Origin of the sequence: Ralstonia sp. Ralssp135 (assembly GCF_047304345.1) — a bacterium.
GTDB classification, from domain to species: Bacteria; Pseudomonadota; Gammaproteobacteria; order Burkholderiales; family Burkholderiaceae; genus Ralstonia; species Ralstonia chuxiongensis.
On record NZ_JBGLYZ010000004.1, the window covers coordinates 1 to 56458 of the forward strand.

General features: G+C 62.3%; 59 protein-coding genes and 1 tRNA gene (1 of these 60 cut by a window edge). 12 read left to right on the top strand and 48 right to left on the bottom strand.

Going from position 1 to position 56458, the window contains the following annotated elements; all coding sequences use genetic code 11:
- From ureC to ACCD03_RS04905, 39 genes are all read right to left on the bottom strand, one after another.
- The coding region (gene ureC / locus ACCD03_RS04715) for an urease subunit alpha (RefSeq protein ID WP_413410986.1) at positions 1-1697 on the bottom strand (1697 nt) is incomplete at its 3' end.
- A 13-nt stretch (positions 1698-1710) separates the two neighbouring features.
- A complete protein-coding gene (locus ACCD03_RS04720; RefSeq protein ID WP_004630755.1) occupies positions 1711-2016 on the bottom strand; it encodes an urease subunit beta in 306 nt (101 codons plus the stop codon).
- An 11-nt stretch (positions 2017-2027) separates the two neighbouring features.
- Positions 2028-2645 carry a HupE/UreJ family protein gene (locus tag ACCD03_RS04725; RefSeq protein WP_413410987.1) on the bottom strand — a complete coding sequence of 206 codons (618 nt, stop codon included), beginning with the start codon at positions 2643-2645 and terminating at the stop codon, positions 2028-2030.
- Positions 2646-2686: 41 nt separating this feature from the next.
- Positions 2687-2989: an urease subunit gamma gene (ureA, locus tag ACCD03_RS04730; protein ID WP_045206205.1), complete on the bottom strand. Its 303-nt coding sequence runs from the start codon at positions 2987-2989 to the stop codon at positions 2687-2689.
- A gap of 79 nt (positions 2990-3068) precedes the next feature.
- Positions 3069-3956 carry an urease accessory protein UreD gene (locus ACCD03_RS04735; protein WP_325651619.1) on the bottom strand — a complete coding sequence of 296 codons (888 nt, stop codon included), beginning with the start codon at positions 3954-3956 and terminating at the stop codon, positions 3069-3071.
- 143 nt (positions 3957-4099) lie between these two features.
- Entirely contained in the window at positions 4100-4792 is a 693-nt protein-coding gene (gene urtE / locus ACCD03_RS04740; RefSeq protein WP_045206203.1) for an urea ABC transporter ATP-binding subunit UrtE, read from the bottom strand.
- Between the two features lies 1 nt (position 4793).
- On the bottom strand, positions 4794-5657 hold the full coding sequence (gene urtD / locus ACCD03_RS04745; RefSeq protein WP_413410989.1) for an urea ABC transporter ATP-binding protein UrtD: 864 nt from the start codon (positions 5655-5657) through the stop codon (positions 4794-4796).
- Positions 5654-6823 carry an urea ABC transporter permease subunit UrtC gene (urtC, locus tag ACCD03_RS04750; protein WP_413410990.1) on the bottom strand — a complete coding sequence of 390 codons (1170 nt, stop codon included), beginning with the start codon at positions 6821-6823 and terminating at the stop codon, positions 5654-5656. Before urtC ends, urtD begins: the two co-directional genes overlap by 4 nt.
- A gap of 1 nt (position 6824) precedes the next feature.
- Complete coding sequence (gene urtB, locus ACCD03_RS04755) at positions 6825-8444, bottom strand: urea ABC transporter permease subunit UrtB (RefSeq protein WP_045206200.1); 1620 nt, start codon at positions 8442-8444, stop codon at positions 6825-6827.
- Positions 8445-8550: 106 nt separating this feature from the next.
- A complete protein-coding gene (gene urtA / locus ACCD03_RS04760) occupies positions 8551-9813 on the bottom strand; it encodes an urea ABC transporter substrate-binding protein (protein ID WP_024975307.1) in 1263 nt (420 codons plus the stop codon).
- A gap of 265 nt (positions 9814-10078) precedes the next feature.
- Entirely contained in the window at positions 10079-10558 is a 480-nt protein-coding gene (locus ACCD03_RS04765; protein WP_024975306.1) for a MaoC family dehydratase, read from the bottom strand.
- A 37-nt stretch (positions 10559-10595) separates the two neighbouring features.
- Positions 10596-11081, bottom strand: a complete 486-nt coding sequence (locus ACCD03_RS04770) for a MaoC family dehydratase (RefSeq protein ID WP_024975305.1) — start codon at positions 11079-11081, stop codon at positions 10596-10598.
- 56 nt (positions 11082-11137) lie between these two features.
- Complete coding sequence (locus ACCD03_RS04775) at positions 11138-12268, bottom strand: acyl-CoA dehydrogenase family protein (RefSeq protein ID WP_413410991.1); 1131 nt, start codon at positions 12266-12268, stop codon at positions 11138-11140.
- A gap of 35 nt (positions 12269-12303) precedes the next feature.
- The gene (locus ACCD03_RS04780; protein WP_413410992.1) at positions 12304-13500 is read right to left on the bottom strand and encodes an acyl-CoA dehydrogenase family protein; all 1197 of its coding nucleotides are present in this window, start codon (positions 13498-13500) and stop codon (positions 12304-12306) included.
- 84 nt (positions 13501-13584) lie between these two features.
- The gene (locus tag ACCD03_RS04785) at positions 13585-14046 is read right to left on the bottom strand and encodes a DUF1178 family protein (RefSeq protein ID WP_325651634.1); all 462 of its coding nucleotides are present in this window, start codon (positions 14044-14046) and stop codon (positions 13585-13587) included.
- A 137-nt stretch (positions 14047-14183) separates the two neighbouring features.
- On the bottom strand, positions 14184-14795 hold the full coding sequence (locus ACCD03_RS04790; RefSeq protein WP_325651636.1) for an NUDIX hydrolase: 612 nt from the start codon (positions 14793-14795) through the stop codon (positions 14184-14186).
- Between the two features lie 45 nt (positions 14796-14840).
- Positions 14841-15155, bottom strand: coding sequence for a DUF2818 family protein (locus ACCD03_RS04795; RefSeq protein ID WP_253537676.1), 315 nt, complete (start codon positions 15153-15155; stop codon positions 14841-14843).
- Positions 15156-15168: 13 nt separating this feature from the next.
- On the bottom strand, positions 15169-16644 hold the full coding sequence (gene nuoN / locus ACCD03_RS04800; protein ID WP_253537680.1) for an NADH-quinone oxidoreductase subunit NuoN: 1476 nt from the start codon (positions 16642-16644) through the stop codon (positions 15169-15171).
- 16 nt (positions 16645-16660) lie between these two features.
- Entirely contained in the window at positions 16661-18127 is a 1467-nt protein-coding gene (locus ACCD03_RS04805; protein WP_024975298.1) for an NADH-quinone oxidoreductase subunit M, read from the bottom strand.
- Positions 18128-18139: 12 nt separating this feature from the next.
- Positions 18140-20200 (bottom strand): NADH-quinone oxidoreductase subunit L, encoded by a 2061-nt coding sequence (nuoL, locus tag ACCD03_RS04810; RefSeq protein ID WP_325651641.1) that lies wholly within the window; start codon positions 20198-20200, stop codon positions 18140-18142.
- A gap of 29 nt (positions 20201-20229) precedes the next feature.
- Entirely contained in the window at positions 20230-20541 is a 312-nt protein-coding gene (gene nuoK, locus ACCD03_RS04815) for an NADH-quinone oxidoreductase subunit NuoK (protein ID WP_004630788.1), read from the bottom strand.
- A gap of 19 nt (positions 20542-20560) precedes the next feature.
- On the bottom strand, positions 20561-21193 hold the full coding sequence (locus tag ACCD03_RS04820; protein ID WP_045206191.1) for an NADH-quinone oxidoreductase subunit J: 633 nt from the start codon (positions 21191-21193) through the stop codon (positions 20561-20563).
- A 146-nt stretch (positions 21194-21339) separates the two neighbouring features.
- Positions 21340-21831 (bottom strand): NADH-quinone oxidoreductase subunit NuoI, encoded by a 492-nt coding sequence (gene nuoI / locus ACCD03_RS04825; RefSeq protein WP_003261939.1) that lies wholly within the window; start codon positions 21829-21831, stop codon positions 21340-21342.
- Positions 21832-21851: 20 nt separating this feature from the next.
- On the bottom strand, positions 21852-22916 hold the full coding sequence (gene nuoH / locus ACCD03_RS04830; RefSeq protein WP_325651644.1) for an NADH-quinone oxidoreductase subunit NuoH: 1065 nt from the start codon (positions 22914-22916) through the stop codon (positions 21852-21854).
- A gap of 8 nt (positions 22917-22924) precedes the next feature.
- Complete coding sequence (nuoG, locus tag ACCD03_RS04835) at positions 22925-25276, bottom strand: NADH-quinone oxidoreductase subunit NuoG (protein WP_325651645.1); 2352 nt, start codon at positions 25274-25276, stop codon at positions 22925-22927.
- 12 nt (positions 25277-25288) lie between these two features.
- Positions 25289-26584: an NADH-quinone oxidoreductase subunit NuoF gene (nuoF, locus tag ACCD03_RS04840; RefSeq protein WP_004630799.1), complete on the bottom strand. Its 1296-nt coding sequence runs from the start codon at positions 26582-26584 to the stop codon at positions 25289-25291.
- Positions 26585-27088, bottom strand: a complete 504-nt coding sequence (nuoE, locus tag ACCD03_RS04845) for an NADH-quinone oxidoreductase subunit NuoE (RefSeq protein ID WP_045206189.1) — start codon at positions 27086-27088, stop codon at positions 26585-26587. It abuts the gene before it with no gap.
- A 114-nt stretch (positions 27089-27202) separates the two neighbouring features.
- Positions 27203-28456 carry an NADH-quinone oxidoreductase subunit D gene (locus ACCD03_RS04850; protein ID WP_024975292.1) on the bottom strand — a complete coding sequence of 418 codons (1254 nt, stop codon included), beginning with the start codon at positions 28454-28456 and terminating at the stop codon, positions 27203-27205.
- A gap of 13 nt (positions 28457-28469) precedes the next feature.
- On the bottom strand, positions 28470-29072 hold the full coding sequence (locus tag ACCD03_RS04855; protein ID WP_316678183.1) for an NADH-quinone oxidoreductase subunit C: 603 nt from the start codon (positions 29070-29072) through the stop codon (positions 28470-28472).
- A 1-nt stretch (position 29073) separates the two neighbouring features.
- Positions 29074-29556, bottom strand: coding sequence for a NuoB/complex I 20 kDa subunit family protein (locus ACCD03_RS04860; protein WP_004630808.1), 483 nt, complete (start codon positions 29554-29556; stop codon positions 29074-29076).
- Positions 29557-29562: 6 nt separating this feature from the next.
- Complete coding sequence (locus ACCD03_RS04865) at positions 29563-29922, bottom strand: NADH-quinone oxidoreductase subunit A (protein ID WP_004630810.1); 360 nt, start codon at positions 29920-29922, stop codon at positions 29563-29565.
- A gap of 163 nt (positions 29923-30085) precedes the next feature.
- Positions 30086-30170 (bottom strand) — tRNA-Leu (locus ACCD03_RS04870).
- Positions 30171-30348: 178 nt separating this feature from the next.
- Complete coding sequence (gene secG / locus ACCD03_RS04875) at positions 30349-30711, bottom strand: preprotein translocase subunit SecG (protein WP_413410995.1); 363 nt, start codon at positions 30709-30711, stop codon at positions 30349-30351.
- A 62-nt stretch (positions 30712-30773) separates the two neighbouring features.
- A complete protein-coding gene (gene tpiA / locus ACCD03_RS04880; protein WP_413410996.1) occupies positions 30774-31520 on the bottom strand; it encodes a triose-phosphate isomerase in 747 nt (248 codons plus the stop codon).
- Positions 31521-31599: 79 nt separating this feature from the next.
- Positions 31600-32604: an NAD(P)H-quinone oxidoreductase gene (locus ACCD03_RS04885; protein ID WP_413410997.1), complete on the bottom strand. Its 1005-nt coding sequence runs from the start codon at positions 32602-32604 to the stop codon at positions 31600-31602.
- A 39-nt stretch (positions 32605-32643) separates the two neighbouring features.
- A complete protein-coding gene (locus ACCD03_RS04890; RefSeq protein WP_413410998.1) occupies positions 32644-33597 on the bottom strand; it encodes an HAD family hydrolase in 954 nt (317 codons plus the stop codon).
- A 100-nt stretch (positions 33598-33697) separates the two neighbouring features.
- A complete protein-coding gene (pnp, locus tag ACCD03_RS04895) occupies positions 33698-35866 on the bottom strand; it encodes a polyribonucleotide nucleotidyltransferase (protein ID WP_253537698.1) in 2169 nt (722 codons plus the stop codon).
- 332 nt (positions 35867-36198) lie between these two features.
- The gene (gene rpsO / locus ACCD03_RS04900) at positions 36199-36468 is read right to left on the bottom strand and encodes a 30S ribosomal protein S15 (RefSeq protein ID WP_012436069.1); all 270 of its coding nucleotides are present in this window, start codon (positions 36466-36468) and stop codon (positions 36199-36201) included.
- A 163-nt stretch (positions 36469-36631) separates the two neighbouring features.
- Positions 36632-37891: a branched-chain amino acid ABC transporter substrate-binding protein gene (locus tag ACCD03_RS04905; RefSeq protein ID WP_413410999.1), complete on the bottom strand. Its 1260-nt coding sequence runs from the start codon at positions 37889-37891 to the stop codon at positions 36632-36634.
- 160 nt (positions 37892-38051) lie between these two features.
- Here ACCD03_RS04905 and ACCD03_RS04910 point away from each other — a divergent pair, with 160 nt between their 5' ends.
- Positions 38052-38519, top strand: a complete 468-nt coding sequence (locus ACCD03_RS04910; protein WP_253539079.1) for a hypothetical protein — start codon at positions 38052-38054, stop codon at positions 38517-38519.
- A 244-nt stretch (positions 38520-38763) separates the two neighbouring features.
- Here ACCD03_RS04910 and ACCD03_RS04915 read toward each other — a convergent pair whose 3' ends face one another.
- The 6 genes from ACCD03_RS04915 to ACCD03_RS04940 all read right to left on the bottom strand — a co-directional run bounded on the left by ACCD03_RS04915 (position 38764) and on the right by ACCD03_RS04940 (position 45628).
- On the bottom strand, positions 38764-40305 hold the full coding sequence (locus ACCD03_RS04915) for a 2-isopropylmalate synthase (RefSeq protein ID WP_253537705.1): 1542 nt from the start codon (positions 40303-40305) through the stop codon (positions 38764-38766).
- Between the two features lie 317 nt (positions 40306-40622).
- Positions 40623-41495 (bottom strand): CDP-diacylglycerol--serine O-phosphatidyltransferase, encoded by an 873-nt coding sequence (gene pssA / locus ACCD03_RS04920; protein ID WP_024975283.1) that lies wholly within the window; start codon positions 41493-41495, stop codon positions 40623-40625.
- A gap of 13 nt (positions 41496-41508) precedes the next feature.
- Positions 41509-42156, bottom strand: coding sequence for a phosphatidylserine decarboxylase (locus tag ACCD03_RS04925; protein ID WP_045206180.1), 648 nt, complete (start codon positions 42154-42156; stop codon positions 41509-41511).
- A gap of 151 nt (positions 42157-42307) precedes the next feature.
- On the bottom strand, positions 42308-43324 hold the full coding sequence (ilvC, locus tag ACCD03_RS04930) for a ketol-acid reductoisomerase (protein ID WP_413411000.1): 1017 nt from the start codon (positions 43322-43324) through the stop codon (positions 42308-42310).
- Between the two features lie 55 nt (positions 43325-43379).
- The gene (gene ilvN, locus ACCD03_RS04935) at positions 43380-43871 is read right to left on the bottom strand and encodes an acetolactate synthase small subunit (RefSeq protein ID WP_004630835.1); all 492 of its coding nucleotides are present in this window, start codon (positions 43869-43871) and stop codon (positions 43380-43382) included.
- Positions 43871-45628: an acetolactate synthase 3 catalytic subunit gene (locus tag ACCD03_RS04940; protein ID WP_045206179.1), complete on the bottom strand. Its 1758-nt coding sequence runs from the start codon at positions 45626-45628 to the stop codon at positions 43871-43873. The genes ilvN and ACCD03_RS04940 overlap by 1 nt, the downstream gene beginning before the upstream one ends.
- A gap of 359 nt (positions 45629-45987) precedes the next feature.
- Between ACCD03_RS04940 and ACCD03_RS04945 the strand changes: the two genes are divergently transcribed.
- The 11 genes from ACCD03_RS04945 (at position 45988) to ACCD03_RS04995 (ending at position 54341) form a co-directional block, all read left to right on the top strand.
- Positions 45988-46554, top strand: coding sequence for an RNA polymerase sigma factor (locus tag ACCD03_RS04945; RefSeq protein WP_325651665.1), 567 nt, complete (start codon positions 45988-45990; stop codon positions 46552-46554).
- Entirely contained in the window at positions 46551-46991 is a 441-nt protein-coding gene (locus tag ACCD03_RS04950) for a DUF3619 family protein (RefSeq protein WP_316678209.1), read from the top strand. The genes ACCD03_RS04945 and ACCD03_RS04950 overlap by 4 nt, the downstream gene beginning before the upstream one ends.
- Before the next feature lie 11 nt (positions 46992-47002).
- On the top strand, positions 47003-47842 hold the full coding sequence (locus ACCD03_RS04955; RefSeq protein WP_325651668.1) for a DUF3106 domain-containing protein: 840 nt from the start codon (positions 47003-47005) through the stop codon (positions 47840-47842).
- A gap of 97 nt (positions 47843-47939) precedes the next feature.
- Positions 47940-48464: an RDD family protein gene (locus ACCD03_RS04960; RefSeq protein ID WP_325651670.1), complete on the top strand. Its 525-nt coding sequence runs from the start codon at positions 47940-47942 to the stop codon at positions 48462-48464.
- Between the two features lie 30 nt (positions 48465-48494).
- Positions 48495-49511 carry an esterase/lipase family protein gene (locus ACCD03_RS04965; protein WP_413411001.1) on the top strand — a complete coding sequence of 339 codons (1017 nt, stop codon included), beginning with the start codon at positions 48495-48497 and terminating at the stop codon, positions 49509-49511.
- A 243-nt stretch (positions 49512-49754) separates the two neighbouring features.
- Entirely contained in the window at positions 49755-50705 is a 951-nt protein-coding gene (locus ACCD03_RS04970) for a UDP-2,3-diacylglucosamine diphosphatase (RefSeq protein WP_413411002.1), read from the top strand.
- Between the two features lie 86 nt (positions 50706-50791).
- Positions 50792-51835 carry a glycosyltransferase family 4 protein gene (locus tag ACCD03_RS04975; RefSeq protein WP_413411049.1) on the top strand — a complete coding sequence of 348 codons (1044 nt, stop codon included), beginning with the start codon at positions 50792-50794 and terminating at the stop codon, positions 51833-51835.
- A gap of 12 nt (positions 51836-51847) precedes the next feature.
- Entirely contained in the window at positions 51848-52312 is a 465-nt protein-coding gene (locus ACCD03_RS04980; RefSeq protein WP_253537738.1) for a diacylglycerol kinase, read from the top strand.
- Positions 52313-52447: 135 nt separating this feature from the next.
- Positions 52448-53158 carry a TetR/AcrR family transcriptional regulator gene (locus tag ACCD03_RS04985; protein WP_045206172.1) on the top strand — a complete coding sequence of 237 codons (711 nt, stop codon included), beginning with the start codon at positions 52448-52450 and terminating at the stop codon, positions 53156-53158.
- Entirely contained in the window at positions 53155-53739 is a 585-nt protein-coding gene (locus ACCD03_RS04990; RefSeq protein ID WP_325651680.1) for a TIGR00730 family Rossman fold protein, read from the top strand. The genes ACCD03_RS04985 and ACCD03_RS04990 overlap by 4 nt, the downstream gene beginning before the upstream one ends.
- A 5-nt stretch (positions 53740-53744) precedes the next feature.
- Complete coding sequence (locus ACCD03_RS04995; protein ID WP_325651682.1) at positions 53745-54341, top strand: LysE family translocator; 597 nt, start codon at positions 53745-53747, stop codon at positions 54339-54341.
- A 19-nt stretch (positions 54342-54360) separates the two neighbouring features.
- On the opposite strand, the gene ACCD03_RS05000 is transcribed toward ACCD03_RS04995, so the two are convergent.
- The 3 genes in view from ACCD03_RS05000 to ACCD03_RS05010 are tightly spaced (at most 49 nt apart) and all read right to left on the bottom strand, a layout consistent with a single transcriptional unit that may run on beyond the window.
- A complete protein-coding gene (locus tag ACCD03_RS05000) occupies positions 54361-54939 on the bottom strand; it encodes a DUF924 family protein (protein ID WP_325651684.1) in 579 nt (192 codons plus the stop codon).
- A gap of 49 nt (positions 54940-54988) precedes the next feature.
- Positions 54989-55393, bottom strand: a complete 405-nt coding sequence (locus tag ACCD03_RS05005) for a group II truncated hemoglobin (RefSeq protein WP_045206168.1) — start codon at positions 55391-55393, stop codon at positions 54989-54991.
- Between the two features lie 34 nt (positions 55394-55427).
- Positions 55428-56458, bottom strand: partial view of an ABC transporter permease gene (locus ACCD03_RS05010; RefSeq protein WP_413411004.1) — the 3' end only. It continues 1504 nt past the right edge of the window; only the last 1031 of its 2535 coding nucleotides appear in the window; its start codon lies off the right edge, out of view; it ends in the stop codon at positions 55428-55430.

Below are 56458 nucleotides of genomic sequence, written 5' to 3' on the forward strand. Positions count from 1 at the left end.
GCCATAGGCAACACCTCCGCCGGCTCACAAGTCAGCACCGTCCCATCCGCCACCACCTGATACGTCTCCGGATCAACAGTAATGTCAGGCTGCCAGTCGTTATGGATCATGTGAGCCTTGGTCACAGTACGCGTGCCCTTGACCACCGCCGTGGTCTTAGCCAGCCCATACTGTTCCGCCACCCCAGCAGCGGCCGCTGACTGCGACAAAAAGCTCAACGACGTCCGCCCCAGCGCCCCACCCGCCGACCCAAACATCGGCCGATAGTGCACCGGCTGCGGTGTCGGGATCGACGCATTCGCATCGCCCATCGCCGCGGAGGCAATCATCCCGCCCTTCAGGATCAGGCTCGGCTTCACGCCAAAAAACGCCGGCCTCCACAACACGAGGTCGGCCCACTTGCCAACCTCAACCGAGCCCACTTCGTGCGCAATGCCGTGCGTAAGCGCGGGGTTGATCGTGTACTTGGCCACGTAGCGCTTCACGCGGAAGTTGTCGTGTCCGCCGCGCGCGTCGTTCGGGTCTCCGGCCAGCTTGCCGCGCTGCACCTTCATCTTGTGCGCGGTCTGCCAAGTGCGCAACACGACTTCGCCCACGCGGCCCATAGCCTGCGAGTCGCTGGAGATCATCGAGAACGCGCCCAGGTCGTGCAGGATGTCTTCGGCGGCAATCGTCTCGCGGCGGATGCGGCTCTCGGCAAAGGCGATGTCTTCGGCGATGGACGCATCGAGGTGATGACACACCATCAGCATGTCCAGATGCTCGTCCAGCGTGTTGACGGTGAACGGCCGCGTCGGGTTGGTGGACGATGGCAGCACGTTTGATTCGCCACACACGCGGATGATGTCGGGCGCGTGCCCGCCGCCCGCGCCTTCGGTGTGGTACGTGTGGATCGTGCGGCCTTTGAACGCGGCGACGGTCGCCTCGACAAAGCCCGATTCGTTCAACGTATCGGTGTGGATGGCGACCTGCGTGTCGGTATCGTCGGCCACGCCCAGACAGCAATCGATGGCGGCCGGCGTGGAGCCCCAGTCCTCGTGCAGCTTCAGGCCGATGGCGCCCGCGTCGATCTGCTCGCGCAGCGCGCCTGGCAGGCTGCCGTTGCCCTTGCCAAGAAAGCCAATGTTCATCGGATACGCATCAGCGGCCTGCAGCATGCGCTGCATGTACCACGGGCCCGGCGTGCAGGTGGTGGCGTAGGTGCCGGTGGCCGGGCCGGTGCCGCCGCCGATCATCGTCGTCACGCCGCTGTTGAGCGCTTCGTCGATCTGCTGCGGGCAGATGAAGTGGATGTGCGTGTCGACGCCGCCGGCGGTGACGATCATGCCCTCGCCCGCGATGATCTCGGTGCCGGGGCCGATGACGATCGTCACGCCGGGCTGGATGTCCGGATTGCCCGCCTTGCCAATCGCCGAGATGCGACCGTGCTTCAGGCCAATGTCAGCCTTGACGATGCCCCAGTGGTCGATGATCAGCGCGTTGGTGATGACGGTGTCGGCGCAGTCTTTCGATTCGCGCTGGCTCTGGCCCATGCCGTCGCGGATGACCTTGCCGCCGCCGAATTTCACTTCCTCGCCGTAGATGGTGAAGTCGCGTTCGACTTCGACGATGAGGTCGGTGTCGGCCAGGCGAAGGCGGTCGCCGGTTGTGGGGCCAAACATTTCCGCATAGGCGCGGCGATCAATCTTCAATGTCATGTCCGTGCCTCGTTCAAAGCTTGCCCATCACACGGCCGGCGAAGCCGTAGACCACGCGGTCACCGGCCAGCGCCACGAGCTCGACCGTGCGCTCTTGCCCCGGCTCGAAGCGCACGGCGGTGCCGGCGGCGATGTTCAGCCGAAAGCCGCGCGCGGCTTCGCGGTCAAAGCGCAGCGCGTCGTTCACTTCATAGAAGTGGTAGTGAGAGCCGATCTGCACCGGGCGGTCGCCCGTGTTGGCCACCGTGACCGTCACCGTGGGGCGGCCTGCGTTGAGTTCCAGATCGCCGTCTTGCGGCAGGAGTTCACCGGGGATCATGTCGCGCCTCTTCAGACAGCCGCCACCAGCAGGCCGGCACCGTACAGCGCCACGCCCACACCCGACAGACGCGCCAGCCATGCCAGACGCGGCTTCAGCGCAAAGCCCGCGCCGATACCAGCGGTATGCAGTAGCGCCGTCGCCACGGCAAAGCCGCCAACGAAAGTCGGGAACATGGCTTGCGCGCCTGCGGGGAATTCCGTGCCGTGCGCATAGCCGTGGAACAGCGCGAACGCGCCGCACAGCAGTGCACCGCCCCAGGTCGGCAGCTGGGCGCGTGCGGCAATCAGCAAGCCGAACACCAGCAGCGATGCGGCGATCATCGGCTCGGCCATCGGCAGCGCCACGCCGCCAGCGCCGAGCAGCGCGCCCAGGATCATCAATGCAACAAAAGCAACCGGTGCCCACAACGCGTCGCGCACCGAACGCGAGGCCAGTGCGCTCCACACACCCACGGCCACCATCGCCAGGAGGTGATCTGCGCCGGTGAGCGGATGCAGGAACCCCGCGAGCAGGCTGCCCTCGGCGGTATGGCCCGGATGCCCCGGGTGAGCGAAGGCAACGGAGGCGCCAAACGTGAGCGCAATGGCCGCAGCGGGCCGGACGAAGCGAGACAGGGTAGGCGTCATGGCAGGACTCGTAGTGGTGAGTGGCGTGCGGACTTCAAACTTCAAACAATCGGGTGATGGACGGTGACGAGCTTCGTACCGTCCGGAAACGTGGCTTCGACCTGGATGTCGGGAATCATCTCGGCCACGCCGTCCATCACGTCATTGCGCGTGAGGAGCGTGGTGCCGTAGTGCATCAGCTCGGCCACGGTCTTGCCGTCGCGTGCGCCTTCCATGATGGCGGCGCTGATGAAGGCGACGGCTTCCGGGTAGTTGAGCTTGAGGCCGCGGCCCTTGCGGCGCTCGGCCAGCAAGGCGGCGGTGAAGATCAGCAGCTTGTCTTTTTCGCGCGGGGTCAGTTCCACGAGGGGCTCTCTTCGGTGAGGGTCAATTCAGTTCAGTGCAGATCGGGCGATGCGAGGTCAGGTCGCCAACATGTGGCCGTCATGTAGACCAGAGGCGCAGCGGACGGCCCGCTACGCCATGCATCGGTTCGCGCAGCGCCAGCCATGTCTGCGACAACAGGGCGCGTGCATCTTCGGGCCGGCGTGCGAGCACGCGCAGCAGCAAAACGTTTGGCAGGCCGGGCGCATCTTGCGTGAGGCACGTGACGCCTGCGCGCAGGTCATCGTTGTACGGCAGGTGCTCGGCCATCGATTCGGCCAGGGCATCGGTCGCGCCTTCGCCCACGGCCCACAGCGTGCCGACAACGTGGAAGCCGGCCATGCCCGTCGTCGCATTCAGCACAGGCGATTGCGCATCGAACGCCGCCGATTCAATCCACAGCGGCTGACCGTTGCAACGCAAGGCGGTGCGCATGACGATGCGGCCTTCGGCCCACGATTCACCGGCGGCGTGGCGGCCGAGCATGGTGGTGTCCCAGCCGATGGCCGTCGCGTCCGGTGCCAGGTCCAGCGTCAGGTCGATGATCGGGCAGGCCTGGTTGAAGACGATGTTCTCTTGCGGCAGCCAGTCGAGCCGCGCGCCGGCATCCATGCGGATGGCAACACGCTGCGTGGCCGTGCGGCCGAGCGACTTGTACCACTTGGTGGCGCCGGGCGTGGTCAGTACCGCATGCGCATCGGCACCGAGTTCGATGTCGATATCGAGCACGTCGCCGCCGGCAATGCCTGCGGGCGGATGCAGCATGACGGCATGGCAGACGGCCTCGCCTTCCGGATACAGCGCCTTCTGCACCCGCAGGGGCCCCTGATGCCGGCAGGTGGCCAGCACGGTGCGCTCGCCGCGCCGCGCAAATGCCAGGCGCAATGAGGCTTCCCAGGATGCAAATGCGGAGGCCTGCGGCGGAACAGGAAAATCGGGATGGCGCATCGGTCATGCAATCGGGAGGCATCCCTCATGAAACGCGGCTGTGCGCTTCAGATTGGACCCCGCCCTAAGCAAACGGAAAGGTTTTCCATCATAGCCAGATGCCGCACATTTGGCACCCGACTTTTTCACACGACACCTGTGCGTCAAACCGCCACCAGATCGCGCACGCCATCGGCCTCCATGTTGGCGCCGTCGCCGCTGGCAATCACCTCGCCCCGGCTCATGACAACGTAGCGGTCGGCAATGCTGCGGGCAAAGTCGTAGTACTGCTCGACCAGCAGCACCGACATACCGAACTCGTCCACGAGGCGCCGCAGCGTGCGGCCGATCTCCTGGATGATCGACGGCTGGATGCCTTCGGTCGGCTCGTCCAGGATCAGCAAGCGCGGCTCGCTCATCAGCGCGCGGCCGATGGCCAGTTGTTGCTGCTGGCCGCCCGAGAGGTCGCCACCGCGCCGGCCCTTCATCTCCTTGAGCACCGGAAACAGCTCGTAGATGGAATCGGGCACCTTGGAAGGCGCACGCTTGGCGGCTGCACCAATCAGCAGGTTCTCTTCCACCGTCAGGCGCGGGAAGATTTCGCGCCCCTGCGGCACATAGGCAAGCCCCTGCGAGACACGCTCGTACGCGGGCAGCTTCTGGATGGTGCGGCCCTCCCAATCGATCACACCGCTGGCGGTGGGCACCACGCCCATCAGGCACTTGAGCAAGGTTGTCTTGCCGACGCCGTTGCGGCCAAGCAGCGTGGTCAGCTTGGCCGACGGCACGTCGAAGCTGACATTGCGCAGGATGTGGCTGCCGCCGTAGAACTGGTTCAGTTGTTGGACCTGCAACATATCAACGCCCCAAGTACGATTCGATCACGCGCTCATCGCGCTTGACGGCATCGAGTGTGCCTTCGGCGAGGACACTGCCTTCAGCCAGCACGGTCACGCGCCCTTCTGCCCCCGCCAGCGCGGCGACAAACTCCATGTCGTGTTCCACGACCATGATCGAGCACGTGCCGCGCAGGCCGTTGAGCAACGCAGCGAGCTGCATCGTTTCTTCATCCGTCATGCCGGCGACCGGTTCGTCGAGCAGCAGCAGTTGCGGCTGCTGCATCAGCAGCATGCCGATCTCAAGCCGCTGCTTCTGGCCGTGCGAGAGCAGCCCGGCGGGCCGATAGGCCTCCGCTTCCAGGTGGATGCGGCCGAGCGTTTCTTCGATGCGCTGGCGGCCGTCGTTCAGCAGACGCGCGCGCAGCGACACCCACCAGCGCTTGTCAGCCTTCATCGCCAGTTCCAGGTTTTCCCACACGGTGTGCTGCTCGAACACGGTCGGCTTCTGAAACTTGCGGCCGATGCCGATCTGCGCGATGCGCGGTTCGGTCAGGCGCAGCAGGTCGATGGTCTGGCCGAGAAACACACGGCCGGTGACATCAGCATTGCGTGGCCCCGTCTTGCCGGTAATCACGTCCATCATCGTGGTCTTGCCTGCGCCGTTGGGGCCGATGATGCAGCGCAGCTCGCCGTGGTCGATCGACAGTGTGAGCGCGTTCAGCGCACGAAAGCCGCCGAAGCGCACGGTCACGTCTTCGAGATACAGGATGGCGCCGTGCGAGACATCGATCGTGTCCGGCTCGACCAGGTGGCCCATGCCGGTGGCGGTGCCGCTGAAGTTTCCGATCTGCGCGCGGTCGGGGAGTTCGGTGAAGGTGCTCATGCGTGGTCTCCGGTGACGGTCGCGGCTTCGGGTGCCTTGGCTTGCGTGGGCACCCGTTTCTTCATGCGCAGCTTGCCCATCAGGCCCAGCACACCGTTCGGCAGATACAGCGTCACCAGCACGAAGATCGCGCCGAGCACGAACAGCCAGTATTCCGGCACCCATGCGGTGAGCAACGTCTTGGCACCGTTGACGAGGAACGCACCGATGATCGGGCCGATCAACGTACCGCGCCCGCCCACGGCCACCCACACCGCCATCTCGATCGAATTGCCCGGCGACATCTCGCCCGGGTTGATGATGCCGACCTGCGGCACGTAGAGCGCGCCCGCGATGCCGCACAGCACGGCCGAGAACGTCCACACGAACAGCTTGTAGCCGAGCGGGTTGTAGCCGGAGAACATCACGCGTGCTTCGGCATCGCGAATGGCCGTGACCACGCGGCCGAACTTGGACGTGACGATGGCGCGGCACGCAATGAACGCCAGCACCAGCGCAACGAACGTGGCGACAAACAGCACGGTGCGGGTTGGCAACGCAGAGATCGGGAAGCCGAGAATGCGCTTGAAATCCGTAAAGCCGTTGTTGCCACCGAAGCCCGTTTCGTTACGGAAGAACAGCAGCATGGCCGCATACGTCATCGCCTGCGTGATGATCGACAGGTACACGCCCTTGACGCGTGAGCGGAACGCGAAGAAGCCGAACAGCCACGCGAGCACGCCGGGCACCAGAATCACCAGCAGCGCGGCCCAGGCAAAGTGCTCGGTGCCGTGCCAGAACCAGGGCAGCTCTTTCCAGTCGAGAAAGACCATGAAGTCCGGCAGATCGCTCTTGTACACACCTTCGCGGCCGATGGAGCGCATCAGGTACATACCCATCGCATAGCCCCCCAGCGCGAAAAACACGCCGTGGCCGAGGCTGAGGATGCCGCAATAGCCCCACACCAGGTCGAGTGCCAGCGCCGCAAGGGCGTAGCACATGATCTTGCCGACCAACGTGAGCGCATACGCCGACAGATGCAGCGGGCTGCCCTCGGGCACCAGCAGCGCACACACCGGTGCACCAATGCACACGATGAGCGACACCAACATCAGCGCAGACCACCCGCGCCGCGACAGCAGCGGCATGCGCGCCGGAATATCGAGAGAGAACTTGGTCGTCGTCATATCAGGCCTCGGCGCTGCGGCCCTTGAGGGCGAACAGCCCCTGCGGACGCTTCTGGATGAACAGCACGATCAGCACCAGCACGATGATCTTCGCCAGCACCGCGCCATAGAACGGCTCGATGAACTTGTTGATGAGCCCCAGCCCGAACGCCCCGATGATCGTGCCGGCCAACTGCCCCACCCCGCCCAGCACCACGGCCATGAACGAATCGATGATGTAGCTCTGGCCGAGGTCCGGCCCGACGTTGCCGATCTGCGAGAGCGCGCAGCCGCCCAGCCCCGCAATGCCCGCGCCAAACGCGAACGCGTAGCTGTCGACCTTCCAGGTGCGCACGCCAACGCAGGCGGCCATCGTGCGGTTCTGCGTGGTGGCACGTACGAACAGGCCCAGGCGCGTGCGGTTGAGCACCGCCCACGCAATCGCCACCACGGCCAGCGCAAACAACAGAATGACAAGCCGGTTGTACGGCAGCACAAGGCCCTGCGTCAGGGCAACGCCGCCGCTCATCCAGCTCGGGTTGGCCACCTCCACGTTCTGCGCACCGAAGATGGAGCGCACCGCCTGCATCAGCAGCAGGCTGATCCCGAACGTGGCGAGCAGCGTTTCGAGCGGGCGGCCATACAGATGGCGCAGCACCAAGCGCTCCAGCGCAAAGCCGACGATGGCGGCGGCCAGGAACGCGGCAGGCAGCGCTGCCGGGAGATACCAGTCGAAGGCATTCGGAAAGTAGTTGCGAAAGATCGTTTGCACCACATACGTGGCATACGCACCGATCATCAGGAACTCGCCATGCGCCATGTTGATGACGCCGATCAGGCCATAGGTGATGGCCAGCCCGAGCGCCGCCAGCAAAAGCACGGAGCCCAGGCTCAGGCCGGCGAACAGGTTGCCGATCAGTTCAGATTTGCGTTCCTGTGCAGCCAGACTATCGAGCGCTTGCTGTGCGGCAGCACGCAGCTCGCCATCCGCCCCACTGTCTTTCGCGAGCAGCGGTGCAATGCGCTGCCGGGTCTGCGGGTTGGTGTCGCCCGCGAGCAACTTCAGCGCTTCGAGCTTCTCGGCATGTGTGCCGTCGTCGAGTGCGAGATTGGCCCACAGCAGATGCAGCTTGCTGCGCAACTCCGGATCGGTCTCATGCTTGCGTGCGGCGTCGACAATGGGGCGTGATGCCGTTTCGGGATGCGCGAGCAGCGTATCGACGGCCTGCGCGCGCACGGCGCGATCGGGCGATTGCAGCACAAAGCCGCTCGCCGCGCTGTCCACCTGGGCACGCAGGGCGTTATTCAAAGTCAGGGACTGCAGATCGTCGGCCTTGACGGTCACGGGCTGGCCCGAAATCGCATCGAGGTAGCGCTCGCCGTCCTGGCGCACCATGCCGGCGGCAGGCGCAAAGAACAGCGCGTCGTTCTGCAACGCTTGCAGAATCGGGCCGGCCTGTTCGGCAGGCGCAGCGGTCAGCGCGTTGAGCGTCTTTACCTTGGCGTCGAAATCGTCTTCGGCCAGCGGCTTGAGATCCGCCTGGGTCAAAGGTTGTCCGGCAGCCCACGCAGATACCGCGGGCATCGCAGCCAGACAGACCGCGCACAGCAGCGCGGCAAAGAATCGGGACAGGCGCATCATGGCAATCCGGTACGTGGCGGTCGATGTCGAAACCGGTCCGCCACGTCGTACAGCGTCGTTCAAAGGACCGGCTACGTTAGACACATGGCCGGCCCGCCTGACCACATCACTTGCTTGCAACCATGTCAGGCTTGCCCTCGTTGCCGGGGATGTACGGGCTCCACGGCTTCGCTCGGATCACCGTCGGCGTCTTCCACACGACGTTGAACTGACCATCGCCGCGCACTTCGCCGATCATCACGGGCTTGCTGAGGTGGTGGTTGTTGTTCATCACCAGCGTGAAGCCAGACGGCGCCTTGAACTGCTGGCCGTACATCGCCTTGCGGACCTTGTCCACGTCGGTGGAACCGGCCTTTTCCACAGCCTGCTTCCACATCATGATGCCGACGTAGGTGGCTTCCATCGGGTCGTTGGTAACGCGCTTGTCACCACCCGGCAGATTGTTGGACTTCACCCACGCAGCCCACTTCTTCTTGAAGTCGTCATTGACGGGGTTCTTGACCGACATGAAGTAGTTCCACGCTGCCAACTGGCCAGCCAGCGGCTTGGTGTCGATGCCGCGCAGCTCTTCTTCACCCACCGAGAAGGCCACCACCGGCACGTCCTTGGCCTTCAGGCCAGCGTTGCCGAGTTCCTTGTAGAACGGCACGTTCGAATCGCCGTTGATGGTGGAAATGACGGCGGTTTTGCCGCCCTGCGAGAACTTCTTGATGTTGGCGACGATGGTTTGGTAGTCGGAGTGGCCGAACGGCGTGTAGACCTCTTCGATGTCGCTGTCCTTCACGCCCTTGCTGTGCAGGAACGCGCGCAGGATCTTGTTGGTCGTGCGCGGGTAGACGTAATCGGTACCGAGCAGGAAGAAGCGCTTGGCGCCGCCGCCTTCCTTGCTCATCAGGTATTCCACCGCCGGAATGGCTTGCTGGTTAGGTGCCGCGCCGGTGTAAAAGACGTTCTTCGACATCTCTTCGCCTTCGTACTGCACCGGGTAGAACAGCAGGCCGTTCAGCTCTTCATAGACCGGCAGCACCGACTTGCGCGACACCGACGTCCAGCAGCCAAACGTGACGGCCACCTTGTCCTGCGTCAGCAGCCCGCGCGCCTTCTCGGCAAACAGCGGCCAGTTCGAAGCCGGGTCCACCACCACCGGTTCCAGCTTGCGGCCCAGAACGCCACCACTCTTGTTGATCTCGTCGATCGTCATCAGCGCCACGTCTTTCAGCGACGTTTCGGAGATGGCCATGGTGCCCGACAGCGAATGCAGGATACCGACCTTGATTGGGTCCTTTGCCTGAGCAAACGCGAAGTTCGACACAGACAACAGCGTTGCGGCGGCGACGGCAGACAGCTTCAACAGCTCACGACGTTTCATTGCGGCTCCTTGGGTTTATTGGTGGCGAGAACGACTCCCCGGGGCCCAAAATTGCAACTACCGTGCCATCGCATTTGGCTCATTCGAAGGGAAATCCGCGCCAAAACAGTGCCAAAGCCGCGCCAAGAACGCGCATTTGTTCTGCAGGATGCGCCCGCTTGGGGCGCGCGCAGACAAGCACAAAACAAGCTGAGTGCAAGAGAAAGACAAGGCAAAAAGAAAGGCCGGCATTGCGCCGGCCTTGTGAACGTACGAAAAGCGAGACTCAGGAATAGCGGCGCGAAATCGATTCGGCCACGCAAACCGGGCGCTCCTGCCCTTCGCGTTCGATGGTCACAGCCCAGGTCATTTGCGCGCCCGTCAGCGTGGGCGCATTGGGCAGCGGCGGCAGCGCTTCCATTTCCACCAGCTTCACGCGGGCGCGCACACGGCTGCCCACCGGCACAGGCGCGGTGAAACGGACCTTGTTCAGGCCGTAATTCACGCCCATCTTCACGTCGGCCATCTCGATCGCGTTCGCCATCAGCATCGGCAGCAGCGACAGCGTCAGGAAGCCGTGCGCCACCGGCGCCCCGAACGGCGACTCGCGCTTCGCACGCTCAACGTCCACGTGAATCCACTGGTGATCGCCCGTGGCCTCAGCAAAGAGATTCACCTGCTGCTGCGTGATCTCTGTCCAGTCGCTCACGGCAACTTCCTGGCCGATCAAGCCTTTCAACTCGTCGAGCGATTCGATGATGCGCATCTGGGTTGTCTCCTTGTTGTGATGCGGTGACGTGGAATCAAGCCTTCGGGCGCCGGCCAAACAGACCCATGCCTGTTACCGTGCAGACGAGTTCGCCGCGCTGATTGCGTGCCTCCCAGCGGTTGACGGCCACGCCCCGATCTGGCTTCGACTGCGACGGACGGACTTCCATGCATGTGCTCGACACTGACAGCGTGTCACCCGGGTACACCGGCTTCATCCAGCGGATTTCATCCACGCCGGGCGAACCCATGCTGGCCGCCTTGCCGAGGAAGCCGGTCACCATCAGCCGCATCATGATCGAGCAGGTCATCCAGCCGCTCGAGATGATGCCGCCGTAGATGCTGTGCTTGGCGGCCTCCGCATCGATGTGGAACGGCTGCGGATCGTACTGCCGCGCGAAGGTCAGGATCTCCTCTTCGGTGACGGTGTAGGTACCCATCTGCAGCGTACGGCCGACTTCGAAATCATCGAAGTAGAACTCGTACGATCGCGTTGCTTCTGCCCTTTCGTTCTCCGCCATATCGTCTCCTCCAAATGACAACGCCCCGCACGAATGCGGGGCGTTCAGGTTTGCCGTTACGCCGCTTGCTGGAAGCCAGGCAGCGATGCGAAGCGTGCCAGGTGATGGTCCACGTCGCCCAGCGTCGTGTTGATCATCGTCAGCCGCTTGAACATGTGCGCGGCCGGCAGTTCGTTCGTCACGCCCATGCCGCCGTGCAGTTGCACGGCTTCCTGGCCAACGTCACGCGCAGCCTGGCCGACGCGCGCCTTGGCAGCCGACACGTAGCGGCGGCGTGCCTCGACGTCGCCATCTTCAAAGTGCGCAGCGGCCAGATAGGTAATCGAGCGCGCTTGCTCGCCATGGATGAACATGTCGACCATGCGGTGCTGCAATGCCTGGAAGCGCGCGATAGGCACGCCAAACTGCTGACGGGTCTTGGTGTACTCAAGCGTTGCCGCGTTCAGCGCGTCGATCAGGCCGATCGCTTCAGCGCACAACAGCACGCAACCAAGATCCGCCACGGCGTCGATCGTTTCCCACGCTTCGCCCGCGGCGCCAAGCAGCGTTGCTGGTGCGTTGTCGAAGCGGATATCCGCAGCGTGCAGGTTGTCGATCGTGCGGTAGTCCTTGACCGTGACGCCGGCGGCAGTGCGGTCGACCACGAAGAGCGACAGGCCCGACGTATCGCGCGCTTCGCCGCCCGTGCGCGCCGAGACGATCAGCTTGTTTGCCTGCGCGCCATGCACCACAACCGCCTTCTCGCCGGTGAGCGCCCAGCCACTGCCCTGCTGCCCAGCACGCGTCGTGACATTGAAGAGTTCGTAACGCGATTGGGGTTCGCCAAAGGCAATGGCCAGCTTCACAGCGCCGCCGGCGACTTCTTCAAGCAAGGCGTCCTGCCCGCCCGCGAGCTTGAGCGCCTGCGCGCCCAGCACGGTCGCCTGGTACGGCTCCACTACCAGGCCGCGGCCGAGTTCCTGCATCACCACCAGCAAGTCCATTGCGCGGCCGTCAAAACCGCCTTGTGCTTCCGGCACTGGCAACGCGGTCAAGCCCAGTTCGGCCAGCGCATCCCAATGGGCCTGTGACACGCCTTCCGGCGAGTACACCACCTTGTTGCGCGCCTCAAAGCCGTAGTCCTTGTCGATGAAGCGGCGCACTGCATCGGCCAATTGCTTCTGTTCGTCGGTGAACGAGAAATCCATGTTTGTCTCCGCTATGTGTTCTGTCGCCGTTCTGCTCAGACGCCAAGGATCATCTGCGAGATGATGTTGCGCTGGATCTCGTTCGACCCGCCGTAGATCGAGGTCTTGCGATAGTTGAAGTAGTACGGCGCAAGCGGCGCGGCATCGTTGTCGCCCGTCACGGCCTGCGAGGTGCCGCCTTCCAGGTAGCTCGGGTCGAACGGCTGGGCATACGGCCCCACGGCTTCGACCATCAGCTCGGTCAGCATCTGTTGGATCTGCGTGCCCTTGATCTTGAGCAGAGACGCCTCGGGGCCGGGGCCTTTGCCGGCGTTCTCGCTCGACACCACGCGCAGCACCGTCATCTCCAACGCCAGCAGTTCAATTTCCAGCGACGCCACCTTGGCACCGAATACCGGGTCCTGCAGCAGCGGCTTGCCGTTCTTCTGGTGTTGCTTGGCAACGCGCTTGAGAAACGCCAGTTCGCGCTTGGAATTGCCCACACGCGCGATGCCCGTGCGCTCGTGGCCGAGCAGATACTTGGCGTACGTCCAACCGCGGTTTTCATCACCGATCAGGTTTTCGACCGGCACCTTGACGTTGTCGAAGAACACCTCGTTCACTTCGTGCTCTTCGTCCAACATGATGATGGGGCGCACGGTGATGCCCGGCGTCTTCATGTCGATCAGCAGGAACGAGATGCCCTCTTGCTTCTTCGCATCCGGGTCCGTGCGGACCAGGCAGAAGATCATGTCGGCGTGTTGGCCAAGCGTGGTCCAGGTCTTCTGACCGTTGACGATGTAGTGATCGCCTTCGCGTACGGCGCGGGTCTTCACCGAGGCCAGATCGGAACCGGAACCGGGCTCCGAATAGCCCTGGCACCACCAATCGGTGCAATCAACGATGCGCGGCAGGAAGTAGCGCTTTTGCGCTTCATTGCCGTATTTCATGATCACAGGGGCGACCATGCTGACGCCGAACGGCAGCACGCCGGGCGCGCCGACCTGCGCGCACTCTTCGTCCCAGATGTGCTTTTGGATGGGAGACCAGCCGGTGCCGCCCCACTCGACCGGCCAGTGCGGTACCGACCAGCCCTTGGCCGCGAGCGCCTTGTGCCAGCGTACGAAATCGTCGCGGTTCAGGCGGCGGTGGTTCAACACCTTGTCTTGGATGTCCTTGGGCAGATTGGCTTCCAGCCAGCCGCGGACTTCCTGGCGGAACGCATCATCGGCCGCCGAGTAGTTCAGATCCATGCCTGTCTCCTGTGGTTGGCTCCCCACCGTGGCAAATCGGTGGAGAACGTTCTGTCGGACCGGCGCGGACCTGAATGGGGGCTGCTAGTGCACGGGCTGCTTGAGCGCGTCGGGCACCAACAGCGGCATCACGTCGATGCCTTCCTCCGCCAGTTCCTGCGCTTCCTCCCGAGACGTCGTCCCGCGAATGCCCCGCTCCGGCGCCTCGTTGTAATGCATACGGCGCGCCTCTTCTGCAAACCGCTCGCCGACGTCCTCGGTATTAGCAAGGACATGGCGCACGGCTTTCAGATAGAGCTGTTGCAGGGCTGCGGGCGCGCCGCCCTCGCCTTCAGCTGCCTTGGCGGTGCCGCTTTTCTGGGCGGTCTCCGCACGAGACGACGATAGATTCAGGCGGGGCGCACTCGGCAAACGCTCGACCTCGTTGTGACCGCAAACTGGGCACGTCAATAGCCCGCGCTCTTGCTGCGATTGCAGGTCGGCATCGGAGCCGAACCAGCCTTCGAAGCGGTGGTCATTGGCACAGCGGAGGTCCAGCACTTTCATGATCGGTCCAGCGCATGGGGATGAGTGTATCCCCGATTCGAAAATTTGTGAACGGTCGTGCTAATTTTTTCGCACGACCGTTCGCTATGGTAGCAACGACAGGAAAACGGTGTGATCACGCGACGGCTATAAGCGCCTCAGACGGCACCCGGCGTCCACGCGCCTGACAGAATCTTCTCAAGCCAGAACGTGCCGATGATGGTCTTCACGTCGGAAATCTTACCTTCGCGCACCCAATCGATCAGTTGGCCGGCCGGCGTGACAAAAGTTTCGAGAAATTCGCCTTCATCCAGCATGGCCGCACCCTGCTTGAGATCGCGCGCGAGATAGATGTCGATGAACTCGGTGGAATACGAAATGACCGGGTGAATGCGCGTGAGGTAGTCCCAGCGCTCAGCCGTATAGCCGGTTTCCTCACGCAGTTCGCGCTTACCGCATGTGAGCGCGCCTTCCTGCGGATCGAGCTTGCCGGCCGGAAATTCAATCATCACCTTGCCGACCGGGTAGCGGAACTGACGCTCCATCAGCACGGTGCCGTCGTCGAACAACGGAATCATCATCACCGCGCCGGGGTGAATCAGGTATTCGCGGCTGGCATTGCGGCCGTCCGGCAGGCGAACAATGTCGTGCTTGAGCGTGAGAAATTTGCCCTGGTGCATCAACGCAGATGCGACCTGCGTCTCGCGCAGACCGGCATCCGGGTCCTGCGTCGCATCAGGGGTGGCGTTCAGCGGGGTGTGATCGGACATGGCGCTCTCTCATGCCGAGACAGCGAGAAACCTGCCCGGCGGGAATCAACGGGAATCGCGGGGATGGCGAACCAGGTATTGCCACGTAAAGCCGGGAAACGCGAACACCAGCATCAGGCAAGCGGTGATCGCGTAAAACTGCCAGCCTTGCGGAAATGCATTGCCTTGGCTCGACTCGATACCAAAGCCGATCAGCCCAACCACAACGTACATGGCAATCAGCTCGGTGCCGCGCAGCCAGAACGGCTTGCGAGGCCAGCGTGCCGGCACCAGCGCCAGCACGCGTTGATTGACGAACGGCAGGTTGGCACAGATGAGTGCCAACGCGATGACAAACAGTCCGCCCGTCGACGTATTCATAGCGCTCGGCGTTTTACGAAGCCAACGTCAGGCGGATTGCCTGATAGCACACAGCCATCAGGCCGGCCGGGAAGATACCCAGCAACAGCACCAGCAAGCCGTTGACCGACAGCAGTGAACGCAGGCCGAAGGTGGCCTCCACGGGGCCTTCGTCCGCCGGCGCATCGAAATACATGACCTTGATGACACGCAGGTAGTAGAACGCCCCCACCAGCGAGAACAGCACCGCCACCACGGCCAACCACGGCATACCTGCATCAACCACCGCGCCCAAGACCGACAGCTTGGCATAGAAGCCAACCGTCGGCGGCAGGCCCGCCAGCGACATCATGATGAACAGCATCAGCAGCGCAAACCACGGGCTCTTTTTCGACAAGCCCTTGAGGTCGGCAAGCTCTTCCGCTTCGTAGCCCTTGCGTGCAAGCAGCAGGACCATGCCGAAGCCACCCAATGCGGTCAGCACGTAGGTGATCGCATAGAACATCGACGCGCTGTAGGCCTGGGCCGTCAAATCCGGCTTGCCGGAGCTGACGCCCGACACCAAGCCCAGCAGCAGAAAGCCCATGTGCGAGACGGTGGAATAGCCCAGCAGACGCTTGAAGTTGGTCTGAACAACGCCCGTAATATTCCCGATAGCCAGCGACACGACGGCCAGCACGATCAGCATGTTCTGCCAATCGAACGCCAGCGGCAGCAGGCCTTCCACCAGAATGCGAAACGTCATCGCGAACGCTGCCACCTTCGGTGCGCCGGCAATCAGCAGCGTCACGGCCGTCGGCGAGCCTTGGTACACGTCTGGCACCCACATGTGGAACGGTGCCACACCCAGCTTGAAGCCCAGACCAGCAACGATGAACACCACGCCGAATACGAGGATCGTCTTGTTGATCTCGCCGTTCTTGATCGCGTCAAACACCTTACCCAGCTCCAGCGAGCCAGTCGCGCCGTACAGCATCGACATCCCGTAAAGCAGCAGGCCCGAAGCCAGGGCGCCGAGAATGAAATACTTCATGGCCGATTCGGACGACACGTTCGAACGGCGGCGCAGCGCCACCAGTGTGTACGACGCCAGCGACAGCAATTCCAGGCCCAGATAGAGCACGAGGAAGTTGTTGCCGGTGATCATCACCACCTGACCGCCCAGCGTGAACAGCGCGAACATGTAGAACTCACCTGCGTACATGTCGCGGTCGGCCAGATAGCGGCGCGTGTAGACGAGGGTGGCAAACAGCGTAAGCGCACAGAACGACGCTAGCACGTTGGCCATCGGGTCGATGACGGCCATGTTGCCGAAGACGTAGTGCGTCTCACCGTTCGCGGCGTTCAGCCCGAACCACACGGCCAGCACCAGCGTGATCACCAACGAAACCGGATACGCCACGCTGCTTCGTTTCTGGCCGCGCGCCAAGTCAATCCAGTTGACTGCACCAATGCCCAGCGCGAGAAAAACGATTGGGGCAACAGCCGCAATAGAGGAGGACGATTGCATAGTTTCTTCTCGCTGCTTACAGCTTCGACTGAGCCACGTGGGTCAGCAGGTTGACCACGGACGCATGCATGACATCGGTGAAGGGCTTCGGATACAGGCCCATGTACAGGGTGGCGATTGCCAGCACGCCCAGCATGAAGAACTCGCGGCAATTCAGGTCCTTCAACTCGGCCACGTGTTTGTGGGTCACATCACCGAAGATCACGCGCTTGACCATCCACAGCGAATACGCAGCACCAAAGATCAGTGCCGTGGCGGCCAGCAAACCAATCCAGAAATTGAACTTGACCGAACCCAGGATCACCATGAACTCGCCGACGAAACCCGAGGTTGCCGGCAGACCGCAGTTGGCCATCGCAAAGAACACCGACAGCGCCGCGAACTTCGGCATCGTGTTCACCACACCGCCGTAATCGGCGATCTGGCGCGAGTGCACGCGGTCATACAGCACACCAATGCACAGGAACATCGCACCGGAGATAAAGCCGTGCGAAATCATCTGGACGATACCGCCCTCGACGCCAATCTCGTTGAAGATGAAGAAGCCCAGCGTGACGAAGCCCATGTGTGCGATCGACGAATACGCGACGAGCTTCTTCATGTCGGCCTGCACCAGCGCCACCAGGCCGATGTAGATCACGGCGACCAGCGAGATCGCAATGATGAACGCCGACAGGCTATGGCTTGCATCCGGAGCGATCGGCAGCGAGAACCGCAGGAAACCGTAGGCACCCAGCTTCAGCATGATGGCAGCCAGGACCACGGAACCGCCGGTCGGCGCTTCCACGTGGGCGTCTGGCAGCCAGGTGTGCACCGGCCACATCGGCACCTTCACGGCAAAGGCCATGAAGAACGCGAGGAAGATCAGGATCTGCTCGTTCATCGACAGCTTGACCTGATGCCACTGCAGAATTTCAAACGTGCCGCTGTGGAAGTACAGATACAGCAGCGCAACCAGCGTCAGCAACGAGCCCAGCAGCGTGTACAGGAAGAACTTGAATGCCGCATAGACGCGGTTCGGGCCGCCCCACACGCCGATGATGATGTACATCGGGATCAGCGTGGCTTCGAAGAACACGTAGAACAGCAGACCGTCGAGCGACGCAAACACACCGATCATCAGACCCGACAGGATCAGGAACGCGGCCATGTACTGCGCCACGCGCTCGGTGATCACTTCCCATGCAGCAATCACCACGATGACGGTGATGAATGCAGTCAGCACCACGAACCACATCGAGATGCCGTCGACACCCAGGTAGTAGCTGATATGAAAGCGCTCGATCCACGACGATTTCTCGACGAACTGCATCGCAGCCGTCGTCTTGTCGAAACGCGTAATCAGCGGCAGCGTCATCACGAAGCTGATCAGCGAGCCGATCAGCGACATCCAGCGGACATAACCGGGATTGCGGTCTGAGCCCGAGGCCAGCACCAGCACGCCGAAGAAGATCGGCAGCCAGATCGCAAAAGACAGAACCATTTTTGTAATCCCTTATTTGCCTGCCAGGAACACGAAATACGTCAGCAGCCCAACCGTGCCGATGATCATCGCGAACGCATAGTCATAGATGAAGCCGGACTGGAGCAGGCGCACGACAGTCGCGAACCAGCCCACCAGACGCGCGCTGCCGTTGACGACAACACCGTCGATCACTCCCTGATCGCCGCCCTTCCACAGGCCACGGCCAAACTTGACCGCACCGTTGGCGAAGACGATCTCGTTGATCTTGTCCATGTAGTACTTGTTGTCCAGCAGCTTGTAGACGCCAGAGAAACGCTTGGCGATCGCTGCCGGAATATCCGGGCGCTTCAGGTAGAAGAACCACGACAACACGACGCCCGCCAGCAGGAGGATGAACGGTGCCGACGTGAAGCCGTGCAGCGCCATCTCGACCCAGCCGTGGAAGTCTTCGGCCAACACCTTCATTGCTTCGTGGTTATCAGCATTGAAGATGACTTTCGAGAACACCACACCGTGCTTGAAGAACTCGCCGAACAGCATCGGCTGGATTGCCATCGCACCGATGATGACCGACGGAATCGCCAGCAACACCAGCGGCACGGTTACCACCCACGGCGACTCGTGCGGCTTTTGGCCCGGGGCCAGACCATGGTGGTGATCGTGGCCGCCCTCTTCCTCTTCATGGTGGTCGTCGTGATGAGCGTGGGCTTGGCCGAACCGCTCTTCACCGTGGAACACCAAGAAGTACATGCGGAACGAGTAAAACGCGGTCACGAACACGCCGGCCAGCACCGCCCAGTAAGCGAAACCGGCGCCCGGCAGGTGCGATTCACGCACCGCTTCGATGATCGAGTCCTTCGAATAGAAACCTGCAAAGAACGGCGTGCCGATCAACGCCAGCGACCCCACCAGCGACGTCAGCCACGTGATCGGCATGTACTTGCGCAGGCCGCCCATGTTGCGCATGTCCTGATCGTGGTGCATGCCGATGATGACGGAGCCCGCGCCGAGGAACAGCAGCGCCTTGAAAAACGCGTGCGTCATCAGGTGAAACACGGCCACTTGATAAGCCGATGCGCCCAGCGCGACGGTCATGTAGCCCAGCTGAGACAGCGTGGAGTACGCCACCACACGCTTGATGTCGGTCTGGATGATGCCCAGGAAGCCCATGAACAGTGCAGTGATGGCGCCGATGATCAGCACGAACGACAGTGCGGTGTCCGAGAGCTCGAACAGCGGCGACATGCGCGCGACCATGAAGATACCGGCGGTCACCATGGTGGCCGCGTGAATCAGCGCAGAAATCGGGGTCGGACCTTCCATCGAGTCCGGCAGCCATACGTGCAGCGGGAACTGCGCCGATTTACCCATCGCACCAATGAACAGGCAGATACAGGCGACCGTCAGCATGTGCCAATCAGTGCCGGGGAAGCCAATCGTGGCCAGGTTGTCGCGGGCGGCGAACACGTCGGCGTAGCTCAGGCTGCCGCTGTAGGCCAGCAGCAAACCGATGCCGAGCACGAAGCCAAAGTCACCCACGCGGTTGACCAGGAACGCCTTCATGTTGGCGTAGATAGCTGTCGGACGCTTGAACCAGAAGCCGATCAGCAGGTACGACACGAGACCCACCGCTTCCCAGCCGAAGAACAGCTGCAGGAAGTTGTTGCTCATCACGAGCATCAACATCGAGAAGGTGAACAGCGAGATATAAGCGAAGAAACGGTTGTAGCCGTCATCTTCCGCCATGTACCCGATGGTGTAGATGTGCACCATCAGCGAGACGAAGGTCACCACGCACATCATCATCGCCGTGAGCGAATCGATGAGGAAGCCGACTTCCATCTTCAGCGAGCCAATCGTCATCCATTCATAGACGGTGCCGTTGTAGCCGGCGCCATTGATGACGTCGGACAGCGTCAGCGCCGACAGAATGAAGGCGATCGCAACACCAAGGATGGTGACGCTGTGGGACGCCGTGCGGCCGATCTTCTCGCCAAAGAACTTTGTGCCGAACAGCCCGGCGATCGCCGCGCCGGCCAGCGGCGCGAGCGGAATCGCCAGCAGCAGGTTGGGATTGAGCGTGGTAGCCATGGAACGCTTCTTATAGGTGGATGCGGAGGTCAGCCTTTCAGGCTGTCCAGATCGTCGACGTTGATGGTGTCCAGATTACGGAACAGCACCACCAGGATGGCGAGACCGATCGCGGATTCCGCCGCGGCCACCGTCAGGATGAAAAACACGAACACCTGCCCCGCCAGATCTCCCAGGTAATGGGAGAACGCGACGAAGTTCAGGTTGACCGCCAGCAGCATCAATTCGATCGCCATCAGCAGCACGATGACGTTCTTACGGTTCAGGAAAATGCCGACGATGCTGATGGCAAACAGCACCGCGCCGAGCACGAGGTAATGGGCAAGGGATAGCGAAGACATATGGGTTCTCTCCCGGGGCTCAGCTCTTGGATTCAGCCGAAGCTGCGCCAGCCGACTTTTCAGACGGCATCGAGACCAGACGTACACGGTCCTTGCGCTTCACGCGGATTTGATCGGACACATTCTGGGCCTTGGTGTCCTTGCGGCGGCGGGCGGTCAGGGCCACGGCCGCGACAATCGCCAGCAGCAGCACCGCGCCAGCCACTTCAAAGGCATAGATGTAATCGGTATAGATGAGCTTCCCGAGCGCCTGCGTGTTCGGGCCGGTAAAGCCCTTTGGCAACTCCTGCACCGGCTGTACGCGCCCCATGAAGGTCTTTGTCAGCACGACGGTCATTTCCAGGATGATGACCACGCCCACAAAGGCTGCCATCGGCACGTAAGTCCAGAAATCGCGTCGCAGGTGCTCGATGTCGATGTCGATCATCATCACCACGAACAGGAACAGCACCATCACTGCCCCAACGTAGACCAGCACCAGCGTGATGGCGAGGAACTCCGCCTTGAGCAGCATCCAGATCGCCGCCGCGGTAAAGAACGAGAGCACGAGGAACAGCGCCGCGTGCACCGGGTTCTTCGCGGTGATGACCTTCAGCGCTGCGAGCACCAGCACGAGCGCGAAACAGTAGAAGATGATCGTCGTGATTTCCATGATCCTGGCACGGGCCGTTTTGCGGCACGCGCTTGTCCAAAGCCGCGATGGCGTAACGCCACCGCAACTGGTTGGCTCTCAAAGAGCCGTTGTCCAACCGGGATGTCAACTGCACCGCCCGCCAACCGCACGGCGGACGTTTTGAATCAGCGGTACTTTGCGTCGGCCGCCTTGTTGGCCGCAATTTCCGGCTCGAAGCGATCACCCACGGCCAGCAGCATGTCTTTGGTGAAATACAGGTCGCCGCGCTTTTCACCGTGGTATTCCAGGATGTGCGTCTCGACGATGGCGTCCACCGGGCAAGCCTCTTCACAGAAGCCGCAGAAAATACACTTGGTCAGGTCGATGTCGTAGCGCGTGGTGCGGCGAGTCCCGTCGTCGCGCTGATCTGACTCGATCGTGATGGCCAAAGCCGGGCACACGGCTTCGCACAGCTTGCAAGCGATGCAACGCTCTTCGCCGTTCGGATAGCGACGCAGTGCATGCAAACCGCGGAAGCGCGGCGACAGCGGCGTCTTCTCTTCCGGAAAGAGAACAGTGATCTTGCGCGCAAACAGGTAGCGCCCGGTCAGCGCCAGCCCCTTGAAGAGTTCCTTCAAGAGGAGGCTGTTAAAAAATTCCTTGATGGCAAGCAACATGGTGCCTTCCTATTGTCCCGTTACTTCCAGATGTTCCACGGCGACACCAACCAGATGGCGACGACGACAAGCCAGCCCACAGTGAGCGGAATGAAAATCTTCCAGCCCAGACGCATGATCTGGTCATAGCGATAGCGCGGGAACGATGCACGCAGCCAGATAAAGACCGACAGCAGCAGGAAAACCTTGATCAGCAGCCAGAAGAAGCCAGGAATCCAGTTAAGGACCGGTGCATCAATCGGCGAAGCCCAGCCGCCCAGGAACAGCGTTGCCGTCAGCGCCGAGATCACGATCATGTTGATGTACTCGGCCAGGAAGAACAGCGCGAACGCCATGCCCGAGTATTCGATCATGTGGCCGGCCACGATTTCGGATTCGCCTTCCACCACGTCGAACGGATGGCGGTTAGTTTCTGCCACACCCGAGATGAAGTAGACGCCGAACATCGGCAGCAGCGGCAGCCAGTTCCACGAGAGGACGTTGATGCCGTGACCCGCAAAGAAACCGCGGTTCTGCGAGTTAACGATGTCCGACAGGTTCAGGCTGCCCGTAACCATCAACACCGTCACGAGCGCGAAGCCCATGGCGATTTCGTACGAAATCATCTGTGCCGACGCGCGCATCGCACCCAGGAATGCGTACTTGGAGTTCGAAGCCCAGCCGGCCAGGATCACGCCGTACACGCCCACCGAGCTAATCGCCATCACGTACAGCAGACCGGCGTTGATGTTCGACACCATGGCTTCGGCCTGGAACGGAATCACCGCCCAGATCGCCACGGCGGGCATCAGCACCATCAGCGGCGCGATGATGTACATGCCACGGCTGACCGCGCTCGGCACCATGACTTCCTTGAGCAGCAGCTTGAGCACGTCGGCAATCGGCTGCAGCAGGCCCATCGGACCCACGCGGTTCGGGCCCAGACGCACGTGCATCCAGCCGATCAGCTTGCGCTCCCACAGGATCAGGTAAGCGACGCACAGCAGCAGCGGCAGAATGATGCAGACCGCGCGGACCAGCGTCCAGATCAGCGGCCACCATCCACCGAAGGTGGCGGTACCGAAAGAAGTAATCGACTCGATCATGTTGACCCTTACACCGTAGCCGCCAACGCGGACGATTCAACCTTCTCAACGCTCACCGCGCCGAACATGGCACCCAGCTGAGCCGAAGCCTCGGTGGCAGCCGGCACGCGGATCACACCGGAAGCCAGCGACTTGTCCAGCACGGCCGGCAGCACAACACTGCTCTGCCCTTGCGTCACGCGCACGGCATCACCATCGGCAAGACCGAGTTGCGCGTAGAGATCAGCCGGCAAGCCAGCGCGCACGGCGGCGCGTGCTGCAGCCGTCAGTTGCAGCGAACCAGCGCGGCGCACGATCGGATCGGCGTGGTAGATCGGCACATCGGCCAGACGTTCGATGCCTGTCGCGGGGGCTGCCGGAGCAGCGGTCTGTGCAGTCGTCGTGTTCGACAAACGGGCGGTCACCGGTTTGGCCAGCACTTCGTCGCGCACCACTTCCGAGCTGTCATATTCAAAGCCCGACACGTTCAACAGGTTGCCCAGCACGCGCAGGACTTTCCACGCCGGACGCGAATCGCCCAGGCTGCGCACAACGCCATTGAAGCTTTGCGGCAGGCCTTCGCAATTGACGAAGGTGCCGGAGGTTTCCGTAAAGGGCGCGGTCGGCAGCAGCACATCGGCGTACTGGAGTGCTGCGCGAGAGGCAAACGGCGCCAACACGATCACCGTGTCGGCCTGGTCCAGCGCCGCACGAGCCTGCACGGGATTCGCGGTATCGAATTCAGGTTCGGCGCCCAGGAGCACGTAAGCACGACGCGGCTGCGCCAGCATGGCGGCGGCATCGAGGCCATTGCCTTGCGGCAGCGCACCGGCAATATAGCCACCGACGGTGTTGGCCGCTTCCGTCAGGAAGCCCAGCGTCGCACCGGTCTGCTGCGCAACCCACTGAGCCAACGCGTGCAGTTGCGAGAATTGCGGATGTGCTACAGCAGCGTTGCCGAGGAACACAGCCTTACGCTCGCCCGAAGCGAGGCTTGCGGCGATGCGCTTGGCAACGTCACCAGCTTCGATGCCATCAGTGCCGCCCGGACGGGCAACGTTGTTGGCAGCAGCCACCGCCACCGCCACTTGCGACAGCAGCGACAGCCATTGCGACGGTGCACCCAGCAGTTGCGTGGCGGCCATCAGCAGATCTTCGCCGCCGGCGCTGATCATGTTCAGTTGCGCACCCTTCTTGCCCGCTTGGCGCAGACGCGCAGCCAGCAGCGGATGATCCTTACGCAAGAAGGCGCCCACCACCAGCGCGCGCTGCAGCAGCGACACATCGGCGATCGGCAGGCCCAGCCACGGAGCGCCCGTCGGCTTGACGGAGAAATCGGATTGACGCAGACGGAAATCGACGTTGTCGCTGCCAATGCCACGCACCAACTTTTGCAGCAAGAACAGCTCTTCAAGCGTGCTGTGCGGGCTGGCCAATGCACCAATCTGCTCAGCGCCATGGTCACGCTTGATTTCGTTCAGGCCGTTGGCGACGTATTCCAGCGCCGTAGTCCAGTCGACGGCTTTCCACTGACCGCCTTGCTTGAGCATCGGCTGGGTCAGACGATCGTCGCTGTTCACGCCTTCATAGGCGAAGCGATCCTTGTCGGAAAGCCAACATTCGTTGATGGCTTCGTTGTCCAGCGGCAGAACGCGCATGACGCGCTGGTTCTTGGTCTGGACGATCACGTTCGCGCCCAGGCCGTCGTGCGGCGACACCGACTTGCGGCGTGCCAGCTCCCACGTGCGGGCCGAATAACGGAACGGCTTGCTGGTCAGCGCGCCGACCGGGCACAAGTCGATCATGTTGCCCGACAACTCGGAGTCAACGGTTTGACCAACGAACGTCGTGATCTCGGAATGCTCGCCACGGTTGAGCATGCCCAGTTCCATCACGCCGGCAATTTCCTGACCAAAGCGGACACAACGCGTGCAGTGAATGCACCGCGTCATCTCTTCCATGGAGATCAGCGGGCCCACGTTCTTGTGGAACACCACACGCTTCTCTTCCTGGTAGCGCGATTCAGACTTGCCGTAACCCACGGCCAGATCCTGCAGTTGGCACTCGCCACCCTGATCACAGATCGGGCAATCCAGCGGGTGGTTAATCAGCAGGAATTCCATCACGGACTTCTGCGCCTTCACCGCCTTTTCGGAGTTTGTGAAGACCTTCATGCCCGCAGTGACGGGCGTGGCGCAGGCGGGCAGCGCCTTGGGCGCCTTCTCGACTTCGACCAGGCACATCCGGCAGTTGGCCGCGACCGACAGTTTGCGGTGATAGCAGAAGTGAGGAATGTAGGTGCCCGTCTGGCGAGCCGCCTCCATCACTAGGCTGCCTTCGGCAACCTCAACCTTCTTGCCATCGATTTCGATTTCAACCATGTTCTGCCACGCTTAAATGTAGGTGGGCACCATGCACTGCTTGTGTTCGACGTGATACGCGAACTCATCCCAGTAGTGCTTGAGCATGCCGCGGACCGGCATCGCAGCGGCATCGCCGAGCGCGCAGATGGTCCGGCCCATGATGTTTTCGGCCACGTTGTTCAGCAGGTCCAGGTCTTCCTGGCGGCCCTTGCCGTGCTCGATGCGGTCGACCACGCGATACAGCCAGCCGGTGCCTTCGCGGCACGGCGTGCACTGGCCGCACGACTCTTCGAAATAGAAGTACGACAGGCGCAGCAGCGATTTCACCATGCAGCGCGTTTCGTCCATCACGATCACAGCGCCCGAGCCCAGCATCGAGCCAGCCTTGGCGATCGAGTCGTAGTCCATGTCGGAGGCCATCATCAGGTCGGCCGGCACCACCGGCGCCGACGAACCACCCGGAATGACCGCCTTGAGTTTCTTGCCACCGCGCATGCCGCCGGCCAGCTCCAGCAGCTTGGAGAACGGCGTGCCGAGCGGAATCTCGTAGTTGCCCGGACGCTCCACGTCGCCGGACACAGAGAAGATCTTCGAGCCGCCGTTGTTCGGCTTGCCCATCTTCAGATAATTGTCCGGACCGATGGCCAGCAGGAACGGCACCGCAGCAAAAGTTTCGGTGTTGTTGATGGTGGTCGGCTTGCCGTACAGGCCAAAGCTCGCCGGGAACGGCGGCTTGAAGCGCGGCTGGCCCTTCTTGCCTTCCAGCGACTCAAGCAACGCGGTCTCTTCGCCGCAGATGTACGCGCCATAGCCATGGTGCGCATGCAGTTGGAAGTTGAAACCAGAGCCCAGGATGTTGTCGCCCAGGAAGCCCGCAGCACGCGCTTCTTCAAGCGCCTGCTCAAAGATCTTGTATTCGTTCCAGATTTCGCCGTGGATATAGTTGTAGCCCACGGTGATACCCATCGCGTAACCGCCGATGGCCATGCCTTCGATCAACGCGTGCGGGTTGTAGCGGATGATGTCGCGATCCTTGAACGTACCCGGCTCGCCTTCGTCGGTGTTGCAGACCAGATACTTCTGGCCCGGGAACTGGCGCGGCATGAAGCTCCACTTCAGGCCGGTCGGGAAACCTGCACCGCCACGGCCGCGCAGGCCCGACGCTTTCACGTCAGCAATGACCTGTTCGGGGGTGATCTTCTCGGTAAGGATGCGCTTGAGCTGTTGATAGCCGCCGCGCTTGACGTAATCTTCAAGATGCCAGTTGTCGCCGTTCAAGCCGGCGAGAATCAACGGCTGGATATGTCGATCGTGCAGAGAGGTCATTTACTTGCCTGCTCCGGTGGTCGGCGCCTTCGACTGGAGGTCAGCGATCAGCGCGTCGAGCTTCTCGTTGCTCATGAAGCTGCACATGTGGGTGTTGTTGACGATCATGACCGGCGCATCACCGCACGCGCCCATGCACTCGCCTTCCTTCAGCGTGAAGTTGCCGTCGGCCGTGGTTTCGTTGAAACCGATGCCGAGCTTCTTTTTCAGGTAATCGGCCGCGCGCTCGCCGCCTGACAACGCACACGGCAAGTTCGTGCACACCGACAGCTTGAAGCGGCCCACCGGCTTGGTGTCGTACATGTTGTAGAACGTCGCCACTTCCTCGACCCACACCGGCGGCATTTCGAGGTACTCGGCCACGAACTGCATGACTTCGGGCGAGACCCAGCCTTTCTCGCTCTGCGCGACCGCCAGCGCCGCCATCACGGCGGATTGCTTCTGGTCGGCGGGATATTTCGCGACCGCCCGGTCGATTTCCTTGAGAGCTTCTGCTGATAGCATGTTCGTTGCGATTGGTGCGGGACGCGGGGCGTGTTACCCAACTGCCTTACCCCGGCGGGCGTCCTCGTTTCACAGCCGCGCTTGCCTGCGCGTCAAACCTTGTTTCCTACTGGTTCAGCGATCGATCTCGCCAAACACGATGTCTTGCGTACCGATGATCGTCACCGCGTCGGCGATCATGTGACCCTTCGCCATTTCGTCGAGCGCGGCCAGATGAACAAAGCCCGGTGCGCGGATCTTCAGACGGTACGGCTTGTTGGCGCCGTCGGAGATTGCATAGATGCCGAACTCTCCCTTCGGGTGCTCAACGGCGGCGTATGCCTCACCTTCGGGCACGTGCATACCTTCCGTGAAGAGCTTGAAGTGGTGAATCAGCTCTTCCATGTTTGTCTTCATGTCAACGCGCGACGGCGGCGCCACCTTGTGGTTATCGGTGATCACCGGACCGGGGTTTTTGCGCAACCACTCGATGCACTGACGAATGATGCGATTGCTCTGGCGCATTTCTTCCACGCGCACCAGATAACGGTCGTAGCAATCGCCGTTCACGCCAACCGGGATGTCGAAATCGACGCGGTCGTACACTTCGTACGGCTGCTTCTTGCGCACATCCCATTCGATGCCCGAACCACGCAACATCGCACCGGAGAAACCTTTGTTAAGGGCGCGCTCGGGGCTCACCACGCCGATACCAACCAGACGTTGCTTCCAAATCCGGTTGTCGGTCAGCAGCGTTTCGTACTCATCAACATACTTCGGGAAGCGGTTGGTGAAGTCTTCAATGAAGTCCAGCAGCGAACCCGAACGCGTTTCGTTCAAGGCGGCGAGGGCCTTCTCGTTGCGCACCTTGGATGCCTTGTATTGCGGCATCGTGTCAGGCAGGTCGCGGTAGACGCCGCCCGGACGGTAGTAGGCTGCGTGCATGCGCGCGCCCGAAACCGCCTCGTACATATCGAACAGGTCTTCGCGTTCGCGGAAGGCGTACAAGAACACCGCCATGGCGCCCACGTCCAGCGCGTGCGAACCGATCCACATCAGGTGGTTCATGATCCGAGTGATCTCGTCGAACATGACGCGGATGTACTGCGCACGCAGCGGCACTTCGAGACCCAGCAGGCGCTCGATTGCCATCACGTAAGCGTGCTCGTTGACCATCATCGACACGTAGTCGAGGCGATCCATGTACGGCACGCTCTGAATCCAGGTCTTCTGCTCGGCGAGCTTTTCAGTCGCGCGGTGCAGCAAGCCGATGTGCGGATCGGCACGTTGAATGACTTCGCCGTCCAGCTCAAGCACAAGGCGCAGCACGCCGTGCGCGGCCGGGTGTTGCGGACCGAAGTTCAGGGTGTAGTTCTTGATATCTGCCATGATCGGGCGCCCTTCAGTGCTTCAGACCACCGTATTGATTCTCGCGGATCACACGCGGCGTAATCTCGCGCGGCTCGATGGTTACCGGCTGGTAGACCACGCGGCGCTGCACGGGGTCGTAGCGCATTTCAACGTAACCCGACACGGGGAAGTCTTTGCGGAACGGGTGACCGATGAAGCCGTAGTCAGTCAGGATGCGGCGCAGATCCGGGTGGCCCTCGAATACCAGACCGTACAGGTCGAACGCTTCGCGCTCGAACCAGTCAGCGGAACTCCAGATGGTCGTCACAGACGACACCACCGGCAGGTCGTCGTCCGGCGCGAACACGCGTACGCGAACGCGCCAGTTGTGCGTGATCGACAGCAGTTGCGACACAGCGGCAAAACGCGGACCGTTCCAGGCACCGTCGCCGTAGTCGGCATAATCGACGCCGCACAGATCCATCAGTTGCTCAAATTTGAGCGAAGCGTCATCGCGCAAGGTGCGCATGACCTCGTGGTAATCGGCAGCCTTCACCACGAGGGTGAGTTCACCGACCGATTCGGTCAGGCTTTGAACGCGATTGCCCAGCGCCTTTTCCAGCGCGGCCTTCAGGGTGGCGAGCTTGTCGGTCATGTCAGGCCTTGCGCGCGATGGTATTGGTGCGACGGATCTTGGCCTGCAGCTGGATGATGCCGTAGATCAGTGCTTCTGCCGTCGGCGGGCAGCCCGGCACGTACACGTCGACCGGCACGATGCGATCGCAGCCGCGCACGACAGAATACGAGTAGTGGTAATAACCGCCGCCGTTCGCGCACGAACCCATCGAGATGACCCAGCGAGGCTCGGCCATCTGGTCGTACACCTTGCGCAGCGCAGGCGCCATCTTGTTGCACAGCGTGCCGGCCACGATCATCACGTCAGACTGACGCGGCGACGGGCGAAACACCACGCCGAAACGATCCAGGTCATAACGTGATGCGCCAGCGTGCATCATTTCGACAGCACAGCAGGCCAAGCCGAACGTCATCGGCCAGAGTGACCCTGTACGGGTCCAGTTGATCAGCTTGTCAGCGGTAGTCGTGACAAAGCCTTCGTTGAGTACGCCTTCGATCGCCATTTCACATCACTCCCAATCGAGCGCGCCTTTTTTCCAGATGTAGACGAAGCCCACGAGAAACTCGAGAAGAAACACGCCCATCGCGAAGAACCCCGGCCAACCGATCTCACGCAGTGCCACGCCCCAGGGGAACAGGAACGCGGTCTCCAGATCGAACAGAATGAACAGGATGGCGATGAGGTAATAGCGCACGTCGAACTTCATGCGCGCGTCTTCGAATGCTTCGAAGCCGCACTCGTACGGCGAGAGCTTGTCAGGATCGGGATTGTTCGGACCGAGGACTCGGCCGATGGTCATCAGAGCAAGGCCAAGGCCAACGCCGACAACGATGAACAACAGTACGGGGAAATAGGCTTCGAGGTTCAAGGGACGCCCGCCTTTTTGAATGGTTGCAACAGCACTGCCCGCAGGCGGCGCCTTGTCGCCCCATCGAAGGCGCCGGGTCCGCAGCCTTACGACGCCTCGACTACGCGTCGTCTTGCGGAGGGGCCTGCGCGGAACATCCCGTTGAACAGACCCCGAATTTGATTGGTGCCGACGGCGAGACTCGAACTCGCACAGCTTTCGCCACTACCCCCTCAAGATAGCGTGTCTACCAATTTCACCACGTCGGCTGGGGGAAGAAACTTATCAGGAAGCCGGTTGAGACTTAACGCCCTTGCCGTTCCCCGCGTTGTTTCAAGCCTTGCATTCTACCGCAAAGCAACGCTTTTGTTCAATGCACAAACAAAAATCTTATGCCTCGCGACGCACCGGAAAACCTCAACGGCACGCCGCGATCATTACATCAAGTTACTTGGGCACAGCCGGCGCCGAAGCAGCGCCCGGAGCGGCAGCAGGAGCCGACGCGGCCGGGGCGGAGGCCGTGGACGTAACAGGCGCGACCGAACCCATCACACCTGCCGACACGCCACCCTTGTTGGTGCCGATCAGCGTCAGCGCCAGCGTGGCAATAAAGAACACGGTGGCCAGCACGGCCGTCGTGCGCGAGAGGAAGTTTGCCGAGCCGGTAGCGCCAAACAGGCTACCCGATGCGCCAGAGCCAAACGCCGCCCCAACGTCCGCGCCCTTGCCGTGCTGCAAAAGCACCAGGCCGATCACGCCGAGCGCGCTCAGAATTTGAGCCACCAGCAGTAGAGTCTTCAGAATTGCCATTTCGTTTCTCTCAATAATATGTTGCAGTCGCACATGTGTGACATGACGACTCGATCCGTCGTTTATGCGCGACCAATCGCCAGGAAATCTTCTGCCTTCAGCGATGCGCCGCCGATCAGGCCGCCATCGATATCCGCCATTACAAACAACTCGCCGGCATTGTCCGGCTTGACGCTGCCGCCGTACAGAATCGCCAAGCGCTGCGCCACACCTGCGTCGCGGGCAGCAACGCGGGCGCGCAGGAATGCGTGCACAGCCTGCGCCTGTTCGCTGGTTGCCGTCTTGCCCGTGCCGATTGCCCAAACCGGCTCATACGCCACGACGATACGACCCAGTTGCTCAACCGACAGCGTTTCCAGCACCGCATCCAGTTGGCGGGCGACCACCTGCTCGGTCTCACCAGCTTCGCGCTGCGCAAGCGTTTCGCCCACACAGACGATTGGGGTGATGCCATGTTCCAATGCACGCAGCGCCTTGGTCGCCACTTGCGCGTCGGTTTCGCCGTGGTACGAGCGACGCTCGGAGTGACCGACAATCACGTAGCCGCAGCCAAATTCCGACAGCATCGACGCCGCCACTTCGCCGGTGAAGGCGCCTCGCGTTTCAGCCGACACATCCTGTGCGCCCCAACCCACCGCCGAACCGGCGAGCAAGGACTGGCACTGTGCCAGGTACGGGAATGGCGCACATACGGCCAGCGTGGCGTTGGTTTTGCCTGCCGACTTGATCTGTTCAAGCAGCGCGGCGTTCGCGCTCAGGCTGCCATGCAGCTTCCAGTTGCCCACCACCAGCTTCGGTCTTGCGTTCACGTTTTGCCCGGTCGACTGTCAAATAAACCCGACATTGTACCGTGGCGACAAAAACGGGGTCAATTTTGGCGTCTTGGAATCAATCCCAAACCAACATGATCTTGCCGATATGGGCGCTCGATTCCATCAACGCGTGCGCCTGCGCCGCCTGCGCGGCTGGCATGACCTCGTGGATGACCGGCTTGATGCGCCCCGAGGCCAGCAACGGCCAGACCGTTTCATACAGATTGGCCGCGATGGCCGCTTTGAATACAACCGGACGCGGGCGCAACGTCGAGCCGGTCAGCGTAATGCGACGGCGCAGAATGTCGCCCAGTGGCACCTCGGCTTTCGCGCCGCCGAGCAACGCGATCAATACGATGCGGCCGTCATCGGCGGTGCAGGCAATTTCGCGCCCAACATAGCTGCCGCCGACCATGTCGAGCACCACGTCGGCGCCGCGTCCAGTCTCGGCCTTGACGATCTCGACGAAATCTTCGGTCTTGTAGTTGATGGCGCGCGTGGCCCCGAGGTCGACACAGGCCTTGCACTTGTCGGCGCTGCCCGCGGTGGCAAACACGCGGTGACCCAATGCAGACGCGATCTGAATCGCGGTCGTGCCAATGCCGCTGGAGCCACCCTGCACGAGCAGCGTTTCATCGGCGCCATGCGCGCCCTGCCCCAGCAAGCCGCGGTCGAACACATTCGACCACACGGTGAAATAGTTCTCGGGCAATGCAGCGGCTTCGACATCGGACAAGCCGGCCGGCACAGGCAACACTTGGCCCAGTGGCGCCGTGCAGAACTCCGCATAGCCGCCGCCTTGCACCAGCGCGCAAACACGATCACCCGCCTTCAGGCCGTAGCGATTGTCGGCGTGCGCCAGATCGCCACTGACGATCTCGCCAGCAACTTCAAGCCCTGGAATATCGGAGGCACCTGGCGGCACCGGATAGTTTCCCGTGCGCTGGAACACATCGGGGCGGTTCACGCCCGCTGCGCGCACACGGATCAGCACCTCGCCGCTCTTGGCGTCCGGCATCGGGCGCTCGCCAAGCTTCAAAACTTCAGGGCCACCGTATTGGGTGATTTCAATCGTTTTCATGGGAATCGGATCGATGAGGGTTACGACGCTGCGCGCGCGTTACGAGACGCTACGCTTCGGTTCAACAAAGTGCTGCGGAATGCCGCGCGTGGTTTCGCGCATGATTTCTTGTTTGCCGTGAACAATGCCGTCGGCGATCTTGCCGATATGCAACTTGAGCCACATCTCCGTCGGCGAGCCGGCACGATAGTCGGCCGGGCCGAGCATGTCGACGCGATCATCGGCACGCAAGTTGTCGGCCTGCTCGAACGAGCGAGGGCTCTCGGGGTTGTAGACCGCATAGGTGCGGCCACCGCCCTTGCGCGCGACCGAAAACGCCGGAATATCGCTCGGCCCATCAGCCACGTAGATCATGTTGGCGAACGGCACACGGCGCTCGTCCTCGGCAATCGACGAATTCACGCTCACCGCTTCCGGGTGCTTGTTGACGCCCTTGTTGATCTCGAACAGCGCGCGCGTCTTGGTGGTGTTGTCGATGGCGTAGATGACTTCCGAGATGACCCGCCGGACGTCCGCGTTTCTGTCGGGCGCCTCCAGGAATTCGCAGCCCCACACGCCGTCGATGTATGGGGCGATGGGCGAGCCCTTGATCATCTCCGTCAGGCCGGTGCTGACGATGTAGTGCTCCAACTTGATGTCGAACGCCTGGTAAGCCGCGTTGTCGCGCACCCACGCTTTGCTGCGCTCGAAGAAATCGGTCACGCCGGGGAAGAATTCAAGTTCGGCGCCCAGTTCGCGCAGCGTGGCGTTGTCGAGACCGCCCATGCGGCCGTCGCGCACATGGCGCAGCAGCACATTGAGGTAGAACGTTTCGTGGTTGACCTTCTGGCCGCGCGATTCGATTTCGCGCGAGCCTGCGGCCACTTCGTCCCAGAAAGCCTGCTCGGAGATGTTGAAGTGATCGAACAGCGGCACTTGCATGTAGCGCGGGATCAGCGTCTTGTCGAAATCCCAGACGATGGCGATGCGATTTTGCTCGAACAGGCGGCTCATGATGGGGCGAGAAAGGGCAACGGGAGGAACTCGCGACGCAGTGTAAACAAAAAAACGGCTGGACATTGTCCAGCCGTTTTTCATGGCGAAAACCGCTCGCTTACTGCTGTTGTTGCTGCTGCTGTTGCGAGGCAGCGTCGCCTGCACCCGGTGCTTGCGGGGCAGCGGCCGGCACGTCGCCTTCTTCAGCCTTGGCAGCCTTGATCGACAGACGCATACGGCCCTTCTCGTCGGTGCTCAGCAGCTTCACGCGCACAGCCTGGCCTTCCTTCACATAGTCGGAAACCTGGTTCACGCGCTCGTTGGCGATTTCCGAGATGTGCAGCAGACCGTCCTTGCCCGGCAGGATGTTCACGATTGCGCCAAAGTCGAGCAGCTTGAGCACGGTGCCGTTGTAGATCTTGCCCACTTCGGCTTCTGCCGTGATGCCTTCGATGCGGCGCTTGGCTTCCGCCATGCCTTCCGACGACGTCGACGCGATGGTGATCGTGCCGTCTTCCTGGATGTCGATCGTGCAGCCGGTTTCCTTGGTCAGCGCCTGGATGGTCGAACCGCCCTTGCCGATCACGTCGCGGATTTTCTCCGGGTTGATCTTGACGGTGATCATGCGCGGAGCGTGCTCCGACAGCTCGGTCCGCGCGCCGCCCATGGCAGCCTGCATCTTGCCTAGGATGTGCAGACGGCCTTCCTTGGCTTGCGCCAGTGCCACTTGCATGATTTCCTTGGTGATGCCCTGCACCTTGATGTCCATCTGCAGCGCGGTGATACCAGCGTCGGTACCAGCAACCTTGAAGTCCATGTCGCCCAGGTGATCTTCGTCACCCAGGATGTCGGTCAGCACGGCGAACTTGTTGCCTTCCAGGATCAGGCCCATGGCCACGCCAGCCACGTGCGCCTTGATGGGCACGCCAGCGTCCATCAGCGACAGCGAGCCGCCGCAGACCGAAGCCATCGACGAAGAACCGTTCGACTCGGTGATTTCCGACACCAGACGGATCGTGTAAGCGAACTCATCGTCCTTCGGCAGCACCGGGATCAGCGCGCGCTTGGCCAGACGGCCGTGGCCGACTTCGCGGCGCTTCGGGCTGCCCACGCGACCAGTTTCGCCCGTAGCGAACGGCGGCATGTTGTAGTGAAGCATGAAGCGGTCACGGTACTCGCCTTGCAGCGCGTCGATGATCTGCTCGTCGCTCTTGGTGCCCAGGGTCGCCACCACCAGCGCTTGCGTTTCACCGCGCGTAAACAGGGCCGAGCCGTGCGCACGCGGCAGCACCGACGAACGGATTTCGATCGGGCGCACCGTGCGGGTGTCGCGGCCGTCGATACGCGGTTCGCCGTTCAGGATCTGGCCGCGCACGATCTTCGCTTCCAGCTCGAACAGGATGTTGTCGACTTCCACGCCGTCGGCTTCCACGCCGGCTTCGGCCAGCTTGGCGGCAACCGACTTGTAGACTTCCTTCAGCTTCTGGCTGCGGGCCGACTTCTGACGCAGTTGGTAAGCGGCTTGCAGATCAGCCAGGGCCAGTTCGGAAACCTTGGCGGTCAGCGTCTCGTTCTTCGGAGCCGCTTGCCAATCCCACTCAGGCTTGCCGCCGTCGCGCACCAGCTCGTGGATCGCGTTGATGGCGATCTGCATTTGCTCATGGCCGTACACGACGGCGCCCAGCATGACTTCTTCCGACAGTTGCTGCGCTTCGGATTCGACCATCAGTACGGCACGCTCGGTACCGGCCACAACCAGGTCCAGATCCGAGTGCGCCAGTTGCGCGCGGTTCGGGTTCAGCAGGTACTGGCCATCTTTGTAACCCACGCGGGCAGCGCCCACCGGGCCGTTGAACGGCAGACCCGACACAGCCAGCGCAGCCGAAGCAGCGACCAGCGCCGGGATGTCGGCCGGCACTTCCGGGTTGATCGACAGCACGTGGATGACGACCTGGACTTCGTTGTAGAAGCCTTCCGGGAACAGCGGACGCAGCGGGCGATCGATCAGGCGCGAGGTCAGCGTTTCGTTTTCCGACGGACGGCCTTCACGCTTGAAGAAGCCACCCGGGATCTTGCCGGCAGCGTAGGTCTTCTCGAGGTAGTCGACGGTCAGCGGGAAGAAGTCTTGACCCGGCTTCGGGTTCTTGGCGCCCACCACGGTAGCGAGCACAACGGTGTCGTCCATGTCGAGCAGCACAGCGCCACTCGCCTGGCGGGCGATCTCACCCGTTTCCATGCGGACCTTATGGCCGCCCCACTGGAATTCTTTAACGATCTTATTGAACATGTTTTCTCCTGTTCGGTATTCGCGGCACCGACGATTCAAAGTCGATTCCATTTACGCCGCGACAAACACGTTCCGGAAGACGGTGCGGTTGCAGAGGTGTGTTTTATGCCATTCCAGCGCAGCGCTGACATCAACGCCGCGCTGGAATGACACAAGGCCCTGCTTCCTGCCGCCTCCGGTCCTTGGCAGCCGCTTCATCGATTGAATCGGCCGGCTGCCATCACTCACCGGTTGCCCGGCGCGGCCACAAACGCGGCCGCCAAAAACAAAATGCCTGCATCAGCACGCTGACGCAGGCACTTTTCATCACGCGCAGTGCGTGATACCCACCATTACTTACGCAGACCCAGCTTTGCAACCAGCGCGGTGTAACGGTCAGCGTCCTTGCTCTTGAGGTAGTCCAGCAGACGGCGACGACGGCTCACCATGCGGAGCAGGCCGCGACGGCTGTGGTGATCCTTCATGTGCGCCTTGAAGTGCGGCTGCAGTTCGTTGATGCGGGCGGTCAGCAGTGCAACCTGCACTTCCGGGCTACCCGTGTCGTTAGCGCTGCGGCCGTTATCTTTGACGATGTCTTGCTTCTTGATGTCAGCGACGGACATTTTGATTCCTTTGACTTGCGGACACTGCAGCGCCTGAATAGCCGCCGTTGGTGCCGTGTTGAACAATGATCTTGCCACCCACCCGATCCAAAACCGGTCTGGACAGCAAGACCGCGATTATAGCCCAGAACCCCGCCCTGACGACAGTTCTGTGTCATCCCGCTCAGTGGCGCACCATTTTGCAGGTCGTAGGCAAAGCTGTTTGCGAAGCTGGAATCACTTTAAGCGTACGAAAACCGTAGCCGGAACCCTCGATATCGAAGGACGCGCCGGGCGAGCCCGCCCGCTCCATCTGCGTGACGATAAGCGGCTGGATGGCCTGGTGATCCTCGGCCCGCAGCGTGATGCGGTGGAAGCCGTTGTCGAGTGATGCGCCTTCCAGCGCACGTGCCACGGCCGCAGCTTCCGTGGAGCCGGCCCGCTCGATGGCGGCGGCCAGCATGTTCACCATCATCTGGTCGCGCAGCAGTGGGTAATCGTCGGCCGGTGCCGGATAGCGGGCGCGGAAGGCCTTATAGAACGCATCGGACTTCGCGCCACCCAGGTTCGGGTGCCACTCTGCCACGGCCACCACGCGACCGACACCGGCTTCGCCCATCGCGCCTGGTGCGCCGAGCGAGTTGCCATAAAACGTAAAGAAGCGCGCCTTGAGCCCGGCATCCCGTGCGGCCTTGACGAGCAACGTCAGATCGTTGCCCCAGTTGCCGGTGATGACCGTATCCGCACCCGACGCGGCAATCCGGGCCACGTACGGCGCAAAGTCCTTCACCTTGCCGATCGGGTGCAGCACCTCGCCAACGATCGCTATGTCCGGCCGTTTTTCACTCAACTGCTGGCGCGCCGATTGCGCCACTTGGCGACCGAACGTGTAGTCCTGCCCAATCAGGTAGACCCTTTTGATGGCCTTGTCCGCGCGGATCACTTCCGTGAGCGCGTGCATGCGCATGTCGGCCGACGCATCGAAGCGGAAATGCCAGAAGCTACATGCCTCGTTGGTCAGCGACGGATCGACGGCGGCGTAGTTCAGAAACAGCACGTGCGCGTCCGGATGGCGGTCGTTGTAGCGCGAAATCGACGTCGACAACGCGGCCGCGGCCGCCGAACTGTTGCCCTGCAGCACGAAACGGATACCCGCATCCGTGGCGGCCTGCAATTGCAGCAACGATTCGTCGACGGTGTTCTTGCTATCGAAGCGCACGAGCACAAGCGGATGACGGCCATCGGGCAGCTTCACACCGCCGCGCGCATTGACGTTCTCAATGGCCATGCGCAGATTGCGATCCACTGCCTCGCCCGCATTGGCAAATGGGCCCGACAACCCTTCAATCAGGGCCAGCCGGATGGGCGCGGCTTCAGGCTGGGCAGTTGCTGCGCCACACAATCCTATAGCCGCCAGCGCGGCCACAAACCAACGAAACACCATGGCAAATCTCCGTGAAGCGCGGATGGTAAAGCGCCGTTGCATGTCGGCACAAGCCAGCACCACTCGCTCGGGCTCCTACACTGAAAGCCCCGGGAGAATCATTGTGAACATTCGATCGACGTGGCGCAGCGCGGCGCTCCTCGCCACAGCGCTGATATCAATGTGCGCGTGTACCGTGCTTGCGCCCGTACCAACGGGCGAAGCGCTAGTCGGCCAACCCGCTTCGGCTGTGGAAGCTCGCTTCGGCAAACCACCCGAGCGGTATCCGCGTGCGGATGGCGGCACGCGCTGGCTATATCCGACGCAGCCCTATGGGCAATTTACTTATGCCGCCGACTTCGACGCCAGCGGGAAGCTCGTCTCGTTCCGGCAGATTTTGACCACGATGGATTTTGCGCAGATCCGCGTCGGCACAGCGACGCGAGTTGATGTGCTGCAGGCGTTCGGCAAGCCCGAAGAGACCGCCTATTTCCGGCTGATGGATCGGCAGGTGTGGTCGTATCGCTTTAGGCACGAGGGCGTGTGGCCATCGCTGATGAACTTCTATTTCGATCGCGACGGCATCGTGCGCCTCACGCAGGTCAGCCCCGACCCGATGTACGACCACGATCACGATTCCAGCCGGTAAGCCAGGGCTAAACGCCAGAACGGCAACATCCACGCGAGGCGCATCGCCTGGCGTGGACATTCGGGTCGGCCATGTCGTGGATCGCACAGACATCGCTCTCAAAGACGGCTGGCATGGCACACGCTCCTGACGTGTCCGGTGCCGCCGCACCCGCTTCGCATTCCGGTGGATAACCGGGTGCGCGCTCAGTGGCAATCGTGTTGGGGTCTGGGCTGACTCCTGCGTGTGTTGGCAGAACCCGCGATCAGATCTGCGGGTTGAGTTTTTCGCTGCTCTTGTCTTGCAGCTTGTTCAGCGCGGCAAGGTAGGCCTTGGCCGAGGCTGCGACGATGTCCGGATCGGTACCCACACCGTTGACGATACGGCCCGACTTGGACAGCCGTACCGTCACTTCGCCCTGCGCCTGCGTGCCCGTCGTGATGGCGTTGACCGAATACAGCAGTTGCTCGGCGCCGCTGGCGACCTTGCTCTCAATCGCGTTGAGCGTCGCGTCAACCGGGCCATTGCCCTCCGCCTCGCCCGTCACTTCCTTGCCGTCCACAACGAAGACGATGCGCGCGTGCGGACGCTCGCCGGTTTCCGAACGCTGGGCCAGCGACACGAAACGGAAGTGCTCACCCTCGCTGTGCTGTGCTTCGTTCGAAACGATAGCGACGATGTCCTCATCAAAGATCTCGGCCTTCTGATCGGCCAGCTCCTTGAAACGGGTGAAGGCTGCGTTCAGTTCGGCTTCCGATTCAAGCTCAATGCCCAGCTCCTGCAGGCGCTGCTTGAACGCATTGCGACCCGAGAGTTTGCCCAGGACGATCTTGTTGGCCGACCAGCCCACGTCTTCGGCGCGCATGATTTCGTACGTGTCGCGCGCCTTGAGCACGCCATCCTGGTGGATGCCCGAAGCGTGCGCAAACGCGTTGGCGCCCACGACCGCCTTGTTCGGCTGCACGACGAAACCGGTGATCTGCGAGACCAGCTTGGACGCCGGCACGATCTGCGTGGTATCGATACCAACGTCGAGATTGAAGTAGTCGCGACGCGTCTTCACTGCCATCACCACCTCTTCGAGGCTGGTGTTGCCGGCACGCTCGCCCAGGCCGTTGATCGTGCATTCGATCTGGCGTGCGCCGCCCAGTTTGACAGCGGCCAGGGAGTTCGCGACCGCCATGCCAAGGTCGTTATGGCAATGCACCGACCAGACCGCCTTGTCGGAATTCGGGATGCGCTCGCGCACCGAGCGGATCAGCGCGGCATAACCTTCCGGCACCGCGTAGCCCACCGTATCCGGCAGGTTGATAGTGGTCGCGCCCTCGGCGATCACGCCTTCCAGTACGCGGCACAGAAAATCCATGTCGGAGCGGCTGCCATCTTCCGGCGAGAACTCGATGTCGTCGGTGAACTGGCGTGCGAAGCGCACCGCCAGGCGCGCCTGCTCGTACACCTGATCCGGCGACATGCGCAGCTTCTTCTCCATGTGCAACGCCGATGTGGCGATGAACGTGTGGATACGGAACTGGCCGGCCGGCTTGAGCGCCTCGGCGGCGCGGGAAATATCGCGGTCATTCGCGCGAGCCAGCGAGCAAATACGCGAATCCTTGACCGACTGCGCAATCGCCCGGATCGCCTCGAAGTCACCGTTGGAGCTGGCCGCGAAGCCGGCTTCGATCACATCCACCTTGAGCCGCTCAAGCTGCTTGGCGATGCGGATCTTCTCTTCCTTGGTCATCGAAGCCCCAGGGGACTGCTCGCCGTCGCGCAAGGTGGTATCGAAAATGATGAGTTTGTCGCTCATGGCGGCTCCTTGGTGGGGGTGACGTTTTTGGCGTCGGTCTTAGTGGATGTCTCGAATGGTTTTTTGCGGCGCAGAATGCAAAACGCCCCGGCGTGCATGGTTGCAGGCCGGGGCGCTGTGAATTCTGGTTCGCGAAAACTTGGCGGTTTGTGCTTGCCTTGTCTTGCGATTTCCTATGCGCGTGTCCCGACCTGACGACCTAGTAGGCCACCAATCGAGACTAGCGTAATCAGAATGGAAATCGGGTGCGAAAGCATGCAAACGACTATAGACGAATTCAAAAATCGGCGCAAGCGCACATTGGTGCAGCGCATCGGTCACTCATGCGCGTCGCCCGATGCCTGTTTCGGCAAGCGCGGGCTGCCCTGTTGGCCGTGCAGCGCACGCCAGCCCCACAGCAGATAGCCCGATACCGCGTAACCAACAAACAGGCCAAACAGCGCAACCGGCGGATCGCTCGATATCACCACGAACAACACCAGCACGAGCACCATCACGCCAAACGGCACGCGGTGACGAACGTCGAGCGCCTTGCCGCTATAGAACGGCGCGTTCGACACCATCGACAGCCCTGCATACAGCGTCAGCCCGAAGGCCACCCACGGCATCCACAGCTCTTTGACCGGCAGCTTGTTGTCGATCGCGAGCCAGACAAAACCCGCGATGAGCGCTGCGGCTGCCGGGCTCGGCATGCCCTGGAAAAAGCGCTTGTCGACCGACCCGATGTTCGTGTTGAAGCGTGCGAGACGCAATGCCGCGCCAGCGCAATACACGAACGCCGCGAGCCAGCCCCACTTGCCCAGGTCGCGCAGAATCCATTCGTACATGACCAATGCCGGCGCGACGCCGAACGACACCATGTCGGACAGCGAATCGTATTGCTCGCCGAACGCGCTTTGCGTATTGGTGATTCGGGCGACGCGACCATCCATGCCATCGAGCACCATCGCCGCGAAGATGGCGATCGCAGCCGTCTCAAAGTTCAGGTTCATCGCCTGCACAATCGCGAAAAAGCCGGCGAAAAGCGCTGCGGTCGTGAATGCGTTGGGCAGCAGATAGATGCCGCGACGGCGCGGACGCACGATCTCAAGATCGTCATCATCCGAACGCGGCTGGTTGTGCCGCAGCGGACGCAAGTGCGTCACGTTGCCGGCGGTAAAACGCTTCTTGCGTCGGTTGAACGCGGGCATGGCGGCCTCCGGATCAGTCCAGCTCAGCAAGCACCGTAAGCGTGGCGGATACTTTCTCGCCGATGGTCACGCGCGGGCGTGCCGTCAGCGGCAGGTACACGTCAACGCGCGAGCCAAAGCGGATGAAGCCATAGCGCTGGCCACGCGCGAGCGCTTCGCCTGCCTTGGTATAGCAAAGGATGCGCCGCGCGATCAATCCCGCCACCTGCACAGAAGTGACGAGCTGGCCATCGGCACGGCGCAGCACGATGGCGTTGCGCTCGTTTTCGAGCGACGCCTTGTCCAGGTCCGCATTAACGAACTTGCCCGGAAAGTACTGTACCTGTTGCACCGTGCCGTCGACCGGCGCGCGGTTTGAATGCACGTTGAACACGTTCATGAACACGCTGATCTTCAGCGAGTCGCGATCGGCATATGGGTCACGCACCTGCTCGACGGCGACGATGCGACCATCGGCCGGCGACAGAATCGCATTGGCCTGCGTGGGCACGGCGCGCGCCGGATCGCGAAAAAACTGCAGCACAAACAGCGTCAGCACCCAGAACGGCCAAGCCCAGCCGAAGCCAGCGGCGGCCTGCACGATGAGCGTGACGATGAAAATCCCGCCCAGGTACGGCCAACCCTCGCGGGCGATGATGGGATGCGGATACGTGTTGTTCAAATCAGACCTCGACAGCGTCTTGAAGGAAATGCGGCATTCTAGCCGACACGGGGCCGCGCCAGCACTTGAAACAATGTTTGCCGCCCTGGAATCAGCATAAAAAAAAAGCCAGCCCGGAGGCTGGCTTCTTCTCGCACAAGTCGCGGGACGATCAGTTCTTCGTCTGGTCGACCAGCTTGTTCTTGGCGATCCACGGCATCATCGCGCGCAGCTTGGCGCCAACTTGCTCGATCTGGTGCTCTTCGGTCAGGCGGCGGCGCGAGATCAGCGTCGGCTGGCCTGCCTTGTACTCCAGCAGGAAGCTCTTGGCGTATTCGCCGGTCTGGATGTCCTTCAGGCATTGCTTCATGGCCTTCTTGGTCTCTTCCGTCACGACGCGCGGGCCGGTGACGTACTCGCCGTATTCGGCGTTGTTCGAGATCGAGTAGTTCATGTTGGCGATGCCGCCTTCATAGATCAGGTCGACGATCAGCTTCAGCTCGTGCAGGCACTCGAAGTAAGCCATTTCCGGAGCGTAACCGGCTTCCACCAGCGTCTCGAAACCAGCCTTGATCAGTTCGACGGTACCGCCGCACAGCACGGCTTGCTCGCCGAACAGGTCGGTTTCAGTTTCTTCGCGGAAGTTCGTCTCGATGATGCCGGCACGGCCGCCGCCGTTGGCGGTGGCGTACGACAGGGCGATATCACGTGCGGCGCCCGACTTGTCCTGGTGCACGGCGATCAGGTGCGGCACGCCGCCACCTTGGGTGTACGTGCCACGCACGGTGTGGCCCGGAGCCTTCGGGGCAATCATGATGACGTCCAAGTCGGCGCGCGGGATCACGGCACCGTAGTGCACGTTGAAGCCGTGGGCAAATGCCAGTGCGGCGCCTTGCTTGATGTTGCCGTGCACTTCGCTCTTGTACACGTCGGCGATCTGCTCGTCCGGCAGCAGGATCATGACGACGTCGGCTTCCTTCACAGCCTCGGCCACTTCCTTGACCTGCAGGCCGGCGTTGACAGCCTTGTTCCACGACGCGCCATTCTTGCGCAGACCGACGGTCACCTTCACGCCCGAGTCGTTCAGGTTGAGGGCGTGGGCGTGGCCTTGCGAGCCATAGCCGATGATGGTGACGTTCTTGCCCTTGATCAGGGAGAGGTCGGCGTCCTTGTCGTAAAACACTTTCATGTTGATGTCCTAATTTTCAAATATCGATGGGGTCCGGCAGCACGCACGCGCCGGCTCAAACCTTCAGAATGCGCTCGCCGCGGCCGATGCCCGAGCCGCCCGTACGGACGGTCTCAAGAATGGCAGTGCGATCGATGGCATCGAGAAACGCGTCGAGCTTGCTGCCGTTGCCGGTCAGCTCGATCGTGTAGGTCTTCTCGGTCACGTCGATGATGCGGCCGCGGAAGATGTCCGCCGTACGCTTCATCTCCTCGCGCTCCTTGCCGACCGCGCGCACCTTCACGAGCATCAGCTCGCGCTCGATGTGCGCACCTTCGGTCAGGTCGACGACCTTGACGACTTCCACCAGGCGGTTCAGGTGCTTGGTGATTTGCTCGATGATGTCGTCCGAACCGGTCGTGACGATCGTCATGCGCGACAGCGAAGCGTCTTCAGTCGGGGCGACCGTCAGCGTCTCGATGTTGTAGCCACGCGCAGAGAACAGGCCGACCACGCGCGACAACGCACCCGGTTCGTTTTCCAGCAGGACGGAAATGATGTGGCGCATTAGAGGTCCTCCGCGCCGAGCAGCATTTCAGAAATGCCCTTGCCTGCCTGGACCATCGGCCAGACGTTTTCTGTCGGGTCGGTCTGGAAGTCGAGGAACACGGTGCGATCCTTGAGTCGGAAGGCTTCGCGCAACGCGGGCTCGACGTCGGACGTCTTCTCGATGCGCATGCCAACGTGGCCATACGATTCGGCCAGCTTCACGAAGTCAGGCAGCGCCTGCATGTAGGAGTGCGAGTAACGATTGTCGTACTCGATTTCCTGCCACTGACGCACCATGCCCAGGTAGCCGTTGTTGAGCGAGCAGATCTTCACCGGCGTGTCGTACTGCAGGCAGGTCGACAGTTCCTGGATGCACATCTGGATTGAGCCTTCACCGGTGATGGTGACAACTTCCTTGTCCGGGAACGCCTTCTTGATGCCCATCGCGTACGGCAGGCCCACGCCCATCGTGCCCAGGCCGCCGGAGTTGATCCAGCGGCGCGGCTCGTTGAACTTGTAGAACTGCGCGGCCCACATCTGGTGCTGACCGACGTCGGAGCAGACGAAGGCGTCGCCATTGGTCAGTTCCCAGATTTTCTCGACCACGTACTGCGGCTTGATGATCTCGGAGGTGCGGTCGTACTTCAGGCAATCGACGCTGCGCCACTGCTCGATCTGTTCCCACCACTTGGCCAACGCCGTCTTGTTCGGCTTGGCTTCGCCAGACTGGATCTGGGCGATCATCTCCTGCAGCACGTCCTTGACGTTGCCGACGATGGGGATGTCGACCTTCACACGTTTGGAAATGGACGACGGATCGATGTCGATGTGAATGATCTTGCGCGGCTGCGACGAGAAGTGCGCCGGGCTGCCGATCACGCGATCATCAAACCGCGCACCGATGGCAATCAGAACGTCGCAGTTCTGCATCGCCATGTTGGCTTCGTACGTGCCGTGCATGCCTAGCATGCCCACGAACTGCTTGCTGGTGCCAGGGAACGCGCCCAGGCCCATGAGCGTATTCGTCACGGGGTACCCAGTCAGCGCAGCCAGTTGGCGCAGTTCTTCGCTGGCCTCGGCAAGCACCACACCGCCACCCGAATAGATGTACGGGCGTTCAGCCTGCAGCAGCAGACTGACCGCCTTGCGGATCTGACCCGAATGGCCCTTGTTGACCGGGCTGTACGAGCGCATCTCGATGGTCTTCGGATACTCGTACTTGCAGAGTTCGCGCGAGACATCCTTGGGGATATCCACCACCACCGGACCCGGACGGCCCGTTGCGGCGATGTAGAACGCCTTCTTGATGGTCGAGGCGAGGTTGCGCACGTCCTTGACCAGGAAGTTGTGCTTGACGATCGGGCGGGTAATGCCGACGGTGTCGCACTCCTGGAAAGCGTCCTGGCCGATGGCATGCGTCGGCACGTTGCCGGTGATGATCACCATCGGGATCGAATCCAGGTAAGCGGTGGCGATGCCAGTCACGGCATTGGTCACGCCCGGGCCGGACGTCACGAGGGCGACACCGACCTTGCCCGTGGCGCGCGCATAGCCGTCAGCCGCATGGACTGCCGCCTGTTCATGGCGCACCAGGATGTGTTCGATCTTGTTTTGCTTGTAGAACGCGTCGTAGATATAGAGCACCGCGCCGCCGGGGTAACCCCAGACGAACTCGACGCCCTCTGCCGCGAGCGCATTGACGAGGATGTCAGCCCCCATCATGTCGGCAGATGAACCGCTATTGGCGTGGGAAAATTCCGCGCTTGGCATATTCATGTCAGTCCTTTGCAATTTTCGGCAAAAAATTGTTTGGATGCTCTCTACCGGGCTTGTGGCGCGGATTTGAGCGGTGCGCGTCTGCATGGATGGTCCGCCTGATGGGCGGCCAGATGAGACAAACCACAGATGTTGTGAACCGAGGATAATACTGCAATGCCGCATGGCGGTCCAGCGCCGGCGCGACTCCCCTCTCCGGGCAGAGCACCCGGCAGCCGGACTGTCCGCGGAGCCGCATTTTTGCTAGCATCGCAACATTTTTCACGGCCAAGGCCGTTGACGCCACGCGGCGTGATCATCACATCCTGTGAATGTGAATTTTCGCGCGGCTGCCTCACAGGATTCGCACCCGCCGTTGTATGGCCTCTGAACAGGAACTGTCGGCCTTTCTTTTAAGCGTCGAAAAACGCGCCTTTAAGCAGGCGGTCTTCGCGGTCCGAGACGACGATTCCGCGCTCGACATCGTGCAGGACGCCATGATCAAGCTGGCCGAGAAATACGGCGACAAGCCAAGCGCCGAGCTGCCGCTGCTGTTCCAGCGCATTCTGCAGAACACGATTCACGACTGGTTTCGCCGCTCCAAGGTGCGCAACACCTGGGTGAGCCTGTTCTCCAGCTTCCGCACGGACGCTGAGGGCGACGACACCGACCCGCTTGAACTGATCGAAAGCGAAGCCGGCACCACAGCGGCGGAAAGCAGCGCCGACAAATTCGAGCGCTCGCAGATGCTGGAAATCCTGGAACGCGAAATCGAGAAGCTGCCCACACGTCAACGGGAGGCCTTCCTGATGCGTTATTGGGAGGACATGGATGTTGCCGAGACAGCCCAGGCAATGGGCTGTTCCGAGGGCAGTGTAAAGACGCACTGCTCGCGGGCAACACACGCCCTGGCCCAAGCGCTGCGGGCGCGAGGGATCCGACTATGAATAAGGTAGAACTCCGAGAACGCCGTTTTGTGCATGCCGTCCGAACCGCTCTGAATGAGTCGGCCGGACAGTTGCCGCCCGACGTACGCGACCGCCTCGCAGCGGCACGCCGGACAGCGCTCGCGCACAAGAAAGCGGAAGTGCCCAGCACAGTGCGCTCGCCCGCCTTGGCCATGCCGGGCGTCGGCTCCGTGTCTTTTGAGACGGAAGGCGAAACGCCCTCCCCGCTGCAACGCGCCGCCGCAGTCCTGCGTCGCCTCGGCCTGCTGTGGCCGACCATCGCTCTGGTGGCGGGCCTCGCAGGCATCTATCAGTGGCAACAGCAGCAACGCGTGGACGAGCTCGCGGAGGTCGATGCCGCGATGCTGCTCGATGATCTGCCGCTGGCCGCTTACGCCGATCAAGGCTTCCATCAGTACCTCAAGCACGATCAGTGAAAGGCTGATCGATGAGCGACTTCCAGCACACCCACGGCCAAACACCGCGAGGCGCAAAGACCCTGTGCCTGCGTGCCAGCATCGTTACGTTGATCGGTGCCGCCAGCCTGATGGCAGGCCTTGCGATCGCGCAGGTTCCGGCCACTTCGTCGCCTGCGGCGGCATCGGGCGTGACAGTCAACGCGCCGGTTGATCTGCCGACACCGCCCGCGACCAATCCGCTGCCCGCCGTCCACCCAAACTGGGCCGAGTTGACCATCGTGCAGCAGCGCATCTTCGCGCCGCTGGCCCCGGAATGGAACGGCCTGCCGGAACTGGCCCGCCAAAAGTGGCTGCAGATCGCCCGGGTATATCCGAAGTACACACCGGCTCAGCAGCAGCGCCTGCAAACGCGCATGGCGGATTGGGTCAAGCTCACACCGGAGCAACGCCACCGCGCGCGTGAGAATTTCCAGACCACCAAGTCGCTGCCAGTACAGAAGAAGAGCGAGGCCTGGCAGAGCTACCAGCAACTGACTGAAGAGCAGAAGAAAGCGTTGGCTGCCGCGGCCAAGGCGCAAAAGCATCCGACAGCAGTGACAGCGCTGCCGGGCGGCGCACGCTTGGCGAAGGACGCGGCCAAATCCATCCATCATGGTGCGCGCACCAAACCGGGTACGACCAAGTCGGCGCCGACGAGCAAGCCGACCGCTACGGCATCCGCGCCGGTTGCAGCCCCTGCGCCCGAACCTGCCGCTACCGCACCTGCACCTGCAAGCGCGCCGCTCACGCCTGTGCACCCTGTTGCACCTTCCACGACCACCGGTGGAGAATCAGGCAATCCGCCACCCTCCACGGTGTTGGGCGGCTGAGGCCGGCAAACCCTTTGGCATAATCCGAACCACGTGCCACGCGACCCTGCTCGCCGGCACATGATGGACTGCGCTGACGGCGCTCACACTCTGTTCGATGGCCACCTCCGTTTCCTCATCTTCACCCGTTGCGGCGCCTGATCCGCTTGCCGCGCCCACGCTGCGCCGCCGTCTTGCCGCGATGCTCTACGAGGGCCTGCTGCTGTTTGGCGTGATGTTTGGCGCCACGGCTGTCTTTCTGCTCCTGCGTTTGATCTTGCCGCCCCTGGCGCGCACCGGCGATGTGGGGCTACAGGTATGGGGCTTTTTGGCGCTGGGTCTGTACTTCGTTTGGTTCTGGCGCAAGCGCGGCCAGACGCTGGCGATGCAGACGTGGCGCATGCGCGTGGTCAACGCCGATGGATCCCGTATTTCGCTGGGCCGCGCAGTTGCGCGCTATCTGCTGGCGTGGGTGTGGGTGGCCGTGGCAGTCGGCGTGATCCACCTGAGCGGGGTGTCCCGCTGGGCTGGCGCGGGTGTCGCTCTGGCGTGCCTGCTGGCTTGGGGCGCGCTGGCGTGGCTCGATCCGCAGCGCCAGTTCCTGCACGATCGCCTGGCCGGCACGCGCCTGGTGCGCGACTGATCGGTTTCACGCGCAGCGGCGACCTCCACCATGACGCGCGCCGATCTGCCCCCCTCGCCTGTTCCCCTCGCTTTCCTGACCGCGGCCACTGCGCGCCGCATTGCCGTGGCGCTGCAATGTGCGGCGACGCTGGCGGTTGGCTGGGCGGCGCATTACTGGGGCGGCTGGAGTTGGCCGGCTGCGAGTTTGCTCGCTGGTGCGGCGCTGGGGCTGGGTTATCTCCTTTCGGTCGGATGGGCGTTCCTGGTGTCGCTGAAGAGCCTCGGCACCGCGATACCGGACGACCCCGTGTGGGACCGCGTGCCCGTCCCGCGCGAACACCGCATCGGCGTCACCGGCTTCATCGGGTGTTGGCTGCGCGAATGTGTATCCGTGGCGTGGATGTTCAACGTGCTGCAACCGTTCCGAGCGCGCGCCGCGTTCGATTTACCTGCGGGCGACGGCAACCGCGTGCCTGTTCTGATGATCCACGGCTACGGCTGCAATCGCGCGGTGTGGTTGCCAATGCAGCAATACGTGGCCGCCGCCGGGCACCCCACGGATGCTATCGATCTCATGCCGCTGCTGGGCGACATCGACGACTACGCCCGCGACATTGCGGCTGCCGTCGCGCGCCTGACGCGCATGCATGGCCGCGCACCCGTTCTGCTCTGCCACAGCATGGGCGGGCTCGCCGCGCGAGCGCTGCTGCGCCAATCGGATCCCGGCTCCGTTGCTCACATCATCACGCTAGGCACACCGCATCGGGGCACGGCAATGGCGCGTACCGGGCGCGGTCATAACGTTCGCCAGATGGCTTGGGCAAGTCCTTGGCTGCGCCAGCTTGCAGCGTCCGAAACGCCAGACGTGCGAGCACGCATCACGTCGATTTTTTCGTGGCACGACTCCATCGTCGGCCCGGCCGGTGCGTCCTGGCTGCAAGGCGCGCGGCACATTCCGTTTGCGGGCATCGGTCATGTGTCGCTGCTATGCGACGCACGCGTGCGCGACGCTGTGCTGACGGAACTCGCACGCATTGAAGGCATCGTCGCGATCCCATCAGCCTGAAACGCGCGCCTGGCGCAGGTCTTGGGCGCACGCATGCCCCCTTCCGGCAAACACGTCATGTGACGGTCATGTTTCTGACACGGCGCTTTCATGCGGCGATGGCGAAATCCGTCCAACGCAGCCTCTGTTGCCGACATGGTCCTGCCCAAACTGCCATCGCGCCCTGGTTTCCTCCGCCGCATTGCGCAACGCTTTCGCGCTGCTCCCCTCACCGGTTCCGACTGGAACGCTCCACCGCCTCTGATGCAAATGGCTGCCGGACTCGCCGCTGCCGGCGCGCTGGGCTCGGCTGTGCCGGCGGGCCGCGGTGATGTGCGCGAGCACGAAGCAACCGTCGCCACGCCGGCTTCCACGTTGGCGCCCGACCGCTCGGCTGACACGGATACTGACCCGCCCGCCGAAAAGATCCAGCGCTACCGCACGATCTGGCTGTCGGACATCCACCTCGGCACGCCGGGTTGCCAGGCTGATTACCTGCTCGACTTTCTCAAGCACCACGAATCGGACACGCTGTATCTGGTGGGTGACATCGTTGACGGCTGGCAACTGCGCAAGGGATGGTACTGGCCCCAAGCACACAACGACGTGGTGCAGAAGGTACTGCGCCGCGCGCGCAAAGGCACTCGCGTGGTGTTCATCCCGGGCAACCACGACGAGATGGCGCGTCAGTTCCACGGCCTGAACTTTGGCGATATCGAAGTCGCTGAAGACGCGGTGCACGTAACCGCCACCGGCAAGCGCCTGTGGGTTGTGCACGGCGACCTGTTCGACGGCGTGATGCAGCACGCGCGCTGGCTGGCCTACGTGGGCGACTCGCTCTACACCTTCATCCTGGCGATGAACCGGCACTTCAACCGCATTCGCGTGCGGCTTGGCTTTCCGTACTGGTCTTTGTCGCAATACCTGAAGCATCAGGTCAAGAACGCAGTCAACTTCATCAATTCGTTCGAGCGCGTGATGACGGACGAAGCGCGCCGCCGCGGCTGCGACGGCGTGGTCTGCGGGCATATCCACAAAGCCGAGATCCGCGAGATCGACGGTCAGCTTTACTGCAACGACGGCGACTGGGTGGAGAGCCTTTCTGCCCTGGTCGAAACCATGGAAGGCGAACTGCAGATCGTCTACTGGACGCATCTGCTCGATGCGCCGCGCACTTCCCGCCGCGCACGCCGTGCCGCTGCGGCCGCCGCCTAATGGAAGCCCCTATGACCAACACCAGCATCGACCTCGTGCAGCACACCGCAGCCCAACCTACCCCCCAAGGAGAGCCTGTGAAAGTCATGATCGTCACCGATGCCTGGGAACCGCAGGTCAACGGCGTCGTCCGTACCCTCACCCAGACGCGCCGCGAACTGGAAGCCATGGGACACATCGTCGACATGATCACGCCGCTGGAATTCAAGACGGTGCCGTGCCCGACGTATCCGGAAATCCGCCTGTCGATCCTGCCGGCCAAGCGCGTGCGCGAGCGCATCGAGAAGTTCGCCCCGCAGGCGCTGCACATCGCCACCGAAGGGCCGCTGGGCCTGGCTGCACGCGCCTATGCGCTGCGCAACAAGCTGCCCTATACGACCGCGTACCACACGCGCTTTCCGGAGTACGTGCAGGCGCGCTTCGGCATTCCGCTGGCGTGGACGTATCGCTTTCTGCGGTGGTTCCACAGCCCTGCCCAGGCGGTAATGGCGCCGACACCCGTAGTGCTGAAAGACCTTGCCGACTACGGCATCACCAACGGCGTGCTGTGGACGCGCGGCGTCGATCTGGACATCTTCACCGCCCAGCGCAGCAACGTGCTCAACACGGCCCATCCGATCTTCCTGTACGTCGGCCGTGTGGCCGTGGAGAAAAACGTCGAAGCCTTCCTGGAACTGGATCTACCGGGCTCCAAATGGGTGGTGGGTGAAGGCCCCGCCCTGGCCGGGCTGAAGGCAAAGTACCCGAACGCCAGCTACCTCGGCGTGCTCAAGCAACCGGAGCTGGCCAAGGTGTATGCCTCGGCCGACGTGTTCGTCTTTCCGAGCCGCACCGACACGTTCGGCCTGGTACTGCTGGAGGCCCTGGCCAGCGGCCTGCCGGTTGCCGCGTATCCGGTGACGGGTCCGATCGACGTGCTGGGCGATTCGCCGGCCGGTGCGTTGCGCGAAGACTTGCGCGAAGCGTGCCTGGAAGCGCTGCGTATCGACCGCGCCACGGCGCGTGCGCACGCCGAGAAGTTCTCGTGGCGCGCGGCCTCGGAACAATTCCTCGCGCACCTGCGCCCGATGCCCGCCACGCCGGCCGGTAACACCAAGGCCGCCGCGCCGTCCACTGCCGCGGGTGCTTGAGCGTTGCGTTCCATGAAGCCCACCACCCCGCCAGATCAGCGACTGGAAAATCCGGCCGCACCGCCTGCTGCCGGGGCGTACTCGCCGGCCGACAACCCACATAAAGGCAATCGCGGCATCACGCGGGCGTGGTTTGCGCTCAAGAACTCCATCAGCGGCATCCGCTTCGCCATCGACGAGGAAAGCGCGTTCCGCCAGGAACTGACGCTATGCGCAATCCTGCTGCCGTGCGCGTTCGTCATTCCCGCCACGGTGGTCGAGCGCATTCTGATGCTCGGCACGCTGGTGCTGGTGCTGATTGTCGAGCTGCTCAATTCGAGCGTGGAAGCGGCGGTCGACCGTATCTCGCTGGAGCAGCACGGGCTGTCCAAGCGCGCCAAGGATTTCGGCAGCGCAGCCGTCATGCTGGCCCTGCTGCTGTGCGCGGGGACGTGGTTGGCGATCGCCTGGCCATGGGTGGCGTCGCTGTTGCATTAGGAACACCAGCGAAAACCAGCGACAACGTTTGGTAATGTCTGCCCCACAGCATGTGGGGGTCGTTGCACGGGCACGATCTCTTATAATCCGGGCACCAATACGCCACGGAGACAGGGCCACCGGCCTTGGCAGTCAATGGAAACCAAGCAGCATTCCACCGGCCCGCGCCGCACGCGCGATCGCATCCTCGAAGTGTCGCTGCGCCTGTTCAACGACCTGGGCGAGCCCAACGTCACCACCACGACGATCGCCGAAGAGCTGGAGATCAGCCCGGGCAATTTGTACTACCACTTCCGCAACAAGGACGACATCATCAACTCGATCTTCGTGCAGTTCGAGCAGGAGATCGCGCGCCGTCTGAAGCTGCCGGATGACCACAAGGCCACACTCGACGAGACCTGGGGCTACCTGCAGTACATGTCGGAGTTCCTGTGGAACTACCGCTTCCTTTACCGCGACATCAACGATCTGCTCGCACGCAACCGCATGCTTGAACTGAACTTCAAGCGCATCGTCGAGCAAAAGCGCCACTTCGCCATGGACATCTGCCACCAGTTCATCGAAGACGGCGAGATGGAAGCCACGGCCGAGCAAATCGACGTCATCTGCACCAACATCGTAGTGATCGCCACTTACTGGCTGTCGTTCCAGTTCGTGCAGCACCCGCGCCAGTACAACGACCAGAACGCGATCCGTGACCACCTGCACGGCGCGAGCTACCACATCCTGTCGATCCTTGCGCCTTACCTGCGCGGCAAGCCGCGGCGGGCGTTCGATTTGCTGGCGGTGAGCCGCAGCAACGATCCGCCCATCGGCACCCCCAGCAACAACACGCCTGCTCAATGAAATCGATCTGCGTCTATTGCGGTTCCAGCCCGGGCGAGCGCCCGGAATACAAAGCCAATGCCATCGCGCTGGGCAACGAGATGGTCAAGCGTGACCTCACGCTCGTCTACGGCGGCGGCAACGTTGGCTTGATGGGCGTGGTGGCCGACGCGGTGCTGCAAGGCGACACCCCGGTCATCGGCATCATCCCGAAATCGCTGGTGCGCAAGGAGGTCGGCCATAAAGACCTGACCGAGCTGCACATAGTCGACAGCATGCACCAGCGCAAGCAGATGATGGCCGATCGTGCAGATGCCTTCATCGCCATGCCCGGCGGCGTTGGCACGTATGAAGAACTCTTCGAAACGTTCACGTGGCTGCAGCTCGGCTATCACAACAAGCCGATCGGCCTGCTGAACGTGGCGGGCTTTTACGACAAGCTGCTCGCCTTTATCGACCATGCTGTGCAGGAAGGCTTCCTCAAGCGCCACCACGCTGACCTGCTGCACGTAAGCGACGACCCCGCCGCGTTGATCGACATGCTGGCGCGCGCCCCGCGCGAGACGGTCGACAAGTGGTCGGAGCGTCGCGAGCGCACGTAGGGCCCATGCAAGATTCGTTGCTTACGATGGCGCTGTACGCGTCCCTGGTGCTGATCATGCCGGGGCCGACGAACACGCTGCTGCTCTCGTCCGGCCTCAAGGTGGGCGTGCGGCGGACAAGCCCGCTCATTGCCGTAGAGGCGCTGGGCTATGTCACTTCAATCTCGCTGTGGGGATTTTTCCTGACCGCCCTGTCGGTCAGTCAGCCGTGGCTGCCGGCCGTCGTCAAGCTGCTGAGTTCTGCTTACATCCTCTACTTGGCCGCAAAGATCTGGCGACAAAGCAATGCGCTGCAGCACGTTGCAGCGAATCCTGTCAGCTTGCGCGATATGTTCGTCACCACGTTGATGAACCCGAAGGCGCTGCTGTTTGCAAGCACGCTCTTTCCGCTCGCAGCATTCCAGTCCGCAGCCGATTTTGGGCGGACCATCGCCACGTTCCTGGTCGTGCTGGTGCCCATTGCTATCGGCTGGTCGTATCTGGGCATGCTGCTCACGGCACGGCGCACGTGGGCGTCTCACACTCCCAAACTGTTGCGCGGCGCAGCGCTGGTACTGCTCACCTTCTCGGGAACGCTGATGTATTCGGTGCTGAGCCGTTGAGCGGAAAGGCGCCGTTGGCCTAAAACGACGACCCTGGCTGGGTCAGAAACGCAACTTCCTCGGGTGTGGAAACGCGCCCGAGGGCTTCGTTGCGATGTGGAAAACGCCCGAAGCGCGCCACGATCTCGCGGTGTTTCTCCGCCCAGATGAGCGAGTCCGCGTCACCTTCCTGATCGCGCAGGCGCGTGTAGAGGCGAATCGATTCATCCTGCGCAGACAGTGCCTCGCTGTGCTCAAACGGCAGGTAACAGAACATGCGGTGATGGCGCGTCGGCAGTCGCGCATCCCAACCTGCGGCCACGACGATCTGCGCGGTGTGCAACGCAGCCGCGTCGCTGGCAAACGCGCGCGCACTGCCGCGAAACATGTTGCGCGAGAACTGGTCGAGCACGACGATGCGCGCGATGGCTTCGAGCGGCGTATCCATCCAGGTGTCGGCGTCGCCCGTGGAAAGCGCTTCCCACAGCGGCATGAAGCGCGCGCGGATCTCGGCATCGAACGCGTCGGATTTGGTGAACCACTCCGGCCGTGCGTCGACCAGCGGCGCGTTACCGAACCAGAACGCGAGCACGTCGTCGGCGGTGGGCAAACCGATCATCGGAGTCTCCTTGAATCTGTTTTTGTACGGTGCGCTCTAGCGCGGCACCTTAGCGCTGCACGTTCCGCATCCAGTCGGCGGTCTGCCAGAACGCCTGCATCAGTCGCATCTGCAGGGCTTCGTCCAAGCCGATGTCTTGCATGGCGAGTGCCATGCAGCGCATCCACTGATCACGCTCCTGCGTGCCAATCTCGAACGGCAGGTGGCGCGCGCGCAAGCGCGGGTGGCCAAAGCGTTCGATGAAATGATTTGGGCCGCCCAGCCAGCCGCACAGGAACCAGAACAGCTTGTCGCGCGATCCATCCAGACTTTGCGGATGCAGCGAGCGCAGCACGGCAAACTCGGGCTCCAGATCCATCAGGTCGTAGAAGCGGTCAACGAGTTCGCGCACACGCGCTTCGCCGCCAATGAGGTCAAACGCCAGGGGTTCCTGGCCGGAAGTTGCGTCAGTCATACAGCGTCAGTCACATCAAAAAATTCGGGCGTCGTCATGCGTCACGAAGCGTTGCCATGGCCGGGCGACGCAGCACGTCGCGCAAGCCTAGCCAGCCGCCGATGAAAGCGCACGCCATGCCACTCACGATGCCCACCGGCAGGATCGCCGGGTTGAAACGATACGGAAAATCGAACACGTGCGCCGAGAGCACCCAGCCGATGGCGATTGCGCCCACGCCGGCCATCAGCCCGGCCAGGCCGCCAACGATCAGCACTTCCGCATACTGCGTCTGGCGCACCACGGCGGAGCCCGCGCCCAGCGCGCGCAGCACGCCGGCATCGCGCAAGCGCTCGTCACGCGAGCCGGAGAGCGCGGCATACAGCACCAACACACCCGCCGCCAGCGTGAAGACGAAGAGGAATTCCACCGCCGCCGTGACCTGATCCAGCACGCCCTGCACCTGCTGCAGGATCAGTTCGGTATCGACGACCGTGAGGTTCGGAAACTCACGCACGAGCTTGGCCGGCAGATCGGCCTGGCCGGCAGGAATGCGGAACGCGGTCACGTACGTCTGCGGCATGTCGTGCAGCGCCACAGGCGGCAGGATCACGAAAAAGTTCACGCGCATCGAGCTCCAATCGAGCTTGCGCAATGACGTGATGGGCGCATCCACCGTCTGCCCCGCGACGTCGAAACGCAGCACGTCACCCAGGCGCAGGTTGAGCGTCTTGGCAATGCCCTCTTCCACCGAGGCCTCGGGCTTCTGCCCGCTGAACCATCGGCCGGAGACAATGCGATTTTCAGGCGGCGGCTCGGTAGCGTACGACAGGTTGAATTCGCGTTCGATCAGGTTGCGGGCGCGCGATTCAGCATAGGTCTGGCGGTCGATCACCTGGCCATTCACCTGCGTCAGGCGCCCGCGCACCATGGGGTAGAGCTTCGGGTCGGCCACGCCGGCCTGGGCCAGGGCTTGCGCCACGGGCGTCACCTGATCGGGCTGGATATTGATGATGAAACGGTTGGGCGCATCGGCAGGGGTGGCGTTGTGCCACGAGCGGATCAGGTCATTGCGCGTCATGGCAA

Excerpts from the sequence above, each read along its gene's own strand:
- ACCD03_RS04720 (WP_004630755.1), bottom strand. The coding sequence starts at position 2,016 with ATGATCCCCGGTGAACTCCTGCCGCAAGACGGCGATCTGGAACTCAAC.
- ACCD03_RS04725 (WP_413410987.1), bottom strand. The coding sequence starts at position 2,645 with ATGACGCCTACCCTGTCTCGCTTCGTCCGGCCCGCTGCGGCCATTGCG.
- ACCD03_RS04735 (WP_325651619.1), bottom strand. The coding sequence starts at position 3,956 with ATGCGCCATCCCGATTTTCCTGTTCCGCCGCAGGCCTCCGCATTTGCA.
- urtE (WP_045206203.1), bottom strand. The coding sequence starts at position 4,792 with ATGTTGCAGGTCCAACAACTGAACCAGTTCTACGGCGGCAGCCACATC.
- urtD (WP_413410989.1), bottom strand. The coding sequence starts at position 5,657 with ATGAGCACCTTCACCGAACTCCCCGACCGCGCGCAGATCGGAAACTTC.
- urtC (WP_413410990.1), bottom strand. The coding sequence starts at position 6,823 with ATGACGACGACCAAGTTCTCTCTCGATATTCCGGCGCGCATGCCGCTG.
- urtB (WP_045206200.1), bottom strand. The coding sequence starts at position 8,444 with ATGATGCGCCTGTCCCGATTCTTTGCCGCGCTGCTGTGCGCGGTCTGT.
- urtA (WP_024975307.1), bottom strand. The coding sequence starts at position 9,813 with ATGAAACGTCGTGAGCTGTTGAAGCTGTCTGCCGTCGCCGCCGCAACG.
- ACCD03_RS04765 (WP_024975306.1), bottom strand. The coding sequence starts at position 10,558 with ATGCGCATCATCGAATCGCTCGACGAGTTGAAAGGCTTGATCGGCCAG.
- ACCD03_RS04770 (WP_024975305.1), bottom strand. The coding sequence starts at position 11,081 with ATGGCGGAGAACGAAAGGGCAGAAGCAACGCGATCGTACGAGTTCTAC.
- ACCD03_RS04775 (WP_413410991.1), bottom strand. The coding sequence starts at position 12,268 with ATGGATTTCTCGTTCACCGACGAACAGAAGCAATTGGCCGATGCAGTG.
- ACCD03_RS04780 (WP_413410992.1), bottom strand. The coding sequence starts at position 13,500 with ATGGATCTGAACTACTCGGCGGCCGATGATGCGTTCCGCCAGGAAGTC.
- ACCD03_RS04785 (WP_325651634.1), bottom strand. The coding sequence starts at position 14,046 with ATGAAAGTGCTGGACCTCCGCTGTGCCAATGACCACCGCTTCGAAGGC.
- ACCD03_RS04790 (WP_325651636.1), bottom strand. The coding sequence starts at position 14,795 with ATGTCCGATCACACCCCGCTGAACGCCACCCCTGATGCGACGCAGGAC.
- ACCD03_RS04795 (WP_253537676.1), bottom strand. The coding sequence starts at position 15,155 with ATGAATACGTCGACGGGCGGACTGTTTGTCATCGCGTTGGCACTCATC.
- nuoN (WP_253537680.1), bottom strand. The coding sequence starts at position 16,644 with ATGCAATCGTCCTCCTCTATTGCGGCTGTTGCCCCAATCGTTTTTCTC.
- ACCD03_RS04805 (WP_024975298.1), bottom strand. The coding sequence starts at position 18,127 with ATGGTTCTGTCTTTTGCGATCTGGCTGCCGATCTTCTTCGGCGTGCTG.
- nuoL (WP_325651641.1), bottom strand. The coding sequence starts at position 20,200 with ATGGCTACCACGCTCAATCCCAACCTGCTGCTGGCGATTCCGCTCGCG.
- nuoK (WP_004630788.1), bottom strand. The coding sequence starts at position 20,541 with ATGTCTTCGCTATCCCTTGCCCATTACCTCGTGCTCGGCGCGGTGCTG.
- ACCD03_RS04820 (WP_045206191.1), bottom strand. The coding sequence starts at position 21,193 with ATGGAAATCACGACGATCATCTTCTACTGTTTCGCGCTCGTGCTGGTG.
- nuoI (WP_003261939.1), bottom strand. The coding sequence starts at position 21,831 with ATGTTGCTTGCCATCAAGGAATTTTTTAACAGCCTCCTCTTGAAGGAA.
- nuoH (WP_325651644.1), bottom strand. The coding sequence starts at position 22,916 with ATGATCGAGTCGATTACTTCTTTCGGTACCGCCACCTTCGGTGGATGG.
- nuoG (WP_325651645.1), bottom strand. The coding sequence starts at position 25,276 with ATGGTTGAAATCGAAATCGATGGCAAGAAGGTTGAGGTTGCCGAAGGC.
- nuoF (WP_004630799.1), bottom strand. The coding sequence starts at position 26,584 with ATGACCTCTCTGCACGATCGACATATCCAGCCGTTGATTCTCGCCGGC.
- nuoE (WP_045206189.1), bottom strand. The coding sequence starts at position 27,088 with ATGCTATCAGCAGAAGCTCTCAAGGAAATCGACCGGGCGGTCGCGAAA.
- ACCD03_RS04850 (WP_024975292.1), bottom strand. The coding sequence starts at position 28,456 with ATGGCAGATATCAAGAACTACACCCTGAACTTCGGTCCGCAACACCCG.
- ACCD03_RS04855 (WP_316678183.1), bottom strand. The coding sequence starts at position 29,072 with ATGACCGACAAGCTCGCCACCCTGAAGGCCGCGCTGGAAAAGGCGCTG.
- ACCD03_RS04860 (WP_004630808.1), bottom strand. The coding sequence starts at position 29,556 with ATGGCGATCGAAGGCGTACTCAACGAAGGCTTTGTCACGACTACCGCT.
- secG (WP_413410995.1), bottom strand. The coding sequence starts at position 30,711 with ATGGCAATTCTGAAGACTCTACTGCTGGTGGCTCAAATTCTGAGCGCG.
- ACCD03_RS04885 (WP_413410997.1), bottom strand. The coding sequence starts at position 32,604 with ATGAAAACGATTGAAATCACCCAATACGGTGGCCCTGAAGTTTTGAAG.
- ACCD03_RS04890 (WP_413410998.1), bottom strand. The coding sequence starts at position 33,597 with ATGAGCCGCCTGTTCGAGCAAAATCGCATCGCCATCGTCTGGGATTTC.
- pnp (WP_253537698.1), bottom strand. The coding sequence starts at position 35,866 with ATGTTCAATAAGATCGTTAAAGAATTCCAGTGGGGCGGCCATAAGGTC.
- rpsO (WP_012436069.1), bottom strand. The coding sequence starts at position 36,468 with ATGTCCGTCGCTGACATCAAGAAGCAAGACATCGTCAAAGATAACGGC.
- ACCD03_RS04905 (WP_413410999.1), bottom strand. The coding sequence starts at position 37,891 with ATGGTGTTTCGTTGGTTTGTGGCCGCGCTGGCGGCTATAGGATTGTGT.
- ACCD03_RS04910 (WP_253539079.1), top strand. The coding sequence starts at position 38,052 with ATGTGCGCGTGTACCGTGCTTGCGCCCGTACCAACGGGCGAAGCGCTA.
- ACCD03_RS04915 (WP_253537705.1), bottom strand. The coding sequence starts at position 40,305 with ATGAGCGACAAACTCATCATTTTCGATACCACCTTGCGCGACGGCGAG.
- pssA (WP_024975283.1), bottom strand. The coding sequence starts at position 41,495 with ATGCCCGCGTTCAACCGACGCAAGAAGCGTTTTACCGCCGGCAACGTG.
- ilvC (WP_413411000.1), bottom strand. The coding sequence starts at position 43,324 with ATGAAAGTGTTTTACGACAAGGACGCCGACCTCTCCCTGATCAAGGGC.
- ilvN (WP_004630835.1), bottom strand. The coding sequence starts at position 43,871 with ATGCGCCACATCATTTCCGTCCTGCTGGAAAACGAACCGGGTGCGTTG.
- ACCD03_RS04940 (WP_045206179.1), bottom strand. The coding sequence starts at position 45,628 with ATGAATATGCCAAGCGCGGAATTTTCCCACGCCAATAGCGGTTCATCT.
- ACCD03_RS04945 (WP_325651665.1), top strand. The coding sequence starts at position 45,988 with ATGGCCTCTGAACAGGAACTGTCGGCCTTTCTTTTAAGCGTCGAAAAA.
- ACCD03_RS04950 (WP_316678209.1), top strand. The coding sequence starts at position 46,551 with ATGAATAAGGTAGAACTCCGAGAACGCCGTTTTGTGCATGCCGTCCGA.
- ACCD03_RS04955 (WP_325651668.1), top strand. The coding sequence starts at position 47,003 with ATGAGCGACTTCCAGCACACCCACGGCCAAACACCGCGAGGCGCAAAG.
- ACCD03_RS04960 (WP_325651670.1), top strand. The coding sequence starts at position 47,940 with ATGGCCACCTCCGTTTCCTCATCTTCACCCGTTGCGGCGCCTGATCCG.
- ACCD03_RS04965 (WP_413411001.1), top strand. The coding sequence starts at position 48,495 with ATGACGCGCGCCGATCTGCCCCCCTCGCCTGTTCCCCTCGCTTTCCTG.
- ACCD03_RS04970 (WP_413411002.1), top strand. The coding sequence starts at position 49,755 with ATGCAAATGGCTGCCGGACTCGCCGCTGCCGGCGCGCTGGGCTCGGCT.
- ACCD03_RS04975 (WP_413411049.1), top strand. The coding sequence starts at position 50,792 with ATGATCGTCACCGATGCCTGGGAACCGCAGGTCAACGGCGTCGTCCGT.
- ACCD03_RS04980 (WP_253537738.1), top strand. The coding sequence starts at position 51,848 with ATGAAGCCCACCACCCCGCCAGATCAGCGACTGGAAAATCCGGCCGCA.
- ACCD03_RS04985 (WP_045206172.1), top strand. The coding sequence starts at position 52,448 with ATGGAAACCAAGCAGCATTCCACCGGCCCGCGCCGCACGCGCGATCGC.
- ACCD03_RS04990 (WP_325651680.1), top strand. The coding sequence starts at position 53,155 with ATGAAATCGATCTGCGTCTATTGCGGTTCCAGCCCGGGCGAGCGCCCG.
- ACCD03_RS04995 (WP_325651682.1), top strand. The coding sequence starts at position 53,745 with ATGCAAGATTCGTTGCTTACGATGGCGCTGTACGCGTCCCTGGTGCTG.
- ACCD03_RS05000 (WP_325651684.1), bottom strand. The coding sequence starts at position 54,939 with ATGATCGGTTTGCCCACCGCCGACGACGTGCTCGCGTTCTGGTTCGGT.
- ACCD03_RS05005 (WP_045206168.1), bottom strand. The coding sequence starts at position 55,393 with ATGACTGACGCAACTTCCGGCCAGGAACCCCTGGCGTTTGACCTCATT.